This is a genomic window from Qipengyuania flava, assembly GCF_011762005.1.
GTDB lineage: Bacteria > Pseudomonadota > Alphaproteobacteria > Sphingomonadales > Sphingomonadaceae > Qipengyuania > Qipengyuania flava.
On the sequence record NZ_JAASQU010000002.1, the window covers coordinates 229,222 to 284,336 of the forward strand.

The window sequence follows — 55,115 nt, forward strand, 5'->3', positions numbered from 1 at the left end:
CGGTGCGCTCTTCCCTGTTGATGCCTGTCCTCTCCATGAGCGTCGGCTATTCCTCGCCTGATGAACCGGCGTTGACCGATGCGGGCGCAGCGCTGTTGGTGATCAGCGAAATACGGTTGAGCCCGGCGCGGTTGAGTTCGCCCATCACCGCCATCACACGGCCGTAATCGAGCGCACGGTCGGCGCGCAGCGTGATGTCCGGGCCTTCCCCGCTGCGCGGGATGCTCTCGAGCGCTTGGGGAAGCCCGCCCAGTTCGACCGCTGCATCGTCGATATAGACATAGCCTGCCTCGTCGATGCTGATGGTCACCTGCTGCTGGTCGCTGGGAAGCTGCGCCGCCCGGCTGTCGGGCAGGTCGATCGGCACGCCCGCCGTCAGCAGCGGTGCGGTCACCATGAAGATGATCAGCAGCACCAGCATCACATCGACGAAGGGCGTGACGTTGATCTCGCTCATCGGCCGGCGGCGAGAGCCGCGGCCGCGCCGCCCGCCGCCACGCGTGGATGCAAGACCCATCGCCATCAGCGCGTTTCCAGCTGCCGGCTGAAGGTGGCGTTCAGCTTGTCGGCGAAACGCTGCAAGCGCGCTTCGTAGCGATCGACCCGATGGCTGAAGCGGTTGTAGGCGATTACTGCGGGAATAGCCGCGAACAGACCGATCGCGGTGGCAAACAGCGCTTCGGAGATACCCGGCGCGACCACAGCGAGCGATGAGCTTTCCTGCGCCCCGATCTGGAAGAAACTGTTCATGATACCCCAGACGGTACCGAAAAGGCCGACGAAGGGCGCCACCGAACCGACAGTGGCAAGAAAATTGAGTCGTTCGGCGATATCGTCCGCCTCAAGCGCGATCTGGCTCTCCATCGCCGTCGCAATGCGGCCTCGCAATGCTTCGGGATCACGCACCGCGCCCTTGGTCGACCGGCGATATTCGCCGACGGCGGCCTGCGCCACGCGGGCAGCGGGAACGTCCTTGGCGCCGCGCTCGGAGGTGAAGCGATCAAAGCTGTCCGCTTGCCAGAACTCGTTTTCGTACTCGATGGTGCGGCTGCGCAGCTTGGCCATGCGCAAGCTGAAGCTGACGATGATCATCCACACCCAAACACTCGCCAGCAACAGGCCAGCCATGACCAGCTGCACGACGATGTCGGCATCGAGAAACAGACGGATCGGGTCGAGCCGGGTCGGTGCCGCGGCAGCCATCAGTGTAAGCGAGCTCATTGGTCCCCTTGCTCGGCAAAACGCGCGAACGCCGCGCGCCATTTCTCCGGCTGGCGCTTCGGCCGGCCTTCGGGTGAAACGAAGCCGACGCGGAAATGTGCCTCGGCCAGAAGTTCGCGCTTTTCACTCGTCAACCTGAACGCAAGCTGGTGCATGCGACAGGAGGCGGCTTTCAGTTCCGAACAGCGCGTTTCGATCAAGATATCGTCGTCCAGCTTGGCTGGCCGCAAGTATTTCAGATTCACCTCCGCCACCGCATAGGCACCGCCACCCTCCTCGATTGCGGCACGCTGGTCGATCTCGAGCTGGCGCAGCAGGTCGCTGCGCGCGCGCTCGAACCAGCGCAGGTAATTGGCGTGATAGGTGATGCCCGACAGATCGGTGTCTTCGTAATAGACGCGCAGCGCATAATAGTGCCGCCCGCGATCGAGCGTTCCATCGGGAAAGTTGGGCATAATCATGGACACGCGCCGCCTTTAGCCGAGGCACGAGTCGCACGGCAATGCTGAACGACGAAACGGGGCTGCGGAGCGACCGGCGGGCCTCGCCCTTATTCCTCGCGCAGTTCGGCCAGCTTGCGCTCCCATTGCAGCGCATGCGTGATGATCTGACCGAGATCGGCATATTGCGGTCGCCAAGGCAACGTCGCGCGGATACGCGCGGGATCAGACACCAACTCGGCGGGATCGCCTGCGCGGCGCGGCTCCATCTTGCGCGAGATGGTCTGGTTGGTGACGCGGTCGACTGCGTCGAGCACCTCGAGCACCGAGAACCCGCGGCCATAGCCGCAATTCATCGTCAGCGATCGCCCGGGCTGGTCGATCAGCGCCTCGAGCGCGAGCAAATGCGCATTCGCAAGATCGCTGACATGGATATAGTCTCGCACGCCGGTGCCATCGGGCGTGTCGTAATCGGCACCGAACACCGCCACGCCGTCGCGTTTGCCGGTCGCTGCCTCGCACGCGACCTTGATCAGATGCGTCGCCCCTGCCGTGGACTGGCCCGTACGCGCCTGCGGGTCGGCTCCCGCGACATTGAAATAGCGTAGCGCACAATAGTTGAACCCATGTGCAGCGCTGGCATCGGCCAGCATCTGCTCGGTCATCAATTTCGACCAGCCATAGGGATTGATCGGCTGCCGGGGACTGTCTTCGGAAACCGGTGAGGTTTCAGGGGTGCCGTAGGTCGCGGCAGTCGAGCTGAAGATGAAATGCTCCACACCGCCGTCGACCGCAGCCTCGATCAGCGCGCGGCTCTTGACAGTATTGTTGTCGTAATAGGCGAGCGGATTCTCGACCGAATCCGGAACGACGATCGAACCGGCAAAATGCATGATCGCGGCGATACCCTGCTCGGCGAAAATCTGTTCGAGCAGGATCGTGTCGGAAATATCGCCTTCATAGAGCGGCACATCCTCGGGCACGGCGAATGCGAAGCCGGTCGAGAAATTGTCGATCACCGCCACCGGCCAGCCTGCATCGCGCAGGGCGAGCACCGCATGGCTGCCGATATATCCCGCCCCGCCGGTCACCAGCACGGGCACCTTGTCGATCTCGCTCATGGCGCGCTGACTAGCACAGCATCTGTTAACGGCAACGCCCTAGGACGGGCACGAATTGGTTTCGGTACAGAATCGATGCGTCATGCGTTGCAGACAAAGACCATTCGGACGAACCGAGCAGAGAAGGATCGCGCATGAAGACCCCCCTCCCCATCGCCTTGGGCACGGCTGCGGCGCTGGCGCTTGCAGGCTGCACTACGCCTGTCGGCCCAGTCGAAGTTACCCGCTTCGTTGCCGCCGAGCGAACTGCCGAACTGGGCAAGGGCCCGATTTTCGTCGAGACTGCGCCCGGAGGCGACATCGACGGCCTCGCGCTCGCGCCATACAAGGCCGCGGTAGCCGATGAGCTTGGCCGACTCGGCTATCGCGAAGCCGATCGCAGCGAGGCCGGCCAGATCGCGCAGGTGACGCTCGTGCGCTACGCACTCGACAGCGCCGGGAAGCGGAGCCCGGTGAGCGTCGGCGTCGGCGGCTCGACCGGCAGCTACGGGTCGGGTGTCGGAGTAGGGATTGGCATCAATCTTGGCGGCGGCGCCAAGGACCGGTTGGGCACCGAACTTGCGGTCACGATCCGCGACAAGGCCAGCGGCGAAAGCCTGTGGGAAGGCCGCGCCGATTTCCGACCGCCCGAGGATTCACCCCTTGCACGCGGACAGGCGAACGCCCAGACGGTCGCCTCCGCGCTGTTCCGGGAATTTCCCGGCAACAATGGCGAAACGATAAAAGTAGAGGTTTCCGAGTGAGCGATATCCGGATCGACGCCGCCTTCGACAGCGGCAATATTGAAGTGCTGTCGGTGAGTGGCGCGACCGCCACGCTAGCGATCCTGAAGGACACGCACAGCGAATTCAAGCAATGGTTCCACTTCCGCGTCGCCGGCGCCGCTGGTCGCGAACTGGAGTTGCGCATTACCGGGCTCGAAGAAAGCGCCTATCCGGGTGGCTGGCCCGATTACGACGCCTGCGTCTCCGAAGACCGCGACTATTGGGGGCGTGCGCCGTCAAGCTACGACCGCGATATCGAGGGCGGCACGCTGACGATCCGCTATACGCCCGCCAGCGACATCGCCTGGTTCGCCTATTTCGCGCCCTATTCGATGGAACGCCATCACGACCTGATCGCCGAAGCTGCGGCCTCGGAAGGGGTCGATCACGTGCATCTGGGAACGACGCTCGACGGACAACCGCTCGACGCGCTCGAAATGGGCGATGGCGAATACAAGGTCTGGCTCTACGCACGCCAGCATCCCGGCGAAACGCAGGCCGAATGGTGGATGGAAGGTGCGCTAGAAGTGTTGACCGACCCGGCCGACAGCGTCGGACGCGAACTGCGAAAGCGCTGTCGCCTGCATCTGGTGCCTAACTGCAATCCCGACGGATCGAAGCGCGGCAACCTGCGCGTCAATGCCGCGGGCACCAACCTCAATCGCGAATGGGCCGATCCGACACCCGAGAAGTCGCCCGAGGTTCTTGCGATCCGCAACCGGATGGACGAAACCGGCGTCGATTTCGCCATGGACGTCCACGGCGACGAAGCGATCCCGGTCGCCTTCCTTGCCGGCTACGAGGGCATCCCTGCGTGGACCGACGCCCACGGTGAACGCTATTATCGCTACGAGGCGATACTCGATCGGCGCACGCCCGACTTCCAGACCGAATTCGGCTATACCAAGGCCGCACCGGGCAAGGCCAATCTGGCGATGAGCACCAACCAGGTCGCGGAGCGTTTCGGCGCGACCGCGATGACGCTGGAAATGCCCTACAAGGACAACAAGGCCAACCCCGAGCCCGAACAAGGCTGGAGCCCCGAGCGTTGCAAGATGCTGGCGCGCGACTGTCTCGCCGCGCTGCTCGAGTTCCTCGACACCGCCGAGGGCTGATCGGGCCGCGCCCCGATCGGGCGATTCAGGCGACTGCCGGTTCGAGCATGCGGAGCGTCCGCGCTTCCGCATCGAGCTCGACCGGCACGCCGATGGGCAATGCCAGTTGACTGCGGACGTGGCCGGTATTGAAGCCGGTCACGACAGGCACACGCAAGTCGCCAAGATGCTGGTTCAGCACGTCGTCGAGCGTAAAGCCGGCATAGTCGGGGTCGCGCAGGTCGCAACGGGTGCACTGGCCGAAGACCACGCCACTGACCCGGTCCATCACCCCCGCCAAGCCGAGTTGCTGCAGCATGCGATCGACCCGGTAGGGATCCTCGTTGATATCCTCGAGAAACAGGATCGCGCCGTCGAAGGACGGAAGCCAGCCCGTGCCCATCAATGTCGACAGGATGGTGAGATTGCCGCCAAGCAGGCGCCCCCGGGCGGTTCCCTCCACCAGGGTCCGCGCGGGACGTCCAACCGCTTGTTCGACCGCAGCACCGCCCAGCACCGGGACATCGGCAGCGAATGCGATCCGCCACAAGCTGTCCCAGCTCGTTTTCTCCCAGCTGCTTGCTGCATTCGGGGCATGGAGGGTGGGAAAACCGCAGCGCGCGGCGATCGCGCAATGCAATGCGGTGGTGTCGCTGTAACCGATCAGCAGCTTGGGATTGGCACGGATCGCCGGCCAGTCGAGCAGCGGCAAGATCCGCGCACCGCCCCAGCCTCCACGCACCGCGAAGATCGCGCGGATATCAGGGTCGGCGAACATGGCGTTGAGATCGGCTGCGCGGTCGGCATCGGTGCCAGCGAGATAGCCGTGCCGGTCTTCGGTGTGCGCACCCAGCCGTGGAACCAGCCCCATGCCCCGGATCCAGTGCAGCGCCCGGTCACGCTCTTCCGGCAACGTCACTGCACTGGCAGGTGCGACCAACCCGACCGTATCGCCGGGCCGCAGACGAGGCGGCCTGGCCGCAACCGGTGCACCCAGCGTGGCGGCAGGCAGCAGCGCTGAGCCCGCCAGCCCGCCCAGCAGGCCCAGCGCGCCACGTCGACCGGTCATGTCAGGCTCGCGGGCCCGAATGCGTGCGGCAGCAGTTCCGAAAGCCGCAAGCGGCGGACCTCATGCGGACCCACGCAAAGGATGTCGGGGTCGGTCCCGCCCAATTGCGCAAGCTCGTTGAGGACCTGTCGGCAGCGTCCGCAGGGCGAGATCGGCTCGTCCCCCGGTCCTGTCACGGCAACCGCGACGAGTCCGCCTCGCACTCCGTCGGCCATCGCCTTCGATACCGCCACGGTCTCGGCGCAGAGCGCAAGGCCATAGCTCGCATTCTCGATATTGGTGCCGGTTGCCACGCTGCCATCGGCAAACCGCAGTGCGGCGCCCACGGGAAAGCCGGAATAGGGGGAATAGGATTTTGCAGCAGCATCGCGCGCGGCGGCAATCAGATCGTCATCGGTCATCGCAAATCCTCAAGGGCGCACGACCACCCAGCGCAAGGGTTCGTGCGCGGCTTCGGTCTTGTACCATTTGTTGGCGGTCCACATCAGCCACGGCCGAATCGCGTAGTCGGGCTCGAACCAGCTGCGCGTCAGCCACAATTGGCGGTCGAACCGGCGCGAGGGTGCATAGGCATTTTCGAACGCCTCGACGGGCGCGAGGATTGCGGGCTTTCCGCTGTGCGCCTCGATCTGGTTGACCAGGGTTGTCAGCTCGCTCTGCACGGCCGCGTCGGAAACGCGCGACGGGCAATCGTCGGCAGTGCTTTCGAGCAGGATCGCGGGCGGCAGCAGGCTCTCGTCGCGCGGAACCATGGTGACGAAGTTGGCCGACTGCCCGTCTGCTACCGCGCAGGGATCGAACCGGTGCGCTGCGCCGACGGCAAGGCCGGATCGCCGCGCACGCGCGAAGTTCTGCGCAAAGCCGACATCCTTGCGCCCCGCGCCGTCGCTGGCTTCAAGATAGACGAATTGCGCTCCCAACCCGGCAAGAGTGCCGAAATCGATCGCCCCGTCAGCAGCGCCGATCAGCGCGCCCTGATCTGGCCACACCGCCTCGTCGGGCCGCCAGCTGCGCCCCTCGTGCCAGGCATAGCCCGCTGCAATCGCCACCACGATCAGCAGGAACAAGGCCGCCTTGGTCCCGGCCGAAAGCCGCCTTGGCGAACGGGGCTTTCGCCGTCGGCGCGGAGCTTTGGCCATGACGCTGCCTCAGCCCTTGATGTGCAGGACGCAAATGAGCGTGAACAACCGGCGTGCGGTGGCGAAATCGGTCTCGATCTTCCCCTCGAGCCGTTCGATCAACAATTCGGCAGCCTGGTTGTGCACTCCGCGCCGCGCCATGTCGATCGTCTCGATTTCGGCCGGGGTCGCCTTGCGGATCGCCTGATAGTAGCTGTCGCAAATGGCGAAATACTCGCGAATCGGGCGGCGGAAGCGCGCGAGCCCGAGCAGTAATTCTTCTAGCAGCCGCTCCTGCTGGTCGGCGATCTCCATCAGCAACCGGCCGTCGCGCACTGCCAGCTTCAGGCGGTAGGGACCCTTCGCGCCGCGCTCCACCGCGCGCAGCGGCTTGAAGCTGTTTTCTTCGATCAGATCGAATATCGCGATCCGCCGCTCCTGTTCGATATCGGCATTGCGCCAGATGATCGTCTCCTCGTCGAGCTCGATATGCGCGATGCGATGGTCGCCGGGGGAGGATGCGGATTCGGTCATGCGTTACAGGGTGCTTTCGCAGAGTTAGGCGGGTGGCGGCAAGGGGGTGAAACTGTGTCCCCACTATCCACAGGCCAAGCGTTGGCGATCGAAAAATTTCGCCGGGCGAATAGCTTCCACTGCGACCATGCAAAAGGCATTGATAGCGCATGGCCGACACCGATCTCCTTTTCCCCGCCGACGATTCGACTTCCGAGAAGCCCGCGAAGGGCCCGGTCCTGCCCGCAAACCTCGAAGCCGAGGCGGCCTTTCTCGGTGCCGTGCTGATCGACAACAAGGTCATCGAGGAACTGACCACTCCGCTGATGCCGGACCATTTCTTCGAGCCGGTGCACCAGCGCATCTATGAGCGCGTGCACAAATTGCTTGAACGCAATTCGGTTGCCACGCCGGTCACTCTCAAGCCCTATTTCGAAAGCGACGAAGCGCTCAAGCAATTGGGCGGGGTCACCTATCTCGCGCAACTCACCGCCGATGGCCAGGGCCTGCTGCATCCGCGCGAACTGGCCGAGCAGATCTACGACCTGGCGCTGCTGCGCGAACTCGTCAGCGTGGGCCGCAATCTCGTCGAAGGCGCGCTCGACACCTCGGACGAGGTCGAACCGCTGCGCAAGATCGAGCAGGCCGAAGCCGACCTCTATCGGGTGGCCGAAGGGGCCAGCACAGGCAATGAGGCGCAAAGCTTCCGCAAGGCTGCCTTCGGCGCGCTCGAAGTGGTACAGGCGGCGATGAACTCCGGCGGTCGCTTTTCGGGCAAGACCACCGGTCTCGACACGATCAACGACAAGACTTCGGGCCTGCACAATTCGGACCTCGTGATCCTCGCGGGGCGCCCGGCCATGGGCAAGACCTCGCTCGCCACCAACATCGCCTTCAATGCCGCGCGCCGGCTGATGGACGACCAGAAGGCCGGGATCGAGACCGAAAAGTCGCCCGGTGCGGGCGTCGCCTTCTTCAGCCTCGAAATGAGCGCCGACCAGTTGGCCACGCGTATTCTGGCCGAACAGGCGGAAATCTCGAGCGAGAAGCTACGTTCGGGCAAGCTCAGCCGCGATGAATTCCAGCGCCTGTCATTCGCCAGCCAGGAATTGACCGACCTGCCGCTCTATATCGACGACACCCCCGCGCTCACGATCGGCGCGCTGCGCACGCGTGCGCGGCGGCTCAAGCGGCGGCACGATATCGGGCTGGTGATCGTCGATTACCTGCAATTGCTGCAGGGCTCGGGCCGCGCGAGCGACAATCGCGTCAACGAAATTTCGGAAATCAGCCGCGGGCTCAAGACGCTGGCCAAGGAACTGCACGTTCCCGTGATTGCGTTGTCGCAGCTATCGCGACAGGTCGAGCAGCGCGACGACAAGCGCCCGCAGCTGGCCGACCTGCGCGAATCGGGATCGATCGAGCAGGACGCCGACATGGTGTGGTTCATTTTCCGCGCCGAATATTACCATAACGCGCTCAAGCCCGACACGCCGGACGAGACCAGTTCGGAAGAGGTGCGGATGAAATATGCCGAGTGGGAAGCACGTCATCTCGAACTGGTCAACAAGGCGACGCTGATCGTCGCCAAGCAGCGCCATGGCTCGACCGGCAATGTCCCGCTGCTGTTTCACAGCGAAATCACCAAATTCTCGAGCCCCGACGTGCGACATTACGAGGATTACGAGTGATCAGATCCCGAGATTGAGCCGTCTGGTGACGGTGTAGTCGACCACCGAGACCAGCAACCAGCTAAGGTTCCAGCGGATACGGTTGGCCAGCGTTGCTCGCCGCTGGTGCAACGCTGCGGTAATCGGCTGCGAGGCCCCGATCTGTTGCCCCACGAACTCGCGCATCCGATCGGCCAGGGCGGCGTCCTCGATCTTCAGCATCAACTCGAGATTTATGTAGAGGCTGCGCATGTCGAAATTGGCGCTGCCCAGGTACACCGTATCATCGAGCACGATCAGCTTGGTGTGCAGCTTGCACGGTGCGAATTCCCAGATTCGCGCGCGTTTCTTGAGGAGGTAACTGTACAGCGAGCGACTGGCACCTATGGTCGCGCCATTGTCGGACTTGCCCGCCATGACCAGCCGCGTGGCCCCCTTGGCGGCGATCGCGCCCATGCGACGGAGCAATCGCTTTGGCGGGCTGAAGTACGCCATGAACATGTCCAGCCGTTCGCCTTCGATCAAGTCATCGGAAACGCAGCGCGCCCAACTCGACAGCCCTCGCGTCGGGCCGCCGACCAGCCAGGTGACCCCGGGCCGGTCCCACTGCCAATCGCGCACCGTCCGCGCGATTTCGCGCGCATGCTGCTCCTCGCGCTCGGTCCATTGGCGCAGCCGCGCATACCAGTCGGTCAGCCCCGCAATCGCCGTTCCCTCGATCACGATGCCCAGATCGGCCCAGCCATTGCGTTCGGGCGGAGCGAAATAGTCATCGGCAATGTTGAAACCGCCGAACATGGCACGGGTGCCATCGGCGATGACCAGTTTCTGGTGGTTGCGGATGAGATAGCGTCGCGTCCACTTGGCCGAAAAGCGCAGGCAGATACCGCCCGCATCGGTCAGCGGGCTCAGGAACTGATCGCTTACGGCCGCGCCGAACTGGTCGATGATGAGCGTTACCCGTACCCCCCGTTTCGCCGCTGCGGCCAGCGCATCGCGAAACTCCGAGCCCACCGTATCCTCGGCGAAGATGTAGAAGCACACATCTAGCGTATCACGGGCATTCTCGACGAGTTCGAACAAGGCACGACGCCGGTCGGCGCCTGCCGGATAAAAGACGAGCCGCTGGCCCGCGGCCATGGCCTCGAACGGCGCCGGTTCGGCATAGTCCGCAACCGGGTCGGCAGCTTGCGCGTCTTCCATCGCCGGCGGGCTTAGCCGCTTGTCCGCACCGCGCAAATCCTTGACTATCACGGGGCTACCGCCTAAGTGCTGCGCTTTCCCGGAATCACTTGATTTGCATCGGAGTGCCCCATGGCGCGCGTTACTGTCGAAGACTGCGTAGACAAGGTCCCCAACCGTTTCGATCTCGTCCTGCTGGCTGCCCAGCGGGCGCGCGAGATTTCGGGCGGCGCGGAGCTGACCCTCGATCGCGATCGCGACAAGAACCCGGTCGTTGCCCTGCGCGAGATCGCCGAACAGACGATCAAGCCCAAGGAACTGCACGAAGCCGCGGTCACCAACCTGCAGAAAATCCTGCCGGACGACGACGACGAGATGGATGAAGTCGGCTCGCTCAGCCAGTCGGCCGAAGCGCTCCGGATCACCGCTTCGGCGCCGACGCGCTCGACCTCGATCGGGGCCGATTACGACGGCTGATCGGTCGATACCGACGATGGTTCTCTGAAAGGCCGCCTCCGGGCGGCCTTTTTGCATTGCAGCACAGGGGTCGAGCGCATTACCTTGTCCCGCGACAGGGAGGCAGCATGACCGATATCGCAGAAGGGGTCGGGACAGCCGTAGAAGGCGGGTTGTTCGCGCGCGCCGTGGCTGGCAAGTCGAACCAGGCGACGACGCTGAGCAAGGGCCATTTCGCCGAGGGTGCATGCCTCAACTGCGGCACCGAACTTATCGGGGACCATTGCCATTCCTGCGGGCAACAGGCGCATCTGCACCGCACACTCAGCGCTTTCATGCACGATCTGCTGCACGGCGCGCTGCATTTCGACGGCAAGACCTGGCGCACGCTACCACTGCTGATCGGCAAGCCTGGCGAACTGACCCGGCGTTACATCGATGGTCAGCGCAAGCGCTTCGTCAGCCCGATGGCACTGTTCCTGTTCTGCATCTTCCTGATGTTCGCCGTATTCCAGATCGCCGGGATCAGCGCACCCGTCGACATTCCCGGCGACACCGACGCGCAATTGCAGGAACTGACCGCCGAGCAGCAAAGTGAATTGCTCGAACGGCGCGACCTCTTCGCCTCACGCGTGGACGATCCGGAGATCAGCGAGACGCGCAGGGAACGCGCACAGGAATCGCTCGCCGATGTCGAACGCCAGCTCGATGCACTGGTAAAGGCGCGCAGCGAGCTGCCCTTTCTTGGCGATCCGAAAGTCGGCGCACGCCCCGCCGTTGCCGCTGAAGCGCCCAGGGAAGGCAACGACACTGAAATCGCACCGGCGGACGCGAACAGCGAACTGGCAACGGTCGAAGGTTGGGAGGGTGAGCTGGAAAGCGTTCCCTGGATCCAAACCGCGGTCAAGAAGTGGCGCATGAACCCGGGGCTCATGCTCTACAAACTGCAGACCAACTTCTACAAATTCAGCTGGCTCCTGATCCCGCTCTCGATACCCTTCGTATGGGTGTTGTTTGCCTGGAAGCGCGCATTCAGGGCATACGACCACGCAATCTTCGTCACCTACTCGCTGAGCTTCATGACGCTGTTCATCCTGGCGATTGTGCTGGCGGGTCTCGCCGGTGCGGGCGCCTCGACCATGACACTATTGTCGATCTTCATCCCGCCGGTCCACATCTACAAACATTTGCGTGGGACCTACCGGCTATCGCGCTTCTCGGCGCTATGGCGACTGACGGTGCTCAGCGTCGCGATCGTGTTCATCCTTCTGATGTTCACCGCCCTCCTGGCGCTGCTCGGGCTCTTCTAGCCGAGACGGGCGTCGCAACGAAAACGCCCTCCCGGTCGGAACCGGAAGGGCGTTTCGCGTCGCGAAGACGCTTTCTCTGAAGTCAAGGATCAGGCGCCTTGCGGTGCCGGCCCCCCGCCCAGCTTGCGTCCCGCCTTGGGTACGGCAACGCCCGAAACCGGCTTCACCGCGACCGGGCCCTTGGGCTCATCGGGCCGGTCGATCTTGCCGTCCTTCATCAGCTGGTCGATCTCGTCGCCGGTCAGGGTCTCGTATTCGAGCATGGCTTGCGCCAGCAGGTGCAGCTTGTCTTCCTGCGCGGTGAGAATCTCGGTAGCCCGCTTGAGGCCGCCTTCGACCAGCTCCTTGATCTCGGCGTCGATCAGCTTGTTGGTTTCGGCGCCGCCCATGGTGCGCGCGGTCTGGCCCATGCCGAGATAGCCTTCCTGGCTCTCTTCGTACTGAAGCGGCCCGAGCTTGTCGCTCATGCCCCATTTCGTGACCATGTTGCGGGCGAGGTCGGTGGCATACTGGATATCACCCGAGGCACCGCTCGATACCTTGTCGTGCCCGAAGATGATCTCTTCGGCTACGCGACCGCCCATCGCCACTGCGAGGTTCGCATGCATCTTGTCGCGGTGGTAGGAATAGCTGTCCCTTTCGGGCAGCCGCATCACCATGCCCAGCGCCCGGCCGCGCGGGATGATCGTCGCCTTGTGGATCGGGTCCGATGCCGGCTCATTGAGGCTCACGAGCGCGTGGCCGGCCTCGTGATAGGCGGTCATCTTCTTCTCGTCCTCGGTCATGACCATGCTGCGGCGCTCCGCGCCCATCATGACCTTGTCCTTGGCATCCTCGAATTCCTGCATCGCGACGAGCCGCTTGTTGCGACGCGCCGCGAGCAGTGCCGCCTCATTGACAAGATTGGCGAGGTCCGCACCCGAGAAACCGGGGGTGCCACGTGCGATCGTACGCGGGTTCACATCGGGCGCCAGCGGCACCTTCTTCATGTGGACCGCAAGAATTTTCTCGCGCCCGTCGATATCGGGCACCGGCACCACCACCTGCCGGTCGAACCGCCCCGGGCGCAGCAGCGCGGGGTCGAGCACATCGGGACGGTTGGTCGCCGCGATGATGATGATGCCTTCGTTCGCTTCGAAGCCATCCATCTCGACCAGCAGCTGGTTCAGCGTCTGTTCGCGCTCGTCGTTCGAATTGCCGAGGCCGTGACCACGGCTGCGGCCGACCGCATCGATCTCGTCGATGAACAGGATGCAGGGCGCGTTCTTCTTCGCCTGTTCGAACATGTCGCGCACGCGGCTGGCGCCAACGCCGACGAACATCTCGACGAAATCCGAACCCGAAATGGTGAAGAACGGCACGCCTGCCTCACCCGCGATGGCGCGGGCCAGCAACGTCTTGCCGGTGCCGGGCGAGCCGACCAGCAGCGCGCCTTTCGGAATCTGGCCCCCGAGCTTGGAGAAGCGTTGCGGGTCCTTGAGGAACTCGACGATTTCCTCAAGCTCTTCGCGTGCTTCGTCGATCCCCGCGACATCGTCGAAGGTGACCTTGCCCTGTCGTTCGGTGAGCAGCTTGGCCTTGGACTTGCCGAAGCCCATCGCGCCGCCCGCACCGCCGCCCTTCTGCACCTGTCGCAGCGCAAAGAAGGCTATGCCGAGGATCAGCACGAAGGGCAGTATCTGGATAAGCGCATAGAGCAGCAGATTGCCGCTTTCCGCCTCCGCACCCGAATAGCGGACACCATTGTCCTCGAGCAGTTGCGGCAGTGTGGTGTCATTGGTCACCGGTATGGTCGAGAACTGCTCGCCGTTCTTCATTTCGCCGACAATCGACGTTTCCGATATCTGCACACTGGCAACCGAACCTTCGGCAACCTTGTCTCGGAAATCGGAATAGAGGATCTGCGCGCCATTGCCGCTCGATCCGCCGCCGAACAGCGACACGACCATCAGCAGCGCAAGAAAGATGCCGCCCCAGATCATCAGGCTCTTGACCCAAGGATTGGGGCCGTTGCCTTCGGGTTCGGGCGGGGAGTTCTGGTCGCTCATGCGCGGATTCCTTTCATCGCCCGATTATGTAGGATGCCACGGGTGAATGGCAAGTTGACCCGGGCCGCGGAATTTCCGCTATCTGGCAATCAGCCGGTCGATCACAGGAACGGCAGCACGCCACTCTCGGCGCCCGAACCCGACGAATTCACGTACATCGCGATGCCGATGGAGGTGGCGATACCGGTAAACACCAGTGCTCCTAGCACCAAAGCGCCGTCGCGAACGGTCAGGGCGAGACCGAGAACGGCGATGGCGAGCATCGGGATGGAACTGGCGAAGGGAAAAAATTCGAGCGGTGGGACGGTGCAGCACAGCAGCAGTATGGCCCCTGCCACGAGCTTGATTGCCGTTCCTTGCGTGAGACCTTCCATCCGTCCCTTGCTGTGACGGTCAAGGAAACTCGCGACCCCCCGCAGCTTGCCCACCGCCTTGTGCAATTTCTTCGATCCCACCGCGCGCTGTTGGACGAAATGCGGCATCCACACGTGATCGCGCCCAAGCAGCAACTGGACGGCGATCAGCGAGATGAAAAGCGCAAGCGCGGTCGGCAGGCCGGGGATGCCACCCACCGGGGCCAGTTCGAGCAGCGCGGGGATCATGATGAAGGGACCGAAACTGCGCGCGCCAAAATCGTCCAGCACATCGCCCACGCAGACCTTTTCGTGGTTCGATGCGAGTTCGTCCAACTCGCCGATGACATCGCCCATGCTGGTGGGTTCTTGTGACACTCGCCGCACTCCCTTTCACGCCCAACGCTCGACACGAGCAAATGGGTGCAAGCGAGGACGCAGTGGCTCAGATCAGTTCGGCTTCTTCTGGAGCAGCGCCGACCGCTCGCAGCGACAAACGACCTCGCCGCGCTGATTGATCGCCTCATGGAGGAAGGTAACGATACCCGCATCGGGGCGCGACTTGCTTTCGCGCAGGCCGATGACCTCGCTCGTCGCATGCAGCGTATCGCCAATGAACACCGGCTTGGGCATCACCAGCTTGTCGTAACCCAGATTGGCCACAAGGGTACCGAGCGTGGTGTCACCGACGCTGAGGCCCACCATCAGCGAGAAGGTGAAGGTCCCGTTGACCAGGATCTGGCCGAACTCGCTGGCCTTGGCCGCTTCCGCATCGAGATGGAGCGGCTGCGGGTTGTGCGTCATGGTGGTGAACAGCAGATTATCCGTCTCGGTCACCGTCCGGCGGATGTCATGCGTCAGCGTATCGCCGACCTGCCATTCGTCGAAATACTTCCCTGCCATCAGCCGTGCCCCATCACGGCTTTGACCTCAAGGAAGTCGTGGAAGCCCCATTCGCCCCATTCGCGGCCATTGCCCGACTTCTTGTAGCCACCGAAGGCAGCGCCGAGATCGTAGCCGCCGTTGATCGCCACGCGGCCCGCGCGAATGCGCTTGGCAAGGCTGCGGGCCAGTTCGATGTCCTCGCCGGTGATCGCGCTCGCCAGCCCGTATTCGGTGTCGTTGGCGATGCGGATCGCGTCGTCGTAATCCTCGTAACCGAGGATGCAGAGCACCGGGCCGAAGATTTCCTCGCGCGCGATGGTCATGTCGTTGGTGACATCGGCGAAGACGGTCGGCTTGACGTAGTGACCGGTCTCGAGCCCCTCGGGCTTGCCGGGGCCGCCTGCGACCAATGTCGCACCTTCCTCGATACCTTTTTCGATCAGGCCCTGGATCTTGTCCCATTGCGCGCGGCTGACCACCGGGCCGATAGCGGCATTGCCCTTCGGATCGCCGGGGATGACGCCTTCGGCAGCCTCCTTGGCTGCCGCCTTGGCTTCCTCCATCCGCGCATGCGGGACCAGCATGCGGCTGGGCGCGGTGCAGGTCTGGCCCGAATTGCCCATCATCGCGACGGCGCCCTTGGCAACCGACTTGGTGAAAGCGGAATCGTCGAGCACGATATTGGGGCTCTTGCCGCCCAGTTCCTGCGCCACGCGCTTGACCGTATCGGCGGCATTCTTGGCGATCGCGATGCCCGCCCGGGTCGAACCGGTAAAGCTGACCATGTCGATATCGGGATGGCCGCTGATCGCCTCGCCGACGCCCGGCCCGTCGCCATTGATCAGGTTGAACACGCCTGCGGGAACACCCGCCGCATGCATGATCTCGGCGAAGATATAGGCGTTGAAGGGCGCGATCTCGCTGGGTTTGAGCACCATGGTGTTGCCCGTCGCCAGCGCGGGGAAGACCTTGCAGGCGATCTGGTTGAGCGGCCAGTTCCACGGGGTGATCATGCCGACCACGCCAACCGGCTCCCACACATGCAGCGTCGGCCCATCCTGCCGTTCGAAAGCGAAGCCTTCGAGGATCTCGATCGCCTTCTGGCAATGGCCGGCGAGCAGCCCGACATGCGGCCCGTTCGCGAGGCTGAGCGGCGCACCCATCTCGTCGCTGACCGCGGTCGCGAGCTCTTCCTTGCGGTTCTCGATCTCCGCCTGGATCGCGCGCAGCAGCGTCAGCCGCTCTTCCTTGCTGGTCTGGCTGAAGCTCTCGAAGGCACGCCGCGCGGCGGCGACGGCCTTGTCGACATCGGCCGCCGTGCCGAAGCTGATGTGACCGATCGTTTCTTCGGTGGCGGGGTTTTCGACCGCTACCGTGTTTTCGGTGACCGGGTCGACCCACTGGCCGTCGATGTAGAACTGGGTGCATTCGCGCATCGGAAACTCTCCTTTGCGCGCGCCTCTAGCCCTCCTGTCGCCAGCGCGCCACCACCTCTTCGCCATCCTGAGCGCTCTCGCGAACGGTATTGGGCGTGCGATCGAAGCGCGGCGCGGGCGCGGTGTGCCAGCGGCCATCCTGTTCGACATAGGCCCCGCGCGCTTTCATATGCGGATGATCCTTTGCCTCATCGAGCGGAATCACGGGCGCAAAACAGGCATCGGTTCCCTCGAGCAATTCGCACCATTCGGCCTGGGTCTTGGTTGCGAAAAGCTCCGCAAGATCGTCGGCGTAGCTGTCCCACTTGCCCGGGTCCATCTGTGCTTCGCGCAAGTGCTCGGGCGCATCGGCGCGCTGGAGCAATTCGGCGTAGAATTGCGGTTCGATCGCACCGACGCTGACTTCCTTGCCGTCCTTGCAGGTATAGCAGCGATAGAAATGCGCTGCACCGCCAAGCAGGCCCGCGCCACGTTCGACCGTGCGCAGCGCGCTATGCGGCTGGCCGTAGAAGAAGCTCATCAGGCTGGTCACGCCGTCGACGATCGCCGCGTCGACGACCTGGCCCTTGCCGCTCGACTGGCGTTCGAACAGCGCGGCGAGAATGCCCATCGCGCAATACATCGACCCGCCGCCGAAATCGCCGACAAGGTTTTGCGGCGGCACGGGCAGTTCGCCGCGCTTGCCGATCGCGTCGAGCGCGCCGGTGATCGCGATATAGTTGAGATCGTGTCCTGCGGCCTGGGCCAGCGGGCCTTCCTGCCCCCAGCCGGTCATCCGCGCGTAGACCAGCCGCGGATTGACCTTCAGAACCGCGTCGGGCCCCAGCCCCAAGCGCTCCATGACACCCGGGCGGAACCCCTCGATGAGCACATCGGCATGTGCGAGGGCCTGCTCGACGAAGGCCTTGCCCTCCGCGCTCTTTAGGTCGACTGCGGCGCGGTGACGCGCACGTTCGACCACCGGGTTCATCGGCTGGTGCCCCGCGCGTTCGATACGCACCACTTCGGCTCCCATGTCCGCCAGCATCATGGCAACATGCGGGCCGGGCCCGATGCCTTGGAATTCGACGACCTTAAGGCCGGTCAGCGGACCGTTGCTCGACATTTCTCTCTCCTCGGGAATAGCGTTTTTTAGAAGCTTTTGGGCAGGTCGAGCACATGCGTGGCGACATGGCTCAGGATCAGGTTCGTGCTGATCGGCGCGACCTGGTAGAGCCGCGTCTCGCGAAACTTGCGCTCGATGTCGTATTCCTCGGCAAAGCCGAACCCGCCATGCGTCTGGATGCACATGTCGGCGGCCGCCCAACTCGCTTCGCTGGCCAACATCTTGGCCATGTTCGCCTCGGTCCCGGCAGTCTCACCCGCATCGAACATGCGTGCCGCCTTGGTCACCATTTCGGCCGCGGCGGATAGCTGGACATAGGCGCGCGCGATGGGGAACTGGACGCCCTGGTTCTCGCCGATGGCACGTCCGAACACGCTGCGGTCCTTCGCATAGGCCGCCGCGCGGTCGATGAAAAAGCGCCCGTCGCCAATGCATTCGCTGGCGATCAGGATGCGTTCGGCATTCATGCCCGAAAGGATGTAGCGGAAGCCCTTGCCCTCCTCGCCGATCAGCGCGCTGGCGGGCACACGCAGATCGTCGAAGAACAGTTCGGTGGTGGCATGGTTGAGCATGGTCCGCACAGGGCGGATCGTCAGCCCGTTGCCCACTGCCTCGCGCATGTCGACCAGCAATACGCTCATCCCGTCGGAGGGCTTGGCGCATTCTTCACGCGGCGTGGTGCGGCACAGCAATACCATCAGGTCCGAATGCTCGGCACGGCTGATCCAGATTTTCTGTCCGTTGACCACGTAATCGTCGCCCTCGCGCCGCGCGAAGGTGGAGATACGGGTCGTATCGGTGCCCGCTCCCGGCTCGGTCACGCCGAAAGCCTGCAGCCGCAATTCGCCGCTGGCGATCTTCGGCAGGTAATGGCGCTTCTGTTCCTCTGAGCCATGCTTCAGCAGCGTGCCCATCGTATACATCTGCGCGTGGCAGGCGCCGCCATTCGAGCCCGAGCGGTGGATCTCCTCCAGAACGGCACAGGCGGCCTCCAGCCCCAGACCCGATCCGCCATATTCTTCCGGGATCAGCACCGAAAGAAAGCCCGCCTCGGTCAGCGCAGCCACGAATTCGCTCGGATAGGCGCGCTCGCGATCAAGCTTCCGCCAATATTCACCCGGGAAGCGCGCGCACAGCCGCCGCACCGCTTCGCGGATCTCCGGAAAGGTCTCGTTCAAAATTCCGTCTCCCATTGCAACCTGTTTGGCGCGCAGGGACCGCTTTGGCAACGGCAGATGATGGGCAGATTGGGGAGACCGGATTGCATTTCCCGATCTCGCGAACCCGCGATGCGATCTCTTCGCAGATACGAAAAATGCGAACGCAGAGACAAGTTCTCAGTGAATGTCCGGATCGGTGCGGAAGTTAATTTGGACGCCTTGCCAATATTATTGAGCGATCTGTGCCTACGTAACTTTCCGTAAAGCACGCCACCCTATGCCCGCAGCACCCAACACTCTGGGATAATAGGGAAATCTAACAAATGAGAGAATTCAGTGCGCTCTTGGCTTCGCTCGCCGCAATGGCAGCGACGCCTGCCATTGCACAGGACACCAGCGGCAATTTCGACGGCTTTCACGTTGAGGCCGTGGCCGGCTACGATATTGTCGAGATCTCTATCGACGAAGACGTTTTCGGCGAAACGCTGAGCGATGATCAGGGTGGCTTCGCCTATGGCGTCGCCGCGGGTTACGACGTGTCTATTGGGGGTACGCTTCTCGGCGTCGAAATCGAATATGCCGACTCGGGCGTTGGGATCGAAGATTCTTATGTCGGCGAGCTTCTCGGGAGTGAGGTAGACATCGCTGCCAGCCTCGATGCTGGCCGCGATCTTTACGCCGGCATCCGTTTGGGTGGCCAATTGAGTGACCGCTCGCTTGTTTACGTCAAGGCGGGCTACACAAATGCACGCGCCAAGTTTTCCATGACCGGAACCGTCGATGGCGAGACGTTCGCCGATAGCGCATCCGCGACCTTCGACGGCCTGCGTCTCGGTGTCGGCTCCGAATTCGCGTTCTCGAAAAATGCCTTCGCAAAAGTCGAGTATCGCCTCTCGATGTACGGGGATGGCGAAGCCGAGATGGATGGCGAAAACGCCGATATCGGCGAGATTTTCGAGTATGGCGATCTCAATCGCCATCAGATTGTTCTTGGCCTCGGCATGCGTTTTTGACCGGAGAGGGGGGGGGATTTGCCCCTCCCCTTAAACCGCATGGGATCCGTGCATTTCCACGATCCTAAACATTCGGCGCGCGAAGGTGCTTCGTACGGCACCAGCAATCGCGGGTGAAGGACTGAATGTGTGCCGCGTCGACCCCAATCGAGGCGCTAGCAAGTAAGCGCATCGAACTGGCAGCTATCGTCAGGCAACCCCGATCAATTGCATAGCGCGATAAAATCAATGGATGCCCCGTGAGGATTCGAACCTCAATTGACGGAGTCAGAGTCCGTAGTCTTACCATTAGACGACGGGGCATCAGGTTCCGGAAGGGCGAGAATCGCGGCTTGCTCCGGAAGAGGCCGCGCATCTAGTTTTGTGCAGCGCTCAGGTCAACCCCGCGTCTGCCCACGCCACTTGCCCCGCTTCGGCTTCGCGGCTAGCGTCGGCGACAAGTCCCCGTGCACAAGGGTTTGCACGGGAGGAAAAAGAAAGCTCCGAAGTATGGCGGACCATCCTCCGCCGGACACAAAAAGGGGGCATGGGACCAAACGGGGCGGCAAGTCCGGCAAGGTAGCCGATTTCCGCTACAAGCGCCCCTCCCGGCCCGACGGCAAACGTGGCGAGCGGCGCAATGCGTCGCGCCGCGATGGCAAACCCGTATCGCGGGGGCCGGTACCGGCCGTTACGCCCGGCCCGGGCACGCATCGCCAGGCCTATGCCGCGCTCGATCTTGGCACCAACAACTGCCGCCTGCTTATCGCGAGGCCTTCGGGCGAGAACTTCACGGTCATCGATGCGTTCAGCCGCGTCGTCAGGCTGGGCGAAGGGCTCGCCGCAAGCGGAAAGCTGTCCGACGAAGCGATGGAGCGCACCATGGCCGCGCTGCATGTCTGCGCCGAGAAGCTACGGCGCCGCAATGTCCGGCTGGCGCGTTCAGTCGCGACCGAGGCCTGTCGCCGTGCCTCGAACGGCCCCGCCTTCATCGAGCGCGTGCGCCGCGAAACGGGGATCATGCTCGATATCATCTCGGCGCAGGAAGAGGCGCGGCTGGCGGTGCTGGGCTGTCACATCCTGCTCGAGGAGGGCGAAGGTCCCGCGATCATCTTCGACATCGGCGGTGGCTCGACCGAGCTGGTGCTGGTCCAGCCGGGCGACAAGGTCCCCCGGATCGTCGACTGGCTGAGCGTACCCTGGGGCGTGGTGTCGCTGACGGACACGGTGCAGGGTTCGGATACAACCGAGGCCGAACGGCTCGATCGCTACACCGGGATGCGCACCACGGTGGGTCGCAGCTTCGCCGAATTCGCCGAGCGCATCCGCAGCCACATCAGCGGGCCGGCACCCATCCGGCTGCTGGGCACCAGCGGAACGGTGACGACGCTGGCCAGCCTGCATCTCGAATTGCCGCAATACGACCGGCGCGCAGTGGACGGGCTGATCGTCCCTTCGCAATCGATGCGCGACATTTCGACCCGCCTCTCGCGCATGTGCGCCGCCGACCGCAAGCAATTGCCCTGCATCGGCGACGATCGCGCGAATCTCGTCATCGCGGGCTGCGCGATCCTCGAATCGATTCTCGACATCTGGCCCGCCGCGCAACTGGGCGTCGCCGACCGCGGCATTCGCGAAGGCATCCTGCGCAGCCTGATCGCCGCCGATGCCGAAGGCGAGCGCAGCCGCGCCGCGCTGCAGCGCATGCGAGAACAGGATGTCTGATTGGGGTGCAGAGCGGCATGGCTCGGTCATGACAGGGCAGGGCCCTTTTCGCGGGTGCGAGAGATGCCCGTCCGGAACCGGCTGTCCCGTCAAGAAAGGTGATTCATAATGTCACGTTCGGGCAAGGATCGCGATACGCGGGTCCGCACGGCGAAGAAACGCACCGCCAGTTCGACCCGCTGGCTGCAGCGCCAGCTCAACGATCCCTATGTGAAGCAGGCCAAGGCCGAAGGCTATCGCAGCCGTGCCGCCTACAAGCTGATCGAGCTCGACGAGAAGTTCGGACTGCTCAAGGGCATCACGCGCGTGGTCGACCTCGGCATCGCGCCGGGCGGGTGGAGCCAGGTGGTGCGCAAGCTAAAGCCCAAGGCGCATGTCGTGGGGATCGACCTGCTCGAGGTCGAACCGATCGATGGCGTCACCATCTTCCAGATGGATTTCATGGACGACGATGCGCCGCGCGTGTTGGAAGAGGCGCTGGGTGGCAAGGCGGAGCTGGTCATGAGCGACATGGCCGCCAACACGGTCGGCCACAAGCAGACCGACCACCTGCGCACCATGGGATTGGTCGAGGCAGGCGCATGGTTCGCGATCGAGAACCTCGCGCCCGGCGGGACCTACCTCGCCAAGGTGCTGGCCGGTGGCACCGACACCGATTTGCTCAACCTGCTCAAGCAGCATTTCCGCACCGTCAAGCACGCCAAGCCCCCCGCCAGCCGGAAGGGGTCGAGCGAATGGTATGTGATCGCGCAGGGGTTCAAAGGCTGATCGGCGCGGGCTAGCGCCCAAAAGAAAAGGCCCCGCCGAAGCGGGGCCCGTTCGATCTTCCGCGATAACCGCTGATACTATTCGTCGACCTTGGTTGCCGCATCGGTGTTGGTCGCAGCATTGGCAGCCGGAACAGGCTGGTCGGCGCTCATGCCGGTCGCCGATTCCGCAGCGCCCGCTTCGGCACCTTCGACCGGACCCTGGCCTGCGCCGGGTGCGTCTTCACCGGCGTCTTCGGCTTCGGGCGCGGCGGGTTCAGGCTTGGCCGGGGCGCCGCCATAGCTGGCCATGAATTCCATGACATTGGCGCGATCTTCAGGCTTGCCGAGGCCGGCAAAGCTCATCTTCGTGCCATTGGCGAAGCCACGCGGGCTGGTCAGCCATTCGTTCATCGCTTCCCAGGTCCAGTTGCCGCCCTTGTCCTGCAGCGCGGAACTGTAGGCGAATCCTGCCGCGTGGCTGCCGATCGGCTTGCCCATCACGCCGTAGAGATTGGGGCCGATGCCGTTGGCACCACCCTGGTCGATTGTGTGACACGCGGTGCACTTGGCGAAAACCTTCTCGCCGGCAGCCGCATCCGCGCTCGCGAGGAGCGTACCGAGGTCCGGCCCCGAATCGGCGCCACCTTCTTCGGCCTCGCCTTCGATGAAATAGCCCGGTTCGACGCCTTCCGGCAGTTCGCCGGAATCGGCATGGAAAAACATGCCCGACGCGATGGAGGCGCCCAGCGCCACGATAGCAGCGCCAAGGACCCAGCCTGCAGCGGTGTTGAAACGATCGTCCATTACGTAAATTACCCGGCGAAATTCGGTTGGTCAGATGGTTGCGCGCCGCTCTAGTGCGCAGCGTCGCCTTTCGCAAGTGCGCAGGGTGCAATAGCGCTTGATGCGGCGCGAAGCCGCCCGTACCCCCCGCCATCATGCGTCAATTCGCCAAGCCCGCTCTCGCTCTCGTCGATTCCATGCGCGCCGCCGCCGCGGCCGATCCGCTGCGCGCGATCGCCTTTGGTGGGGCGCCGGGATCGAATTCGCACCAGGCCGCGATGCAGTTCGCGCCCGAGGCCTTGCCTCTGCCCTGCTTCAGCTTCGAAGATGCGCTCGAAGCGGTCGAAAGCGGCACCGCCGGCTGTGCGATGATTCCGATCGAGAACAGCCAGCACGGGCGGGTGGCCGACATCCACTTCCTGCTTCCGGAAAGCGGGCTGTGTATCGTCGCCGAACACTTCATGCGCATCACCCATTGCCTGATGGCGCTGGGCAGTGGGCCGTTCGAGGCCGCCTACAGCCATCCCCAGGCGCTGGGGCAATCGCACCGTTTCCTTGGCGAGCGCGGCATCGTCGGCCTCAGCCATGCCGATACCGCGGGCGCTGCGGCGTTCGTTGCGGAAAGCGGCAAGCCCGATGTCGCCGCGATCGCGCCCGCCCTGGCGGCCGATCTCTATGGACTCCAAATCGTCGAGCGCGAGGTCGAAGATGCGCCCGACAACACCACCCGCTTCGTCGTGCTGGCAAAGGATGCGCTGGATCCTGCGATGCTGGTCGGGGCCTCGGCGATGACCACCTTCATATTCGAGGTAAAGAACATCCCGGCGGCGCTCTACAAGGCCCTGGGGTGCTTCGCGACCAACGGCGTCAACATGACCAAGCTCGAAAGCTACCAGAAGGGTGCCAGCTTCGCCGCGACACAATTCTTCGCCGATATCGAAGGCGTTCCCGGCGACCCGCGCGTCGACACTGCGTTCGAAGAGCTCGCGTTCCAGACCAACGGCGTGCGGTTGCTGGGTAGCTACGCCCAGGCGCGCAAGCGCGGTTGAACGGTCTGGCGTGACCCGCTGCGGCGGGACTACTCGTCGGCGTAGATAGCGACTTCATTGACGCCGCCACTTGTTGCACGGCCGCGATACATCCCGCTGGTGTTCATACCGAAAACCGGGTCTTCCAGCGGTGTGACGACGATGACACCACCATCGCCGCCCAATTCCTCGACTTCGGCGAGCACGGCATCGGTGATCCGTTGCACATAATCCTGCCCGGCGAGCCATTCGGCATGCTGCGCACCACCGCTGGCGAATGCCGCCTGCTGCCTCACGAGGCGGATCCGCGTGCAGATTTCCTGCGCCACCCCGACCCGAATGAAGAATTCCCCCCAGCCGGTCGCCGATACCGCGCAGGCGCGATTGTCGGCATAGGTGCCCGCGCCGATCACCGGGGCATCGCCGACGCGCCCCCAGCGCTTGCCCGTCATCCCGCCGGTCGAGGTTCCCGCGGCCAAATTGCCCTTGCTGTCCCGCGCGACCGCACCCACGGTACCGAACTTGATATCGACATCGAGAGCGGAAAGCCGTTCCGCCTTCAGGCGCTCGAGCGCTTCCTTTCGTCGCTCGGTCTCGAACCACTCGCGCGGCATCCGCTCCAGGCCTCGCTCTTCAGCGAAGGTTTCCGCGCCCTTGCCCGCGAGCATGACATGCGGACTGTCGGTCATGACAAGCCGCGCAAGTTCGATCGGGTGCCGTATACCGGTGACCCCCGCCACCGCACCGGCATTGCGCGTGCGACCGTCCATGATCGAGGCATCTAGCTCGATGTCCCCGTCCCAGGTCAGCACCGCACCGCGCCCGGCGTTGAACAGCGCATCGTCCTCCATCGGTTCGATCGCTGCCTGGATCGCTTCCATTGCCGAGCCGCCATCGCGCAGTACCGCCGCGCCGGCGTCGAGCGCACGTTGGAGCGCCGCGCGATAGGCCGCATCCTGTTCCGGCGTCATGTTTTCGCGCGCAATCGTCCCGGCCCCGCCGTGGATCGCGAGCGACCAGCCGGCATCCTCGTCCTGCGCGACGAGCGGGGTTGAAACCATGGCGAAAAATGCGGCCAGCGCACCGCCGAACCGGGTCGGGATTACTCTCATGCGCCAAGCCTAGCATGACAGCTTTTCCACTGCACCCGCCAAACCGCTTTGTGGATTCGCGGCACGCATGTTAGCCCTGCCGTAACGGAACCTAATGGGGAGACGGTTTCATGATTTTCGACCGCTATCGTTTCAACGAACAGCTGGCGATGGAACTGGGGGAGAAAATCCTTCTGGCCCTCGTCGCGCTGCTGATCACCTGGCTCGTCGCGCGCGCAGCCAAATGGGCTTTTGCCAAACTCGTCGACACTGTCGATTTCTTCAAGCGCGGGACCGGCAGTGGTCAGTCGCTGGGTGAATCGCTGGGCAAGATCGTCAGCCTGCTGGTCTGGCTGTTCGGTCTGCTGATCGTGCTCAACATCCTCGAACTGGGCGGGGTCGCCGGACCGATCGACAGTCTGCTCGAGAATGTCGTCGCCTTCTTGCCCAACTTGCTGTGGGCGGGACTGATCTTCTTCATCGGCATCATGGTGGCGCGGATCGTCCGCGACCTCGTCGTCACGACGCTGCAGACGGTCGATTTCGACAAATGGGCAAATCGCGGCGGGGTCGACAATGTCACGGGCAATTCGGCCATCAGCAAGACCATCGGCACGATTGTCTATGTGCTGATCGCGATCCCGGTCGCCATTGCCGCGCTCGAACAGTTGGGAATCGATTCGATCAGCGCCCCCGCTTCGGAGATGCTGCGGATGATCTTCGCCGCAATTCCGAACATCATCGCTGCCGCGATCCTGCTGGGCATCGGTTATCTCATCAGCAAGTTCGTGGTCCAGATCGTCAAGGAAGTGCTGCCCGGCCTCGGGGTCGATCGTGCACTGGCCGAAAGCGGGCTGGTGAGCGAAGGAACCACGGCATCAGGCATCATCGCCCGCGTGGTCCAGGTCGCGATCGTGCTGTTCTTCGCGATTGCCGCCACACGGCTGCTCGGTTTCCCCGAGCTGACCGCGATCCTCGACCAGCTGCTCGAACTGGGTGGCCGGGTGATCTTCGGGGCAGTGGTCATCGCCTTCGGCTTCCTGATCGCCAATCTGCTGGCCCGACTTATTTCGGGTGATGCCGGCGGCACCACGGCCGCGACCATCGTGCGCTGGGCGACGATCATCCTGTTCGTCTTCATGGGGCTGCAGTTCACCGGCATCGGCGGAATGATCCCGGCCAATGCGCTGACCATCCTTATCGCGGGCATCGCCGTGGCCGGGGCGCTCGCCTTCGGCCTTGGCGGGCGCGACTGGGCGGCGCGCAAGCTCGAACAGATGGATAGCGATCTGGGTGGTGCCACGGCACCCGCAGCTAAGCCCAAGCGCAAGGCCAAGCCCGCCCCCGAAGCGAATGATCCGCTGCCGCCGGGCGCGTAACGCAAGACGACCCTTCGGTATCGCACAAGGGCGCGGGAAGTCATTCTCCCGCGCCTTTTTCGTGATAGGCGGCCGACACATCGACAGGAGCAAGAGATGAGCACATTCGGATTCGAAAGCACGGCGGACGAAGTCCTCGCTGGCAAGGACCTTCACGGTCGCACCGCGCTGGTAACCGGCGGCTATTCGGGACTGGGCCGGGAAACCGCCCGCGCCCTGGCTGCTCGCGGCGCGCACATCATCCTGGCAGGTCGCGACGCGACCAAGCTATCGGCCGCTTCGGACGAAATCGCCGACCAGACGGGTGCCACCATCGATACGTTGGTGTGCGACCTCGCATCGCTCGACAGCGTGCGCGCGGCGGCGAAGGAGGCCTTGCAACGCTTCGACAAGATCGACCTGCTGATCAATAATGCGGGGGTCATGGCTTGCCCGCTCCAGCGCACGGCGGACGGGTTCGAAATGCAGTTCGGCACCAACCATCTGGGCCATTTCCTGCTGACCAACCTGCTGCTCCCGCTGATCGAGAAAGGCGAGGAACCGCGCATCGTCAATCTGTCGAGCCGCGGGCATCACATCACCGGGGTGGACTTCGACGACCCCAATTTCGACAGCCGCACCTACGATCCGTGGCTGGCCTATGGCCAGTCCAAGACGGCGAATATCCTTTTTGCGGTCGGCATCGAGCGGCGGCTCGGCGATCGCGGCATCCATGCTTATTCGCTGCATCCGGGTGGCATCCACACCAATCTCGGCCGCCATATGAGCGAGGAGGAAACCGCCGCGCTGATCGAACGGATCCGCAAGGCCGCGGAAGAAAGCGGCGAGGAACCGCAACCGTTCAAGACCATCCCGCAAGGCGCGGCGACGACCTGCTGGGTCGCCACCAGCGACGAACTGGCCGGACGCGGCGGGCTCTATTGCGAAGACTGCCATGTCGCCGAACAGGACGACGAAGACGCGATGGGCGGTGTGCGCAGCTATGCGGTCGATTCCGCTAAGGCCGAGCAGCTCTGGGCCATGAGCGAAAGGATGGTCGGCGAAACTTTCGCTTATTGATCGACCCGCTCGACGAGACCGTCACCGATCCAGCGCGCCAGCATCGCGCCGGCTTCGGTGACGGCCCGTTCTTCGCCGAACTTCGCGGCAAGCGCGCCGCAAACCCGCCCGAATCCTGCACCCTCGCGGAAGGCTGCCAGCGCCTCACCTTCCCATGGCGGGCGCAGCACAAAGACGGGACGTTCGCTTTCACGCCAGACGATCACGCTATGCGGCTCGGTCAGACAGTCCGCTTCGCAGTCGCTCTCCCCATTGCCGAGCTTGTGCCACATCCGTGGCAGGTCGCGGCTGGTCCGCAGGAGATGCATCGATGCGACGAAGACGAGTTTCAGCCCGTCCCATCCTGCCTCGTCCCAGTGCGCGGTCGCTGCGGCGAAAGCGGGAGCATCGAGCGGCACAGCATCGCGTGCGACGAAAGCTTCCTGCATCGCCCATTCGAGCGCGGCGAGCTCGGCGACATCTGGATCGTCGCGAAACAGTTCGGCGCATGTGGCGGAAAAACCTGCACCGACCTGATCGAGCGTCCAGCTCGACGGGGGGTGCGTGATGCAATGGTGCGCGGCGGCGCGCGCAAAAGCCGCCTCGCCCGCCAGAACCTCGGTCCGCGGGTATGTATCGCGCAGCGTGTCGATCAGCCCGCCGCGGTAATTGTTGCGATAGATAGCCAGCCCGCGCGCATGCCGCACTTGCCAGCCGGCGGGCAGCGGGGCTTCCTCGTCGAGGAGAGCGGCAAGGAATTCCTGTTGGCGCCGCGCGAGACCGCTCACGCCGCATTCGCCTGCGAGAGGGAAGCTTGCCCCACTGAACGCGCGCGACCCAGTTCGCGCAGCAGTTCGGGCAACGCCGGGATATTGGCGTCGCGTTCGATCATCGTCGCTACCGGGCCCAGCTTGGCGATAACGGCGGCGTAAAGCGCCCACACGCCATCGGCTACGGCGCGGTCGTGCGTGTCTACGATAATCGTCCCCGGTTCGTGCCCCGCGAGATGGATTTGCCGCACGCTTTCGAGCGGCAGGCCGCCGATGTAGTCGCGCATTGAAAAATCGTGGTTGTGCGCGCTGACATAGATATTGTTGACGTCGAGCAGCAGGTAGCAGCCCGTACGGCGCACCATCTCGGACAGGAATTCCCATTCGCGCATCTCGTCTTCGGGAAAACTGAGGTAGCTCGACGGGTTCTCGAACAGCATGGGCCGCCCGAGCGCCTCCTGCGCCCGTTCGACATTCTCGCAAACGACATTCAGCGCCTCGGTCGTCAGCGGCAGAGGCAGGAGGTCATGGCTGTTGTGCGCACTGGTGCGGGTCCAGCAAAGATGGTCGGACACCCACAGCGGTTCGATCCGGTCGGCCAGTGCGCGCAGCCGCGCGAGATAAGCCTCGTCGACGCCATATGCCGAGCCGATCGACAGCGAAACGCCGTGCAGGACGACATCGTGCCGGCTGCGCACCTGCTCCAGCACGCGGAGCGGCTTGCCGCCGTCGACCATGAAATTCTCCGAGATCACTTCGACGAAATCGACCGGGACCGGGCCCTCGAGGAAATCGGCATAGTGATCCTTGCGCAGGCCGAGGCCAAAGCCGGAGTAAGTCTCTATATCGTTCATGTCGTCTGTTCCCGAAGAGGAACGACGACCCGGCGGCTGCAAGGGGCTGGGGGAGGCCGCCGGATCGCCGAAGGCGTGCGATCAGCCGAGGTCGCCGATCGTTCCGCCCTTGGCGAGGCAATCGCCGGCGGTCATCGCCTTGAAACCGTGGCCCTTGCAGGCATTCTGGCCCTTGCAGTCATGCTCGGCGGTGGCGCAGTCCGACTGACCCTTGCACGAATGCACATCGTAGCAATGCACCGTATCGTCTGCGGCGAGCGCGCGCCCGCTGCTGCCTGCGGGCGGTTCGGCGGCGAAAGCGGCCATCGAGGAGAGGGCGAATGCTGCGGCGGCAGCGGCGGCGGGTTTGCGAATGGTGGTCATGATGTGGATTCCCTCATCTCGAGATGCGCAGGAATTGCGCATGCCTTGGTCATTCGCTGCTCCCGCCCCGCCGGTTACAGCGCGAATTTTTGGTGATCGCCTGTAACGCGGCGGTGTGGAAGCACGAATGACCGCACAGTTTCGGCAATCAAGCCGGGACGCCCCCCGTCACTTTTCGAGAGAGGTATTGTCCCATGACCACCCAGCCCATCGCCCGCCTCACGGGAATTGCGCTGACCGCCAGCATCGCCGCAGGCCTCGCCGCCAGCCCCGCAGCCGCGCAGAAGAAACCCGCGCTGGAGAAGTGCTACGGCGTCGCCAAGGCAGGCAAGAACGATTGCGCAGCGGGCCCCGGCACCAGCTGCGCGGGTACCTCGACCCGCGATTACCAAGGCGATGCCTGGAAGCTCGTACCCAAGGGCAGCTGCGAGAAGATCGCCACTCCCAAGGGCAAGGGCTCGCTCAAGCCGATCAAGCGCTGATCTTTCGCGCACCGACCTGCTGAGGGGGCCCACTATGCAGACCTTGCTCGATCGCTATGACCGCCTGACCGCCTGGCTGGCCTCGCGCTTGCCCGAAGGACTCGCGCTGCTGCTCACCCGCGTGGCGCTGGCGGAGATTTTCTGGCGGTCGGGCCGCAGCAAGGTCGAGGAAGGCACGCTGCTGTCGATCGGCGAACAGGCCTATTTCCTGTTCGAGTACGAATACACCGGCCTCCCCATCCCCCCGGCCATCGCCACCCCGATGGCCACCTGGGCCGAGCACCTGCTTCCGATCCTTCTGGTGCTCGGCCTTTTTACCCGGCTTTCCGCGCTTGGCCTGCTGGCAATGACCCTGGTGATTCAGCTGTTCGTCTATCCCGATGCCTGGTGGCAGACACACGTGCTATGGAGTGCGATGGCGGCCGTGCTGATCGCACGCGGCGGCGGGATGTTTTCGCTCGACGCGCTGGTTGCGGGCCGCCGCGGCAATGGGGAAGGCGAACGCGGGAGGCAGCAGCTATGATAGCCGACGAAGCCAGCCTCGCGCATCTGATGGCCGCGGCGCAGAAAGGCGATGCGGCCTCCTATCGCGTGCTTCTGGCCGAAGTCCAGCTATGGCTCGAACGCTATTTCCGGCGCCGGGTGGCCCCCGCGCAGCTCGACGACCTGGTGCAGGAAGTCATGGTCGTGGTGCATGCCAAGCGGGCCACCTGGGACCCGACGCGCGCCTTCCTTCCCTGGCTGGCCGCGATCGCGCGCTATCGCTGGATCGACCACTTGCGAAAAGTCTATCGCAAGGCCGAGGACGAGCTTGGCGACCACGACTTTGCCGAGGACAGCGAGGAAGAAGCGGTGATGGCACGCATGAGCCTGGAACGGCTGTTCGTCCACCTGCCAGCAAAGCAGTGCGAGGTTATCGAACTGGTCAAGATCGACGGGCTGTCGATCGCCGAAGCCTCCGCCAGAACCGGCCAGAGCGAGAGCCTGGTCAAAGTGAATATCCACCGCGGGCTGAAGAAACTGTCCGCACTCGTAGAGAAGGCCGACTGACATGAACCGGCTTCCCAATGCCCTGATCGACGAACTCGTCGACGATCTCGAACCCGTCCGCCCGATGAAGCTGGCTCATGGGATCGGCCTGATCGCGCTTGCCGCGCTGGTCACGATCGGGCTGGTCGAACTGCTCGATGGCCTGTGGCGCGGCATTCTGGCGGGCGAAGCCTCCGCCTATTACTTCATTGCCAACGGCATGCTCGGCCTGCTGGGCGCGGCGGCCGCGCTGGCGGTGCTGCGGATGGCTTCGCCGCGGGTGGGCAATACGCAGGAGGGCGCGCGCTGGGCGCTGGCGATGTTCGCCCTGCTGCCCGCAGTGGCTGCGATCACGCTGGGGCTGCAGGGCCGGTTGCAGCAGATCGGCGCCGATCCCTATGGGCTGTCCTGCTTCCTTGCCGGATCGGTATTCTCGCTGCTGACCTTTGGCGCGCTGACCGCCTGGCTGCGCCGCGGTGCGCCGGTTTCGCCCTCACGTGCGGGGATCTACACCGGCATTGCGGCGGGGGCGATCGGCAGCTTTTCCTACGGGCTCGCCTGCCCGATCGACACGCTCGGCCATCTCGCAACCTGGCACACGCTGCCGGTGGTGCTGGGAGCCTTCGCGGGCCGCGCTGTGGTGCCGGGATTGGTGCGCTGGTGAAGCTGCGAGGGCGATTGGCGCGCGTCATTGCCCCTTAACATCGAGCGCTCTATATCGCCCGCATGTCTTCCATCCGTCCGTGGCGCATGATCGAGCGCCGTCCTTCCCGCCAGATCATGGTCGGCAGTGTGCCGGTCGGCGGCGATGCGCCGATAACCGTCCAGACGATGACCAATACGCCGACCGAGGATGTCGGTGCGACGATCGACCAGATCCGTCGCTGCGAGGATGCGGGCGCGGACATCGTTCGCGTGTCATGTCCGACGGCGGAATCGACCGAGCATTTCGACAGGATCACGTCGGCGGCCAACGTGCCGATCGTCGCCGACATCCATTTCCACTACAAACGCGCGCTCGAAGCGGCGGACAAGGGTGCCGCCTGCCTGCGCATCAACCCGGGCAATATCGGCAGCAGCCAGCGGGTTGCCGAAGTGGTGCGCGCGGCCAAGGCCAATGGCTGCGCCATCCGCATCGGGGTCAACGCAGGCAGCCTCGAGAAGGACCTGCTCGAGAAATACGGCGAGCCCTGCCCCGAGGCGCTGATCGAGAGCGCGCTCGATCACATCAAGCTGCTGCAGGACCACGATTTCCACGAATTCAAGGTGGCGGTGAAGGCAAGCGACGTGTTTCTTGCGGTGGCCGCCTATCACGGACTTGCCGAGGCGGTGGACTGCCCGCTTCATCTGGGCATTACCGAAGCCGGGGGTCTCGTCGGCGGCACGGTCAAGAGTTCGATCGGCATGGGCAGCTTGCTATGGGCAGGGATCGGCGACACGATCCGCGTGTCGCTTTCGGCCGAACCCGAACAGGAAGTGAAGGTCGGCTACGAAATGCTCAAGGCGCTGGGCCTGCGCACCCGCGGCGTGCGGGTGGTGTCGTGCCCGAGCTGCTCGCGGCAGGGCTTCGACGTGATCCGCACGGTCGAGACGCTCGAGAAACGGCTCGAGCACATCAAGACGCCGATGAGCCTTTCGGTGCTCGGCTGCGTGGTCAATGGCCCGGGCGAAGCGCGCGAGACCGACATCGGCATAACCGGCGGCGGCAATGGCAAGCACATGGTCTATCTCGCCGGGGTGACCGATCACCACGTCCAGAGCGACGATATGCTCGATCATATCGTCAGGCTGGTCGAACAGAAAGCGGCACAGATCGAGGCGGGCGAAGCGGTCGCATTCGACCCGCACACGGCGCCCGCCGAAGCCGCCGAGTAGCGCCCTTTACCCCGATTTAAGCCTGTCGCTGCTAAGCGGTCGGCATGCGCGAAGCCGTCTTCCTGACCCTTGCCGTGGCGGCTTTCGTCGGCTTCGTCTTCGCCCCCGACGGGGCGGATGAACCCGAAAATGCCGCAATTTCCCAAGCAGAAGCGGAACGCGTTCCGGGCGGCACGGGATCAGATCCGGCGCGCTATGCCGCCTGGGCGGCCGGGTCGATCGACCTAGCGCGTGCCGCTGACGGGCATTTCTATGCCGACACCACGGTCAATTCGGCACCGGTGCGGCTGCTGGTCGATACCGGCGCCAGCGTTGTGGCCCTGACCGCCACGGATGCGCGCGCGGCGGGCCTGACATGGTCCGCAGCGGAGATCGAGATAGTGGCGCAGGGAGCCTCGGGACCCGTCGCCGGCGTTCCCGTGACGCTCGACAGGGTCGTCCTGGGCGGCCACGAAGCGCGCGATGTCCGCGCGGTCATCGTGCCCGAGGGACTGGCGATTTCGCTGCTCGGCCAGAGCTTCCTCGCCACCATCGACCCGGTCCGGATCGAGCGCGACCGCATGGTGCTGGGCGGCTGAACACGCCGCCCCGTCGCAATGTTCATGGCGCGGCCACGCACGGGGTGCTAGCTTCACTTGCATGAACCGTCGTGACCTCATCAAGCGTTCGCTCACCGCCACCGCGGCGGTGGCGCTTCCCGGCCGCCTTTTCGCTCAAGCCAATCCGACCGCCGCGCGCGACGCCAGACTGATGGGCATCGCCCGCGACGAACTTGCCCGCGTCGGCGCGCAGATCTGGCGCCGGGATATCGTAGGCATTGCCGATTTCGGGCTGCATTCGGCGCACAAGCGCTTCCATTTCGTCGATCTCGAGAACGAGCGCGTAGTGAGCTATCATGTCAGCCACGGCACCGGTTCGGATGACGAACATGACGGGTGGCTCAAGCGCTATTCGAATATCGAGGGCAGCGAGGCTTCGAGCCGCGGCGCCTTCATGACGCGCAGTTGGTATGTCGGGCGCTACGGCACTTCGATCCGGCTCGACGGGCTCGACCCGACCAATTCCAACGCGCTGCCCCGCGCGATCGTCATGCATCAGGCGAATTACGCCACGCCCGAACATGTCGACCGCTGGGGGCGCCTCGGCCGCTCGAACGGCTGTTTCGCCATGGGGCCCGAGCAGTTCGATCGCGCGCTGATCGACCTCTCGGGTGGGCGCCTGCTGGTCTCGGGCAGCTATGGCATCGCCGAAGACGGCAGCACGGTGACGCCGCCGGTTGCGCAATACGATCTGCTCCGCCGCGAGGATGGGACAACCTTCAGTCGCACCAATCCCGGGGTTTTCTGACGCCTGTCAGGTGGTCTGGAGGTCGTCGACGATCTCCACCGCCTCCTCGCTCGTCTTGCGTGCGCGGTCACGCTGGCGCGGGGCGTCGAGCGCAGCAAGCACCGGCGCATCGCGACCATAGATGTCGTCGAACTTGCGCAGTTCGCCGTTCACGTCGAGCCCGTAGGTGAAATAGGTGATGTAGGCGGGCCACTGCTTTTCCATCGGATAGCGCGTGTATTTGCCCGAGGCGGTGATCTCGGAAACCTCCTGCTGGATCGCCGGCAGTTCCTCGCGGCTGTCGGCATTGCCGAGCATGGCCATGGTCATCGCCAGTTCGCGCGCACCCTGGACGCGGATGCAGCCATGGCTGAGCGCGCGGCTGTCACGCGCGAACAGCGCCTTGGCGGGCGTGTCGTGGAAGAAGATCGCGTGCGGATTGGGCATGTCGAGCTTCATCAGGCCGAGCGAATTGCCCGGCCCCGGCTGCTGGACGACGGTGACCCAGCCATTGGCTCCCTTGGTCGCCTTGTAGCCATTGGCCCGCGCCCAGCCGGGATTGTTGAGCACCTTGGCGCCTAGCCCTTCGCCCTTCACGATCGACTGCGGCACCGTCCAGGTCGGATTGAAAATCACCGCCTCGACCATTTCGGCGAGCTGCGGGGTCGCGGTGCGGCCCGGCTTGCCCACCACGACGCGGTAGTTCTTGATGATCCGGTCGTTGACCGTGAGACGCAGCTGGTATTCGGGCACATTGGTCAGCAGGTACTGCTTGCCCAGATCGCGTGCGAGCCAGCGCCAGCGGTCCATATTGGCGCGGATCAGCTTGCGCTTCGCCGGGTCGGTGGTGCGCGCCAGCTCTTCCTTGAGCCGCGCGTAATCGGGCGAGACCGGGTTGAGCCCAGCAAGCGTGCCCGCGATGTCGCCGCTTGCGACCGCCGTTTCGAGCAACACATGCGAGGGCAGCACGTCGGGATCGGGATCGACCACGAACCATTGGCGGCGCGCATCCATCGGCGTGCGACCGTCGCGCAGATCCTCGACCAGCCAGACGAATATTTCGCTGGCGGTCTCGTTCAGCGTGGTTCCCGGCCCCTGCGCGATCGCGGCGGAGAGCGCTTCGGCACGATAGTCCGACGGCACCAGCCCCTCGGCGGCAACGGTGGGGATGAAGGCGAGCAATTGCTTCGCCTGTGCCACGTTCCATTCGCGGACCAGCACCGGGAGTTGCTGAACCACTTCACCCGAAGACATGCGGATGTCGTCGAAACTGTCCTCCACGCTCGGCTGCGGTGCCGGGCGCGGGGCGTCCCTCGTATAGTCGGGCAGCGGCTCGGTCACCCGCGCGGGTTCGGGCGGCAACAGGTCTTCGGGCGCATTGTCCTGCGCGAGAATCGGGTTTGCACACAGCGCCGCACCGATTGCGGAACCGAGAATCAGACGATAGCGTGTCATAAGTCCTACCTGATGCGCGGCGCGCCACAGCGACGCGCGCGACGGGATAATAGCCCAATGATTTCAGCTAATCCAATATTCGGGCTTTCACGAGCCTGAATTGGTCGTGACCGCTTGATTGCTTGTCGATAGGGCGCAGGGATGACCCGCGACCAAGCCTTCCTGCCGATCCTGATGGCGGCTCTGGCAGTGGCGAGCCTGTCGCTGATGGACGCCTTCATGAAGAGCGCCGCGCTGGCGGTGGGCGCGCTGACCGCGGCATGGCTGCGGTCGCTGCTGGCAACGGGCATCGCGCTGCCGCTGTGGCTCGTGCGCGGGGGTCGCTGGCCGAGACGCGAAGTGCTGCTGCTCCATCTCCAGCGTTCGACCGTGGCGACCTTCATGGCGCTGACCTTCTTCTATGCGCTGACCAAGCTGCCGATCGCCGAGGCAATCGCGATCAGCTTCGTCGCCCCGCTGATCGCGCTCTACCTGGCGCGTATCATGCTGGGGGAGACCATCCGGCAGCAGGCAATCCTCGCCTCGATCCTCGGCTTTGCGGGGACGCTGGTGATCGTCGCGGGCAAGATCGGCCAAGCCGATTTCGACCGCGACACCGCGCTGGGACTGGTTGCGATCCTGAGTTCGGCGATGCTCTATGCCTACAGCTTCATTCTGATCCGCCGGCAATCGCAGGTCGCCGGACCGGCAGAAATCGCCACGTTCCACTCGGGGGTATCGGTGCTGATCCTGGGCCTCGCGATACCGTTCCTGTTCGATATGCCCGAAACCGCCGTCCTGCGCGATCTCGGTGCCGCAGCGGTGCTGACCGTGATCGGCGCGATGGGGCTGGCCTGGGCCTATGCCCGCGCCGAGGCGCAGGTGCTGGTGCCGCTCGAATATTCGGGTTTTCTATGGGCATCTTTGTTCGGCTGGCTGTTCTTCGCCGAAGAGCTGACGCTTCCTACCGCTGCGGGGACCGCAATCATCATCGCAGCATGCTGGCTGGCGACACGCGGGCGGCGCCCACCACCGCCGATCGAGCAGGTCTGACGCAATCGCCGCCCCGGACGCAGGACGCGAGTCCGTAGCGGCAAACCAGGGATGAAGCCCTGGCCAGCCCGTGTTGCGCCGCCGCACACTTGATTTTTTCGGGATTCCGGCGCAGGTGCGCGGCACATTCTGCCGCCCCGGCCATTCGACGGGTAACGGCTCTCAAACGAAAGGATCAACGCGCGCATGACCCAGGTCGGCAAGGACACGCTCGGAACCCGCTCAACCCTCACCGTAAACGGCAAGGACTACGCCTATTTTTCCTTCGCCAAGGCGGCGGAAAAGATCGGCGACGTGTCGAAGCTGCCCTTCAGCCTGAAGGTCCTGCTCGAGAACATGCTGCGCTTCGAAGACGGCGGCTTCACCGTCTCGACCGACGATGCACAGGCGATCGCCGACTGGCAGAAGAACCCCGCGACCGGCAAGGAAATCCAGTACCGGCCGGCGCGCGTGCTGCTGCAGGATTTCACCGGCGTGCCCTGCGTGGTCGATCTGGCCGCCATGCGCGATGCAATCAGCAAGCTCGGCGGCGACACCGCGAAAATCAACCCGCAGGTGCCCGTCAACCTCGTGATCGACCACTCGGTCATGGTCGACGAATTCGGCCACCCCAAGGCGTTCGAGAAGAACGTCGAACTCGAATACGCCCGCAATGCCGAGCGTTACGACTTCCTCAAATGGGGCTCGAAGAGCTTCGAGAATTTCTCCGCCGTGCCCCCGGGCACCGGCATCTGCCACCAGGTGAACCTCGAATATATCGGCAAGGGCGTGTGGTCGACCAACGACCCCGACGGTAACGCGGTCGCCTATCCCGACACCTGCGTCGGCACCGACAGCCACACCACCATGATCAACGGTCTCGGCGTGCTGGGCTGGGGCGTCGGCGGGATCGAGGCCGAAGCCGCGATGCTCGGCCAGCCGATCTCGATGCTGATCCCCGAAGTGGTCGGCTTCAAGCTGACCGGCGCGATGGCCGAAGGCGTGACCGCCACCGACCTCGTGCTGACTTGCGTGCAGATGCTGCGCGAAGTCGGCGTGGTCGGCCGGTTCGTCGAATTCTACGGCGAAGGCGTCGCCAATCTCAGCCTCGCCGATCGTGCGACGATCGCCAACATGGCACCCGAATACGGCGCCACCTGCGGCTTCTTCGGCATCGACGACAAGACGCTCGAATATATGCGCCTTACGGGCCGCGACGAGGAAACCATCGCGTTGGTCGAAGCCTATTCGAAAGAACAGGGAATGTGGTTCACGCCCGAGAACGAGCCGGTCTTCACCAAGACGCTCGAACTCGACGTGTCCAAGGTCGTCCCCAGCCTCGCCGGCCCCAAGCGTCCGCAGGACCGCGTCGCGCTTCCGGAGGTCGACGAGCTGTTCAACACCGACCTCGAAAAGATCTACAAGAAGAGCGCGCCGCAGCGCACCGGCGTCGAAGGCAAGGACCACGACATTGGCGATGGCGACGTCGTGATCGCGGCAATCACCAGCTGCACCAACACCTCGAACCCCGATGTGCTGATCGCGGCCGGCCTCGTGGCCAAGAAGGCGCATGAAAAGGGCCTCAAGCCCAAGCCGTGGGTCAAAACCAGCCTCGCACCCGGATCGCAGGTCGTCACCGACTACCTCGAAAAGAGCGGCCTGCAGGACGACCTCGACGCGCTGGGTTTCGACCTCGTCGGCTACGGCTGCACCACCTGTATCGGCAACTCGGGCCCGCTCGCGCCGCCGATTTCGAAGGCCATTAACGGCAACGACATCGTTGCTGCCTCGGTGCTGTCGGGCAACCGCAACTTCGAAGGCCGCGTCTCGCCCGACGTGCGCGCCAACTTCCTCGCCTCACCGCCGCTGGTGGTCGCCTATGCGCTCAAGGGCACGGTGACCGAGGACATCACCGCAACCCCGATCGGCCAGGATCAGGACGGCAAGGACGTGATGCTCGCCGACATCTGGCCGAGCAATGACGAGGTGCGCGAGCACCGCGCCAAGAACATCGACCGCGACATGTTCGTCAGCCGTTATGCCGACGTCTACAAGGGCGACGAGCACTGGCAGGCGATCAAGGTCGAGGCCAGCGACACCTATCGCTGGAACCCGACCAGCACCTATGTCGCCTCGCCGCCTTTCTTCGAGGGCATGGAAATGACCCCCGCGCCGGTGACCGACATCACCGATGCGAAGCCGCTGGCGATCCTCGGCGACTCGGTCACCACCGACCACATTTCGCCCGCCGGTTCGATAAAGGAAGACAGTCCCGCCGGCTCCTACCTCCAGAGCCACCAGGTCGCGAAGCAGGACTTCAACTCATACGGCTCGCGCCGCGGCAACCACGACGTGATGATGCGCGGCACCTTCGCCAACATCCGCATCAAGAACGAAATGGTCCCCGGGATCGAAGGTGGCGTCACCACCTACAATGGCGAGCAGATGCCGATCTACGACGCGGCGATGAAGCACAAGGAAGACGGCACACCGCTGGTGGTCGTCGCCGGTAAGGAATACGGCACGGGCTCGAGCCGCGACTGGGCAGCCAAGGGCACCATCCTGCTGGGCGTGAAGGCAGTCATCGTCGAAAGCTTCGAGCGCATCCACCGCTCGAACCTGATCGGCATGGGCGTGCTGCCGCTGCAGTTCAAGGACGGCGACACGCGCAACAGCCTGGGCCTGACTGGCAGCGACAGCTTCTCGATCAAGGGCCTCGCGGATCTCGATCCGAGCCAGGACGTCGAAGTCGAAGTGACCCGCGAAGACGGTTCGACCTTCAGCTTCACCGCGCTGTGCCGCATCGATACCGCCAACGAAATGGAATATTACCGCAACGGCGGCATCCTCCATTACGTGCTGCGCAAGCTCGCCGCAGCCTGATCGGACAAGGGTCCGGGGCGTCCCGCGCAGCATGTCGATACGGCAACGCCTGTCGCAGCTGTTCGGACGCCCCGCTCTCGATCCGCAAAACGACCCGGATACGCTTCGCGCTATCGGTGACACGGTGCGCGAACGGCTGCTCGCCGATCCGCGCGTTGAACCGCGCGGCGGCGGCAAGGCCGATCTCTTCCTGCTTCGCGGCCTGTTGACGAAGCAACAGTGTCGCAAGCTGATCCGCGTGATCGACAGCCGGATCCAGCCCTCTGTGCTGTTCAGCGACAAGGTATCGCCGAGCGGGCGGACCAGCTCGACCCATTTCTTCCAGGAAGAGGCACCCGAAACGCGCGCTCTGGCCCGCAGGATCGCGGCGGTTACGGGGATTGACCGCGTCCATGCAGAACCGCTGCAGGGACAGCGCTACCGCGAAGGCGAGGAATATCGCTATCACCGCGATCACCTGCGGCCCGATCGCGAACACTGGCAGACAGAGCGGCGCCGCGGCGGGCAACGCAGCTGGACTGCGATGGTCTATCTGAACGCACCCAAGGCTGGCGGCGCCACCGAATTTCCCGCGCTCGACCTGAAGATCACACCCGAACCGGGGATGCTGGTCCTGTGGGACAATATGGATCGCCGTGGCCGGCCCAACCCCGCCACACGGCATGCCGCGCTACCCGTGGAAGCGGGCACCAAATATGTCGTCACGCAATGGTACCGCCAGGGCGAGTGGAGCCGCCGACCGCGCGACTGAAGCGGCGCCGCTCGGCGACCCGTCGTTCGTCAGACCGAGCGCTTTAGACGAAACCGACGCCGCCCGAGGATCGCTGCAGCGGCGAAACCGAACAATGCCATCATTGGCGGCGCCGGCACTTCGGTGCCGCTGCTGGTTCCGCTACCCGAACTCGTCGAGGAGGACGTCGACGACGAAGTCGAGCTCGAAGTAGACGTGCTGCTCGAAGTCGATGTCGACGACGAGGTCGAGGTCGAGCTCGACGTACTGGTCGAGGAAGACGAGCTGGTGCTGGTGGTGATGTTGCCGCTGGTGGTGGTCACTTCGCCGGTAGAGGTCGAGACCGACCCCGTGGAAGTCGACACTTCACCCGTCGAGGTCGACACTTCGCCGGTAGAGGTCGACACCTCACCGGTGGAGGTCGAGACTTCGCCCGTCGACGTAGAGACGGCTCCCGTCGAGGTCGAAACCTCGCCCGTCGTCGTGGTGGAGGTCACCGCACCCGTGCTGGTGGACACACCGCCGGTCGTGCTCGAGGTCGAGGTCGAACTGCCACCGGTGGTGGTGCTGACTTCGCCGGTCGAGGTTGAGGTCGAGGAACCGCCCGAGGACGTGGAAGTGGAGCTGCCGCCGGTCGACGTGGTGGTCGACACGTCGACGATCACGTCGGGGGTTTCACCGCCGGTGGTGGTGGTCGAGTTGACGATCACGCTGCCGCCGCCGCTCGAACCCGAGAAGAAGCCGCCGAAAAAGCCCCCGCCGAAACCGCCGCCGAAACCACCGCCACCGGTGCTGCCGCCGGGAATCGAGCGCGAAGCGCCGCCGCCACCGACCGGCGCCGCTGCGGGCAGCGGGGGAACGGGAACCGGCGCCATCGCCTGGCGATAGACCGGCGGACAGATGTTGTTCGGGTTGTTGACCGCCTGCGGCGAATCGGCCGGGACGCATTCAACCTGGCGCGGAATTGTACGAGCGCGCGGCACGGTCGGGCGCGGCACAGCGCGCGGGGTCGCCTGTTTGACGTATTTGGCCTGCTTGACCGACTTCGACTTGTACTGCGGATTGTCGGTTACCGGCCGCTCGGCAACGTGCACCGCACCGCCAGCGAGCAGTGCGCCCCCTGCTGCGGTGGCCGATAGTTTGGCTAGAGCTGACTTGACCGACATTGCAAATAATTCCTGTTGCGACCGAAAAGGTTAGGAAAATCCGAACCTTAAACGATCCTGACGCTGTTGCGGCGGCCGCTTCTCAAGCGATTCGCCTGCGTTCGTTTGACCGTCACTAGACTCAGAATGTAAATTTTTCGCGGAAATGCGAGACTTGCACAACCCCCGTCCCGTTTCGGGACCGTCTTGCGAACCATTCTTTTCGCCACAGTCCCCTATTCGTCGAACATATCGCCCTGTGGGCGGCTGGGCGGGGCAAGGCCCAGATGCGTCCATCCGCCATCGTTGAGACAGCGCCCGCGCGCGGTCCGCGCGATCAGGCCGAGTTGGATGAGATAGGGCTCGATCACCTCTTCGACCGTATCGCGCGGTTCGGAAAGCCCTGCGGCGAGCGTTTCCACACCGACCGGGCCGCCCTTGTAGGTCGTGGCGATCATGGTGAGGTAACGCCGATCCATCGCATCGAGCCCGAGGCCGTCGACCTCAAGCCGGGTCAGTGCTTCGTCGGCCACGCGACTGGTCACCACCGGCTCCCCCAGCACGCTGGCGAAATCGCGCACGCGGCGCATCAGCCTGCCCGCCACACGCGGCGTTCCGCGACTGCGGCGGGCGATCTCGCGCGCACCGCCCTCGTCGATACGCATGCCGAGCAACCCGGCACCGCGCGTGACCACGCGGAGCAATTCATCCTCGGTGTAGAAGTTGAGCCGCACAGGGATGCCGAAACGGTCGCGTAACGGTGTGGTAAGCAGGCCCTGCCTCGTGGTTGCGCCGACCAGCGTGAAGGGCGGCAGGTCGATCCGCACGCTGCGCGCCGAAGGCCCCTCGCCGATGATGATGTCGAGCGCGCGGTCCTCCATCGCCGGATAGAGCACTTCCTCGACCACCGGATTGAGCCGGTGGATCTCGTCGATGAAGAGCACGTCGTTAGGCTCGAGATTGGTCAGCAGCGCGGCCAGGTCGCCCGCCTTGGCGATCACCGGCCCGCTGGTCGCGCGAAAGCCCACCCCGAGTTCCTTCGCTACGATCTGAGCGAGCGTAGTCTTGCCAAGGCCGGGCGGGCCGAAGAACAACACGTGGTCCATCGCCTCGCCGCGGCCCTTGGCGGCCTCGACGAACACGCGCAAATTCTCGCGCGCCGCCTTCTGCCCGACGAACTCGGCCAGCGATTTCGGCCGCAGCGCGGCGTCGGGGTCCTCGGGCTGCCGCTCGGGCGAATGGAGGGGGACGGGTTCGGTCATTACGGTGTGGCACCAGACTGAAAAATGGATCCCGAAGCCAGTTCAGGATGGCGGGGAGGGAGGACGTGTTCTCCGCTCAAAACGGGTTCACCGTATAGCCCGCCTGTTGCAATTGCGCATGTGCGGTCATGGCTGAGAGCGCGAGCTCGACGCCGGGGATCAGGTCCCCTTTGGCCACGCCATAGGCGGCCGCGCTCTGGCCGCAGACGATGAAGCGCACACCGTAATCGAGCAATTGCGTGACCATGTAGTGCGAGCCGTTGCCGGCCTCGTCATCGAGCAGGTCGTGCACCGCCTTGCCGTGGACCACCACCGCGATGCGGATGCGTTCGGGTTCGGCACCATAGGATGCGTGCATGTTGATGAATCGCGCCGCGCTTTCGAAGCCGCGGTTGCGCGTGCCCGGATCGCCGCGCTTGGCGACATCGAAGGCAATTGCGAATTCGGTATGGGGAACGAAGTTTTCGACGCCCTCGACCGGGGCGTGATCGCCGAATTCTTCGAAAATCGGGCCACTGCGGAAAGCGTCGAGATCGACCTCCTGCGCGACGGCCGTTCCTGGCAGCAACAATGATGCGAAAGCCAGTGTCAGCGCCATAGCGCCGCTCCCAAATTGCGTCTTTGTCATCCTGCCGCCCTCTTCAGTGCCACGCGGATGAGATCGCCCTCCCCCGCATTCTCGCCCAGTTCGCCTTGTGCTGCCGCCACCGCACGCGCCGCGACGGCAGGCTTGAACCCAAGATTCTCGAGCGCGCTGACCGCATCGGCGCTGGCGCCGCCCGCAGCGGCCACAGCCACCACGGCGCCCATGTCGCCGCCACCGGGCAGCGCGCCCGCCTTGTCTTTCAGCTCGTTCACGATCCTTCCAGCGAGCTTGGGTCCGACCCCGTTGGCGCGCGCGATCATCGCCGCATCGCCGTTGGCGCAGGCCGCCTGCACCTCGCCGATCGACAGCGCGGAAAGGATCGCCAGAGCGACCTTGGAGCCGACCCCCTGCACCTGCGTGAGCAGGCGGAACCAGTCGCGCTCCGCCGCTTCGGCAAAGCCCAGCAGGCGCATGTCGTTCTCGCTAACCTGCAGATCGGTATAAACGGTGCAGCCTTCCCCGACCCCGCCCAGCGCAGCGAGCGTCTTGGACGAACAATGGACGAGATAGCCCACCCCGCCAACATCGATCACCGCCCAGTCCGCGCCGGTTTCGTCGAGCAGGCCCTTCAGCTTCGCAATCATGGTTTGTTCTTGGGCCTCAAGAAGGTTTTGGTCCAGCGAGAATGGACAGGCGCCCACAGTTGCGGGCATGAGGCAGTGTATGAGCTGGAACACTTTCGGACGGATTTTTCGCTTCACTACCTGGGGCGAAAGCCACGGTCCCGCGATCGGCGCGGTGGTCGACGGGTGTCCGCCGGGGCTGACACTGGCCGAAGAGGACATCCAGCCCTTCCTCGACGCGCGCAAGCCGGGGCAGAACAAGTTCACCACACAGCGCAACGAACCCGATGCGGTCCGCATATTGTCGGGCGTGTTCGAGGGTCGGACCACGGGCACGTCGATCGGATTGCTGATCGAGAACACCGACCAGCGCTCGAAGGATTATTCCGAGATCGCCAAGAGCTACCGCCCGGGCCATGCCGATTATGCCTATGATGCGAAATACGGGTTGCGCGACTATCGCGGCGGCGGACGCAGCAGCGCGCGCGAGACCGCGATGCGCGTGGCGGCGGGCGCAGTGGCGCGACAGGTGATCCCCGAAGTGTCCATTCTCGCCTATGTCGCCGAGATCGGCGGCGATGCCATCGACCCGGGCAATTTCGATGCCGACGAGATTGCGCGCAATCCCTTCTGGTGTCCGGACGCGGCGGCGGCGAAACGCTGGGAGGCGCTGGTCGACGAAGCGCGTAAGGCCGGTTCGTCATTGGGCGCGGTGGTCGAATGCGTCGCCACCGGCGTACCCGCGGGGTGGGGCGCGCCGATCTACGCCAAGCTCGATGCCGACCTTGCGGCAGGCATGATGAGCATCAACGCCGTGAAGGGCGTCGAAATCGGCGACGGCTTCGGCGCCGCGCGGCTGACGGGCGAACAGAATGCCGACGCCATGTCGCCTGGAGAGGATGGCCCCGAATTCGCAGCCAACCATGCCGGCGGGATCGCGGGCGGGATCAGCACCGGCCAGCCGGTCACTTGCCGTGTGGCGTTCAAGCCGACCAGTTCGATCCTCACCCCGGTGGACAGCATCACGCGAGACGGCGAGGCGACGCAGGTGCGCACCAAGGGCCGGCACGACCCCTGCGTCGGCATTCGCGGCACACCCGTGGTCGAAGCGATGATGGCGCTCGTGTTGGCCGACCACAAGCTGCTCCACCGGGCGCAATGCGGGTAGGCCCAGCGCCCGATTGACGACCGCCTGTTGCATCAGGCGCAACACTGAGCGATCGTTGTTGCGCTTTCCGAAAGTTCCATCGATTTGATCGATTATTCCGATCCTCGCAATCGCAACATATCGCTTTTGTGCATCGCAACAGCGCCTATTTGAAGCCCACGAGTTTCAACCCGAACACGGAGACAAACCATGGGTATCATCGGAAGCCAGATCAAACCGTTCACCGCCACCGCCTTCCAAGCCGGCAAGGACTTCTTCGACGTCACCGACGAGGACGTGAAGGGCAAGTGGGCCGTGTTCTTCTTCTATCCGGCCGACTTCACCTTCGTCTGCCCGACCGAACTCGAAGACCTCGGCGAGCAGTATGCAATGCTCCAAAAGATGGACGTCGAAGTCTACGGCGTGTCGACCGACACCCACTTCAGCCACAAGGCATGGCACGACACTTCGGAGAAGATCGGCAAGCTGCAGTTCCCGTTCCTGGGTGACCAGAACCACGTCCTCGCACGCAACTTCGACGTGCTGCGCGAAGGTGTCGGTCTCGCCGACCGCGCGACCTTCGTGGTCGATCCCGATGGCGTGATCCAGATCATGGAACAGACCTGCGAAGGTGTCGGCCGCAACGCCAACGAACTCGCGCGCAAGATCAAGGCCGCACAGTACGTTCGCGCCAACCCCGGCCAAGTGTGCCCGGCGGCATGGGAAGAAGGCAGTGACACGCTGGCTCCCTCGCTCGACCTCGTCGGCAAGATCTAAGCGTTCATCCGCTGGAAAGTTCGGGCGCCGTAACGGCGCCCGTTCAAAAGCCCGAGCCCGACTCGGGTCGCTGGAAGACCCGGGGCACCTCCCCCTCCCCCCCGCCCCGGGTCTTTTCTCTCCCTGCGAAATTTTCGACCCACCGTTTCACCCGACGTCCGGAGTCCGTCCATGCTCGATGCAACCATGACCCAGCAATTGAAGACCTATCTCGCCAATTTGCGTGAACCGGTCGAACTGGTCGCCTCGCTCGGCGATGACGACAAGAGCGCACAGACGCGCGAACTGCTCGAAGAGATTGCCACGCTGCACGATCTCGTCAGCGCCAGCTTCGACGGCACCGACGCGCGCAAGCCCAGCTTCATCATCCGCCGCGGTAGCGATGCGGAAAAGTGGGTGCGTTTCGCGGGCCTTCCGATGGGTCACGAATTCACCTCGCTGGTGCTCGCTCTTTTGTGGGCCGGTGGACACCCGCCCAAGGTCGATGCGGACCTGCTCGAACAGGTTCGCGGGCTCGAAGGCGATTTCAACTTCGAGATGTATTTCTCGCTTTCGTGCCACAACTGTCCGGACGTGGTGCAGGCGTTGACGCTGCTGGCGCTTGAAAATTCGCGCGTCACGGCCACGCTGATCGAAGGCGGCACCTTCCAGGACGAAGTCGAAGCGCGCGAGGTGATGGCGGTCCCCGCGACCTTCCTCAACGGCGAGCCCTTCTACAACGGCAAGCTCGAACTAGCCGAAATCCTCGCCAAGATCGACACTGCCAGCGAAGCCAAGACAGCCGAGAAGCTGTCCGCCAAAGACCCGTTCGAAGTGCTGGTGATCGGCGGTGGTCCCGCCGGTGCGGCAACCGCGATCTACACCGCGCGAAAGGGCTTTCGCACCGGCGTGGCGGCAGAACGTTTCGGCGGCCAGTTGCACGACACGCTGGGCATCGAGAACCTCCCCGGCACGCCCTATACAGAAGGCCCAAAGCTGGCGAACGAACTGAAGCGCCACGTGGGCGAATACGACATCGACCTGATGGATCTCGCGAAGGCGGTGAAGCTGGTGCCCGCCAAGCAGGAAGGCGGCCTGCACACGGTCGAGCTTGGCAATGGCGCCAGCCTCAAAGCACGCAGCCTGATCCTGGCGACCGGTGCCCGCTGGCGCAATCTCGGCGTCCCCGGGGAAGCCGAATATCGCAACAAGGGCGTTGCCTATTGCCCGCACTGCGACGGCCCGCTGTTCAAGGGCAAGCGCATCGCAGTTATCGGCGGCGGCAATTCGGGTGTCGAAGCGGCTATCGACCTTGCTGGCGTCGTCGGCCACGTCACGCTGATCGAATTCGACAGCAAATTGCGGGCGGACGAAGTGCTGCAGGCCAAATTGCGCTCGATGGCCAATGTCGAAATCATTACCAATGGCCAGACCACCGAGATCCTCGGTGCCAAGGGCAAGGTCAACGGCCTGCGCCTGAAGGACCGCGAGAGCGGCGACGAGCGCACGATCGAACTCGAAGGCGTATTCGTCCAGATCGGCCTGGTGCCCAACACCGAATGGCTTAAGGAAAGCGGTCTCGAACTGACCAAGCACGGCGAAATCGCCACTGACGAGGAAGGCCGCACCAATCTTCCGGGCGTGTTCGGCGCAGGCGATGTTACCGACGTGCCCTACAAGCAGATCGTGGTGGCAATGGGCGAAGGGTCGAAGGCCGGGCTTTCTGCATTCGACTATCTCATCCGCACCGAACCTGCCGATGAGATCGCGCAAGCCGCCTGAGTTCGCGTCACATAGCAGACACGAAAGCGTCGCCATTTCAAGCGGATGGCGACGTTTTTCGTGTTGGGCGCCGAGCGCCTCGTTCCATCGGCAAAAGCAATCAATTCGACGCAATCAATCGATTGGACGGATCACCGGCGAAGGCGCATGCCGTGCATCCAGAAGATCTTATCGAGTCCTTTTAGAAGTGGAGAGACGGACAATGGATGCAAAAACCGGTGAAATGAGCGGCTGCCCCTTCCATGGTAACGGCGGCACGCGCGACCTGCTGGGGCGCACCAATCGCGACTGGTGGCCCGACCAGCTGCAGGTGGACATTCTCCAGACCGAAGGCCGCAATCCCGACCCGATGGGCGAGGACTTCGACTATTGCGAGGCATTCAACGCGCTCGACTACGCGGCGCTGAAGGAAGATCTCAAGGCGCTGATGACCGATAGCCAGGAATGGTGGCCGGCCGATTACGGGCATTATGGCCCGTTCTTTATCCGTATGGCCTGGCACGCTGCGGGCACCTATCGCACCGGCGACGGTCGCGGCGGCGCTTCGAGTGGACAGCAGCGCTTCGCACCGCTCAATTCCTGGCCCGACAATGGCAATCTCGACAAGGCGCGCCGCCTGCTGTGGCCGATCAAGCAGAAATACGGCAAGCATATCAGCTGGGCCGATCTTTTCGTGCTCACCGGCAATGTCGCGATCGAATCGATGGGCGGGCCGGTGTTCGGCTTCGGCGGCGGACGCAAGGACGTGTTCGAGCCGGAAATGGTCTATTGGGGTTCTGAAGAACAATGGGTCGATCAGGGCGTAGAGACGCGCATAATCCCCGATGAGGGCAAGGCGCTGGAAAACCCGCTGGCGGCAATCCAGATGGGTCTCATCTACGTCAACCCCGAAGGTCCGGGCGGCAATCCGCACGATCCCGAAGGCATGGCGCGCGACATGCGCGAGACCTTCGCCCGGATGGCGATGAACGACGAGGAAACCGTTGCGCTGACCGCTGGCGGCCACGCCTTCGGCAAGTGCCATGGTGCAGAACCGTCGGACACGTTCGGCAGCGGTCCCGAAGGCGAAGGTCTGCACCGCATGGGCTTCGGCTGGCTGACCGACCCCGAGGAAATCGGCAAGGGTCACATCACCACCAGCGGGATCGAAGGCGCATGGACACCCAACCCCACCGAATGGGGTAACGACTACTTCCGCTTGCTGTTCAAATATGAATACGAGCTCACCCAGAGCCCGGCGGGCGCGCACCAGTGGACCCCGGTGAATCCTGATCCGGAGGACATGGCACCCGATGCGCGGGACCCGAACACCAAGGTCCCGACGATCATGACCACCGCCGACATGGCCCTGAAGCGCGACCCCGAATACCGCAAGATCTCCGAGCGGTTCCTCAACGACCAGGCTGCGCTCGACGATGCGTTCGCTCGCGCCTGGTTCAAGCTGACGCACCGCGACATGGGTCCCAAGGTCCGTTATCTCGGTTCGGAGGTTCCGGCCGAAGAACTGATCTGGCAGGATCCGATCCCTGCCGGGACCACACCTTCGGATAGCGCGGTGGCCGATTTCAAGAAGGCAGTACTCGACAGCGGTCTGAGTGTCAGCGAGCTGGTCAAGGCGGCGTGGGCTTCGGCCTCGACCTATCGCAATTCGGACCATCGCGGCGGCGCCAATGGCGCACACATCCGTTTCGATGCCCTGCGCAACTGGGCGGTTAATGATCCGGAAGAACTGGGCAAGGTGCTGGCGAAGCTCGACGAGCTGCGCGGCGATATCTCGATGGCCGATGCCATCGTGCTCGGCGGTGCGGCAGCGGTCGAAAAGGCGGCCAAGGATGGCGGATTCGATATCAGCGTCGATGTGACTACCGGCCGCGGCGATGCCACCGAAGACCAGTTCGACGCCGAAAGCTGGGAGCCGCTCGAGCCTTTCGCCGACGGCTTCCGCAACTACCTCAAGACCAAGGCTTCGGTGAAGACCGAGGACATGCTGGTCGACAAGGCCCATCTGCTGGGCCTGTCGATGCCCGAGATGACCGTGCTGCTCGGCGGGATGCGCGCGCTGGGCGCGGTTTCTAAGCACACGCAGCATGGCAATTCGATCGGCGTACTGACCGATCGTCCGGGCGTGCTGTCGAACGACTTCTTCGTCAACCTGCTCGAAATGGGCACGGTGTGGGAGGTCGTCGACGAGAGCGGCGACGAGGAATTCGTCGGCAAGTGCCGCCTCAAGGGTGATGTGAAATGGCACGCGACGCGGACCGACCTCGTGTTCGGCTCGAACTCGCAGTTGCGCGCGGTCGCCGAAGTCTATGCCGAGAACGGCAACGAGCAGAAGTTTGCCGAGGACTTCGTGAAGGTCTGGACGAAGGTGATGGACGCCGACCGGTTCGACATCCGCTACGCCAAGTATCACGGCTGAAGACAGGCGGCCCCAACGGGCTGTCCACCGAAGGCCCCCGGCGCATGCGTCGGGGGCTTTTTCATGCGCTATCGCCCCCGGAGCAACCGGATCGATCAGCGTGAACGTGTTTTACGATTGCGGGTTAAGGAACCCCTCAGCGTACGCCGCCGTAGTCAGTGCATCACTCTTTACTGAAAGGCACGATCATGGGCGACAAGGTTCCCCCCACCACCACCGATGCCGGCATATCCGTCCAGAGCGACGAGCATTCGCTGACCATCGGCCCCGACGGCCCGATCGTGCTCAACGATCACTACCTCATCGAGCAGATGGCGAATTTCAATCGCGAGCGGATCCCCGAACGCCAGCCCCACGCCAAGGGTTCGGGTGCGTTCGGCTATTTCGAGACGACCGCGGACGTATCGCGATACACCAAGGCCGGGCTGTTCCAGCCGGGCGTGAAGACCGATGTGGCGATGCGCTTCTCGACCGTGGCGGGTGAGCGCGGCAGCCCCGATACGTGGCGCGATCCGCGCGGGTTCTCGGTCAAATTCTACACCGATGAGGGCAATTTCGACATGGTCGGCAACAACACGCCGATCTTCTTCATCCGCGATCCGCTCAAGTTCCAGCATTTCATCCGCAGCCAGAAACGGCGCGCCGACAACGCACTGCGGGACCACGACATGATGTGGGACTTCTGGACGCTGAGCCCTGAAAGCGCCCACCAGGTGACCTACCTGATGGGCGACCGCGGCGTGCCCAGAAGCTGGCGCGAGATGAACGGCTATTCGAGCCATACCTACATGCTTATCAACGAGGATGGCGAGAAGTTCTGGGTCAAGTTCCACTTCCACACCGATCTGGGTGATGGAAACGCACATCTCACGCAGGATGAGGCCGTCCAGAAGGCGGGCGAGGACAGCGACTACCACCGTCGCGACCTGTTCGATGCGATTCACAAGGGCGACTACCCTAGCTGGACGCTCAAATGGCAGATCATGCCCTATGAGGATGCCAAGACCTATCGCATCAACCCGTTCGACCTGACGAAGACCTGGCCGCATGCGGACTACCCGCTGATCGAGGTCGGCAAGCTGGTGCTGAACGAGAACCCGGTCGATTGGGACACACAGATCGAGCAGCTCGCTTTCGAACCCAACAACATGGTCCCCGGGATCGGCCTCAGCCCGGACAAGATGCTGCTCGCACGTGGGTTCTCTTATGCCGATGCGCATCGGGCACGCCTCGGGGTCAATTACAAGCAGATCCCGGTCAATTCGGCGAAGAATGCCGACGTCCATTCCTATTCACGTGCGGGCGACATGCGCGTGAAGAACGCGGTCGATCCGGTCTATGCGCCCAATTCCTACGGCGGCCCCGCTGCGCAGCCGCAGGTCGGTGGCGAAGCCACTTGGCATGCCGATGGCGACATGGTGCGACAGGCCTACACGCTGCGTGAAGACGATGACGACTGGAGCCAGGCGGGCGCGCTCGTTCGCAACGTCATGGACGATGCGCAACGCGACCGCTTCGTTTCGAATGTCGCGGGGCATTTGGCCGATGGCGTCAGTGAAAAGGTCCTCGTCCGCGCCTTCGAATATTGGAAGAACGTCGATCAGGCGATCGGCGAGCGGATCGAGGACGCGGTGCGCGAAAAGCTCGGCGGGAAATCGACCGCACCCGGCATGGCGAGTGCCAAATCGATTTCAGGCTAGGCAAACATGGCAATCGCGCCGGGTCTCACCATGTGGTGCCCGGCGCTGGTTTCCTAAGCGCCTCGCTTGAGCACGATGTAGAGTGCGCCGTCGCCGCCGTGCCGCTGGTGCGCGCGCCGAACGGCGGCGATTGCCGAATGGTGGCTCGATGCCGCCAGCCAGTCGAGCACCTTGGCGCGGATCGCACCGCGGCGGTTGCCCCGGTCGGCGGCTTCCACCGGGCGGGGCTTGCCGGTCACCAGCAGGATCGTCCGTGCGCCGATGGCGCGGGCCTGCGCCATGCCGCCCATCAGCCGGTCGTAGGCCGCATCGAGATTGTGCCCGTGCAGGTCGAGCGTGATCTCGGGCTGCAGTTGGCCCGACTTGAGACGCCGGTCCCAGTGCGAATCGAGGCCGCGATCCTGTACCGGCACGGGCCGTGACGGCGGCGGAGCAGGCGCGGGACGCGGCTTGCGCACGGCCGGCTTCGCGGTCATCGCCTTGGGCGGCGGTGGAGCCCGTTCTGGTGTCTCGGCCACCCGCGCAGGCTGCTTAAGCGGGTGCAAGGGGCGAACGGTCGCGGCGAGCTTCTCCCACGCCGCGGCTTCTTCGTCGGATAATCCGCGCGGAAAGCTCACCGGCGGGATTCGAGACGGTCGAGCGTGCCGCGCGGCAACAGCACCAGCGCTTGGCCACTGGCGCTCATGCTACCCGCGATCTCACGCGCATCGGCGCCGTTGCCCCAAAAGGTGTCGAAGCGGTTGGTACCCTTGATCGCACCGCCGGTGTCCTGCGCGATCCACAACCCGTCCGCCTCGTCGCGCTCAAGGTCGAGGAAGACCGGCGCGCCATAGGGTACGAAGTTGGGATCGACCGCGACCGAGGCTTCGCGCCGCACCGGCACGCCGAGCGAACCCAGCGGTCCGTCGGTGGCGAGCTCGCGGAAGAAGATCCAGCTCTTGTTGAGCCGCATGATGTCCTGTCCCTGCGCAGGGTGGTCGCGGATATACTCCATGATCCCCTGCATCGAGGTGGTATATTCGGTGCCTGCGCCGATAAGTCCGCGTTCGCGCATGACCCGACCAATGCCGACATATTCGCGTCCGTTCTGCCCGGCATAGCCGATGCGCATGAGCGAACCGTCTGGCAGGCGCAGAAGTCCCGACCCCTGGATCTGAAGGAAAAAGAATTCGACCGGATCGGCCGCCCAGGCGATTTCCAACCCGCGCCCCGCAAGTGCACCGAGTTCGATTTGGGTCCGATCGTAATAGGGGACGAACCGGCCCGTGCTGTCATAGCGGCCCAGGGGCGGGCGGCCGCTGCGCTCGCTCTCGGGCGTGTCATCGGGCCAAGCGCGGACCAACTCGGGCGGCGGGGCATATACGGGAACGTCGTAGCCCGGCGCGCGGGTACGGCTGCCGCGGATCTCGGGTTCGTAATAGCCGGTGGCGAACGCCGCACCGTCGCCCACACGCGCGGTCTCGAAAAAACTTGCGAAGAAACGCCGCGCGTCGGACACCGGCCAAGCCGATGCCGCCTCGCAGGCCGGGCGCCAGTCTTCCGGGAAGGTCAGCCCGCTCTGGTCGTCGCGTTTGAGGATCGCAGGGCAGGATTCGAGGAAGGAAACGAGCGCGGTTCCGGCATCGTCATCGCCCAGTCCGAGTTGATCGACATCGACCCCGCGCGTGACGGGCGCGAAAGCGGCGCTCGATACCGTGCCCGGTGGAAGCGCAGCGGGAGTTTCCGGGCGCATGTCGGGGACCATGCGGACACAGGCCGCCAACGCGAGCGTGGCAGCGATCACCAGCAGGTAGCGCATTGTTCCCCCTCGAATTGTGCCGGGCGTCAGCCCTCGTCGGTCTCGTCGAGCACCCAGTTCGGATCGGCTGCGCCAACATTGCGACGGAAGGTCCATACGTCGCGGCTCTCGATCGCATCGTCGAGCGAACCTGCAACGACAGTGCCGTCGGCATCGCGCGTGACCGCCGCGATATCGGCGACGAATAGCACGGCGATACGCGCAGTGCTTCCATCGAGTTCGGCCGAACGCACGGTCGCATCCTCAATGCGGATCAGGCGATTGTCGAGCGTTTCGCCGGCCTCTTCGCGCGCCTCGATGGCCTGCGCGAAGCTTTCGTAGACATCGTCGTCGGTCAGTTCGCGCAGCGTATCCTTGTCACCCTTCCAGAAGGCTTCGAGAATCATGCCGTAGGCGCCCTTCGCGCCTTCGAGAAAACCGAGCAGGTCGAAGCCGGGATCGGCCGCCGCGATCGCCCGGACACCCGCCTCGTTCGCGGGGGCACGATTGTCTCCGGCACGCAGCACCACCGGCTGGTGAACCGGCTTGGGCGCCTGCTGTTGCTGTGGCTGGCTGGCTGTATCGCCGCGGTCGAAGCGGTGCGGCACGACCTCCTCCTCATGCTCGGACCGGCGGCCGAGCACCGAATAGAGCCGCAGCCCCAGAAAGGCGGCGATCATGGCGAGGATGACGATCTCGGTGATCACGTAAGTTACCTGCTTCCCACTTCATTCGCGAAGGCGAGCGCCTCCGGCAGTCCAACGTCTGTCCTGCCCTAGATAGGGAGGAATTACAAACCGACAATGGGCCTGCGATGAACGGGACGGGTGCACGGGTCACGCGGTGGGGTTGGCGGATTGCTACGCGCGACGGACAGTGCTAGGCGCGCGCACCGACGGCCCGACGCGGTTTGCCACGGCGTGCGCGGCCAGCATCATCGGATAACTGGAAAGCGAATTCACATGGCCGACCAAGGCGACGTTCTCACCGACCTGAACGCGGATCCCGCAGCCGGCGCCAATGGCGCGGACAACCAGCCCAGCGCGGGCGTGATCTCGCAGTACATCAAGGACCTTTCGGTCGAGAACCCCAATGCGCCGCAGTGCTTCCAGTGGAACGAGCAGCCGCAGCTCGATGTGCAGGTCAACATCGCTGCCGACAAGGTTGCCGACGAAGTGCACGAGGTGACGCTGAAGATCACCTGCACGGCCAAGACCAGCCAGGGCAATCTTTACCTCATCGACCTCGACTATTGCGGTCTGATGGGCATGCGCAACCTGCCCGACGAACAGGCCCATGCCTTCCTGTTCGCCGAAGCACCGCGCATCCTGTTCCCCTTCGCGCGCCGCGTGGTCGCGGATGCCAGCCGCGATGCCGGCTTCCCGCCGCTAATGCTCGACCCGATGGATT

The 55,115-nt window shown here is 64.2% G+C and carries 56 protein-coding genes and 1 tRNA gene (2 of these 57 only partly in view); 28 read left to right on the top strand and 29 right to left on the bottom strand.

The window, feature by feature from the left end:
* From FHS69_RS07740 to galE, 5 genes are all read right to left on the bottom strand, one after another.
* Window positions 1-37, bottom strand: the beginning of a protein-coding gene (locus tag FHS69_RS07740; RefSeq protein WP_166777243.1) for an energy transducer TonB. The gene continues 815 nt to the left of window position 1, outside the view; only the first 37 of its 852 coding nucleotides appear in the window; its start codon is at window positions 35-37; its stop codon lies off the left edge, out of view.
* 9 nt (window positions 38-46) lie between these two features.
* Window positions 47-523: an ExbD/TolR family protein gene (locus tag FHS69_RS07745; RefSeq protein ID WP_166777244.1), complete on the bottom strand. Its 477-nt coding sequence runs from the start codon at window positions 521-523 to the stop codon at window positions 47-49.
* Window positions 523-1,221: a protein TolQ gene (gene tolQ / locus FHS69_RS07750; RefSeq protein WP_130585939.1), complete on the bottom strand. Its 699-nt coding sequence runs from the start codon at window positions 1,219-1,221 to the stop codon at window positions 523-525. The genes FHS69_RS07745 and tolQ overlap by 1 nt, the downstream gene beginning before the upstream one ends.
* On the bottom strand, window positions 1,218-1,682 hold the full coding sequence (locus FHS69_RS07755; protein ID WP_166777245.1) for a YbgC/FadM family acyl-CoA thioesterase: 465 nt from the start codon (window positions 1,680-1,682) through the stop codon (window positions 1,218-1,220). Before FHS69_RS07755 ends, tolQ begins: the two co-directional genes overlap by 4 nt.
* A gap of 89 nt (window positions 1,683-1,771) precedes the next feature.
* Window positions 1,772-2,782 (bottom strand): UDP-glucose 4-epimerase GalE, encoded by a 1,011-nt coding sequence (gene galE, locus FHS69_RS07760; RefSeq protein WP_166777246.1) that lies wholly within the window; start codon window positions 2,780-2,782, stop codon window positions 1,772-1,774.
* Window positions 2,783-2,916: 134 nt separating this feature from the next.
* Between galE and FHS69_RS07765 the strand changes: the two genes are divergently transcribed.
* Window positions 2,917-3,525 carry a DUF4136 domain-containing protein gene (locus FHS69_RS07765; protein ID WP_166777247.1) on the top strand — a complete coding sequence of 203 codons (609 nt, stop codon included), beginning with the start codon at window positions 2,917-2,919 and terminating at the stop codon, window positions 3,523-3,525.
* A complete protein-coding gene (locus FHS69_RS07770) occupies window positions 3,522-4,661 on the top strand; it encodes a M14-type cytosolic carboxypeptidase (protein ID WP_166777248.1) in 1,140 nt (379 codons plus the stop codon). Before FHS69_RS07765 ends, FHS69_RS07770 begins: the two co-directional genes overlap by 4 nt.
* 25 nt (window positions 4,662-4,686) lie before the next feature.
* Here FHS69_RS07770 and FHS69_RS07775 read toward each other — a convergent pair whose 3' ends face one another.
* Genes FHS69_RS07775 through FHS69_RS07790 form a run of 4 tightly spaced genes read right to left on the bottom strand, consistent with a single transcriptional unit; the run spans window position 4,687 to window position 7,361 of the window.
* A complete protein-coding gene (locus FHS69_RS07775) occupies window positions 4,687-5,709 on the bottom strand; it encodes a S66 peptidase family protein (RefSeq protein ID WP_166777249.1) in 1,023 nt (340 codons plus the stop codon).
* Window positions 5,706-6,110 carry a cytidine deaminase gene (locus FHS69_RS07780; protein ID WP_166777250.1) on the bottom strand — a complete coding sequence of 135 codons (405 nt, stop codon included), beginning with the start codon at window positions 6,108-6,110 and terminating at the stop codon, window positions 5,706-5,708. Before FHS69_RS07780 ends, FHS69_RS07775 begins: the two co-directional genes overlap by 4 nt.
* A gap of 9 nt (window positions 6,111-6,119) precedes the next feature.
* Window positions 6,120-6,848, bottom strand: coding sequence for a glycoside hydrolase family 25 protein (locus tag FHS69_RS07785; RefSeq protein WP_166777251.1), 729 nt, complete (start codon window positions 6,846-6,848; stop codon window positions 6,120-6,122).
* A gap of 9 nt (window positions 6,849-6,857) precedes the next feature.
* Window positions 6,858-7,361, bottom strand: coding sequence for a UPF0262 family protein (locus FHS69_RS07790; RefSeq protein WP_094063872.1), 504 nt, complete (start codon window positions 7,359-7,361; stop codon window positions 6,858-6,860).
* A gap of 149 nt (window positions 7,362-7,510) precedes the next feature.
* Between FHS69_RS07790 and FHS69_RS07795 the strand changes: the two genes are divergently transcribed.
* Entirely contained in the window at window positions 7,511-9,031 is a 1,521-nt protein-coding gene (locus tag FHS69_RS07795; protein ID WP_166777252.1) for a replicative DNA helicase, read from the top strand.
* On the opposite strand, the gene FHS69_RS07800 is transcribed toward FHS69_RS07795, so the two are convergent.
* The gene (locus FHS69_RS07800) at window positions 9,032-10,264 is read right to left on the bottom strand and encodes a phospholipase D-like domain-containing protein (RefSeq protein WP_166777253.1); all 1,233 of its coding nucleotides are present in this window, start codon (window positions 10,262-10,264) and stop codon (window positions 9,032-9,034) included.
* A 60-nt stretch (window positions 10,265-10,324) separates the two neighbouring features.
* Between FHS69_RS07800 and rpoZ the strand changes: the two genes are divergently transcribed.
* Window positions 10,325-10,669, top strand: a complete 345-nt coding sequence (gene rpoZ / locus FHS69_RS07805) for a DNA-directed RNA polymerase subunit omega (protein ID WP_067461960.1) — start codon at window positions 10,325-10,327, stop codon at window positions 10,667-10,669.
* Between the two features lie 107 nt (window positions 10,670-10,776).
* Window positions 10,777-11,958, top strand: coding sequence for a DUF3667 domain-containing protein (locus FHS69_RS07810; RefSeq protein WP_166777254.1), 1,182 nt, complete (start codon window positions 10,777-10,779; stop codon window positions 11,956-11,958).
* An 89-nt stretch (window positions 11,959-12,047) separates the two neighbouring features.
* Here the strand turns inward: FHS69_RS07810 and ftsH are convergent, their stop codons facing one another.
* From ftsH to FHS69_RS07840, 6 genes are all read right to left on the bottom strand, one after another.
* Window positions 12,048-14,006, bottom strand: a complete 1,959-nt coding sequence (ftsH, locus tag FHS69_RS07815) for an ATP-dependent zinc metalloprotease FtsH (RefSeq protein WP_166777255.1) — start codon at window positions 14,004-14,006, stop codon at window positions 12,048-12,050.
* 101 nt (window positions 14,007-14,107) lie between these two features.
* A complete protein-coding gene (locus FHS69_RS07820) occupies window positions 14,108-14,737 on the bottom strand; it encodes an exopolysaccharide biosynthesis protein (RefSeq protein ID WP_341801732.1) in 630 nt (209 codons plus the stop codon).
* Between the two features lie 72 nt (window positions 14,738-14,809).
* A complete protein-coding gene (locus FHS69_RS07825; protein WP_166777256.1) occupies window positions 14,810-15,262 on the bottom strand; it encodes a MaoC family dehydratase in 453 nt (150 codons plus the stop codon).
* Complete coding sequence (locus FHS69_RS07830) at window positions 15,262-16,680, bottom strand: aldehyde dehydrogenase family protein (RefSeq protein ID WP_166777257.1); 1,419 nt, start codon at window positions 16,678-16,680, stop codon at window positions 15,262-15,264. Before FHS69_RS07830 ends, FHS69_RS07825 begins: the two co-directional genes overlap by 1 nt.
* A gap of 25 nt (window positions 16,681-16,705) precedes the next feature.
* On the bottom strand, window positions 16,706-17,785 hold the full coding sequence (locus FHS69_RS07835; RefSeq protein ID WP_166777258.1) for a CaiB/BaiF CoA transferase family protein: 1,080 nt from the start codon (window positions 17,783-17,785) through the stop codon (window positions 16,706-16,708).
* Between the two features lie 26 nt (window positions 17,786-17,811).
* On the bottom strand, window positions 17,812-18,978 hold the full coding sequence (locus FHS69_RS07840) for an acyl-CoA dehydrogenase family protein (RefSeq protein WP_208380266.1): 1,167 nt from the start codon (window positions 18,976-18,978) through the stop codon (window positions 17,812-17,814).
* A 311-nt stretch (window positions 18,979-19,289) separates the two neighbouring features.
* On the opposite strand from FHS69_RS07840, the gene FHS69_RS07845 reads away from it, so the two are divergent.
* Window positions 19,290-19,958 carry an outer membrane protein gene (locus tag FHS69_RS07845; RefSeq protein ID WP_166777259.1) on the top strand — a complete coding sequence of 223 codons (669 nt, stop codon included), beginning with the start codon at window positions 19,290-19,292 and terminating at the stop codon, window positions 19,956-19,958.
* Between the two features lie 229 nt (window positions 19,959-20,187).
* On the opposite strand, the gene FHS69_RS07850 is transcribed toward FHS69_RS07845, so the two are convergent.
* Window positions 20,188-20,261 (bottom strand) — tRNA-Gln (locus FHS69_RS07850).
* A gap of 186 nt (window positions 20,262-20,447) precedes the next feature.
* Between FHS69_RS07850 and FHS69_RS07855 the strand changes: the two genes are divergently transcribed.
* Both FHS69_RS07855 and FHS69_RS07860 read left to right on the top strand, forming a co-directional pair.
* Window positions 20,448-21,662 carry a Ppx/GppA phosphatase family protein gene (locus FHS69_RS07855; protein ID WP_166777260.1) on the top strand — a complete coding sequence of 405 codons (1,215 nt, stop codon included), beginning with the start codon at window positions 20,448-20,450 and terminating at the stop codon, window positions 21,660-21,662.
* A gap of 108 nt (window positions 21,663-21,770) precedes the next feature.
* Window positions 21,771-22,430, top strand: coding sequence for an RlmE family RNA methyltransferase (locus FHS69_RS07860; RefSeq protein ID WP_067499224.1), 660 nt, complete (start codon window positions 21,771-21,773; stop codon window positions 22,428-22,430).
* A gap of 77 nt (window positions 22,431-22,507) precedes the next feature.
* Here FHS69_RS07860 and FHS69_RS07865 read toward each other — a convergent pair whose 3' ends face one another.
* A complete protein-coding gene (locus FHS69_RS07865) occupies window positions 22,508-23,215 on the bottom strand; it encodes a c-type cytochrome (RefSeq protein WP_166777261.1) in 708 nt (235 codons plus the stop codon).
* Window positions 23,216-23,349: 134 nt separating this feature from the next.
* On the opposite strand from FHS69_RS07865, the gene FHS69_RS07870 reads away from it, so the two are divergent.
* Window positions 23,350-24,243 carry a prephenate dehydratase gene (locus tag FHS69_RS07870; protein ID WP_166777262.1) on the top strand — a complete coding sequence of 298 codons (894 nt, stop codon included), beginning with the start codon at window positions 23,350-23,352 and terminating at the stop codon, window positions 24,241-24,243.
* 29 nt (window positions 24,244-24,272) lie between these two features.
* Here the strand turns inward: FHS69_RS07870 and FHS69_RS07875 are convergent, their stop codons facing one another.
* Window positions 24,273-25,334 (bottom strand): isoaspartyl peptidase/L-asparaginase family protein, encoded by a 1,062-nt coding sequence (locus tag FHS69_RS07875; RefSeq protein ID WP_208380267.1) that lies wholly within the window; start codon window positions 25,332-25,334, stop codon window positions 24,273-24,275.
* A gap of 110 nt (window positions 25,335-25,444) precedes the next feature.
* Here FHS69_RS07875 and FHS69_RS07880 point away from each other — a divergent pair, with 110 nt between their 5' ends.
* Window positions 25,445-26,692, top strand: a complete 1,248-nt coding sequence (locus tag FHS69_RS07880) for a mechanosensitive ion channel (RefSeq protein WP_067499217.1) — start codon at window positions 25,445-25,447, stop codon at window positions 26,690-26,692.
* A 96-nt stretch (window positions 26,693-26,788) separates the two neighbouring features.
* On the top strand, window positions 26,789-27,751 hold the full coding sequence (locus FHS69_RS07885; RefSeq protein ID WP_166777263.1) for an SDR family NAD(P)-dependent oxidoreductase: 963 nt from the start codon (window positions 26,789-26,791) through the stop codon (window positions 27,749-27,751).
* Here FHS69_RS07885 and FHS69_RS07890 read toward each other — a convergent pair.
* The 3 genes from FHS69_RS07890 to bufA2 all read right to left on the bottom strand — a co-directional run bounded on the left by FHS69_RS07890 (window position 27,745) and on the right by bufA2 (window position 29,717).
* On the bottom strand, window positions 27,745-28,518 hold the full coding sequence (locus FHS69_RS07890; RefSeq protein WP_166777264.1) for an HvfC/BufC family peptide modification chaperone: 774 nt from the start codon (window positions 28,516-28,518) through the stop codon (window positions 27,745-27,747). The genes FHS69_RS07885 and FHS69_RS07890 overlap by 7 nt on opposite strands.
* Entirely contained in the window at window positions 28,515-29,354 is an 840-nt protein-coding gene (bufB, locus tag FHS69_RS07895; protein ID WP_166777265.1) for an MNIO family bufferin maturase, read from the bottom strand. The genes FHS69_RS07890 and bufB overlap by 4 nt, the downstream gene beginning before the upstream one ends.
* A gap of 81 nt (window positions 29,355-29,435) precedes the next feature.
* Entirely contained in the window at window positions 29,436-29,717 is a 282-nt protein-coding gene (gene bufA2 / locus FHS69_RS07900; RefSeq protein WP_067673940.1) for a BufA2 family periplasmic bufferin-type metallophore, read from the bottom strand.
* 194 nt (window positions 29,718-29,911) lie between these two features.
* Here bufA2 and FHS69_RS07905 point away from each other — a divergent pair, with 194 nt between their 5' ends.
* The 7 genes from FHS69_RS07905 to FHS69_RS07935 all read left to right on the top strand — a co-directional run bounded on the left by FHS69_RS07905 (window position 29,912) and on the right by FHS69_RS07935 (window position 34,450).
* Entirely contained in the window at window positions 29,912-30,199 is a 288-nt protein-coding gene (locus FHS69_RS07905; RefSeq protein WP_166777266.1) for a BufA1 family periplasmic bufferin-type metallophore, read from the top strand.
* Window positions 30,200-30,233: 34 nt separating this feature from the next.
* Window positions 30,234-30,722, top strand: coding sequence for a DoxX family protein (locus FHS69_RS07910; protein WP_166777267.1), 489 nt, complete (start codon window positions 30,234-30,236; stop codon window positions 30,720-30,722).
* Entirely contained in the window at window positions 30,719-31,249 is a 531-nt protein-coding gene (locus FHS69_RS07915; RefSeq protein WP_166777268.1) for a sigma-70 family RNA polymerase sigma factor, read from the top strand. The genes FHS69_RS07910 and FHS69_RS07915 overlap by 4 nt, the downstream gene beginning before the upstream one ends.
* 1 nt (window position 31,250) lies before the next feature.
* Window positions 31,251-31,892: a DUF1109 domain-containing protein gene (locus tag FHS69_RS07920; RefSeq protein ID WP_166777269.1), complete on the top strand. Its 642-nt coding sequence runs from the start codon at window positions 31,251-31,253 to the stop codon at window positions 31,890-31,892.
* Window positions 31,893-31,954: 62 nt separating this feature from the next.
* Complete coding sequence (ispG, locus tag FHS69_RS07925; protein ID WP_166777270.1) at window positions 31,955-33,103, top strand: flavodoxin-dependent (E)-4-hydroxy-3-methylbut-2-enyl-diphosphate synthase; 1,149 nt, start codon at window positions 31,955-31,957, stop codon at window positions 33,101-33,103.
* A gap of 44 nt (window positions 33,104-33,147) precedes the next feature.
* Window positions 33,148-33,681, top strand: coding sequence for a retropepsin-like aspartic protease family protein (locus FHS69_RS07930; RefSeq protein ID WP_166777271.1), 534 nt, complete (start codon window positions 33,148-33,150; stop codon window positions 33,679-33,681).
* A 61-nt stretch (window positions 33,682-33,742) separates the two neighbouring features.
* Window positions 33,743-34,450: a murein L,D-transpeptidase catalytic domain-containing protein gene (locus FHS69_RS07935; RefSeq protein ID WP_166777272.1), complete on the top strand. Its 708-nt coding sequence runs from the start codon at window positions 33,743-33,745 to the stop codon at window positions 34,448-34,450.
* Between the two features lie 6 nt (window positions 34,451-34,456).
* Here the strand turns inward: FHS69_RS07935 and FHS69_RS07940 are convergent, their stop codons facing one another.
* Window positions 34,457-35,884, bottom strand: coding sequence for a L,D-transpeptidase family protein (locus tag FHS69_RS07940; RefSeq protein WP_166777273.1), 1,428 nt, complete (start codon window positions 35,882-35,884; stop codon window positions 34,457-34,459).
* Window positions 35,885-36,025: 141 nt separating this feature from the next.
* Here FHS69_RS07940 and FHS69_RS07945 point away from each other — a divergent pair, with 141 nt between their 5' ends.
* The 4 genes from FHS69_RS07945 (at window position 36,026) to FHS69_RS07960 (ending at window position 41,396) form a co-directional block, all read left to right on the top strand.
* Entirely contained in the window at window positions 36,026-36,916 is an 891-nt protein-coding gene (locus FHS69_RS07945; RefSeq protein ID WP_166777274.1) for a DMT family transporter, read from the top strand.
* Window positions 36,917-37,102: 186 nt separating this feature from the next.
* A complete protein-coding gene (acnA, locus tag FHS69_RS07950) occupies window positions 37,103-39,778 on the top strand; it encodes an aconitate hydratase AcnA (protein WP_166777275.1) in 2,676 nt (891 codons plus the stop codon).
* 31 nt (window positions 39,779-39,809) lie between these two features.
* Window positions 39,810-40,529 (top strand): prolyl hydroxylase family protein, encoded by a 720-nt coding sequence (locus FHS69_RS07955; protein ID WP_166777276.1) that lies wholly within the window; start codon window positions 39,810-39,812, stop codon window positions 40,527-40,529.
* Between the two features lie 123 nt (window positions 40,530-40,652).
* Window positions 40,653-41,396 (top strand): hypothetical protein, encoded by a 744-nt coding sequence (locus tag FHS69_RS07960; RefSeq protein WP_166777277.1) that lies wholly within the window; start codon window positions 40,653-40,655, stop codon window positions 41,394-41,396.
* A gap of 493 nt (window positions 41,397-41,889) precedes the next feature.
* Here FHS69_RS07960 and ruvB read toward each other — a convergent pair whose 3' ends face one another.
* The 3 genes from ruvB to ruvA all read right to left on the bottom strand — a co-directional run bounded on the left by ruvB (window position 41,890) and on the right by ruvA (window position 44,145).
* Entirely contained in the window at window positions 41,890-42,915 is a 1,026-nt protein-coding gene (gene ruvB, locus FHS69_RS07965; RefSeq protein ID WP_166777278.1) for a Holliday junction branch migration DNA helicase RuvB, read from the bottom strand.
* Between the two features lie 76 nt (window positions 42,916-42,991).
* The gene (locus FHS69_RS07970) at window positions 42,992-43,513 is read right to left on the bottom strand and encodes a DsrE family protein (protein ID WP_208380268.1); all 522 of its coding nucleotides are present in this window, start codon (window positions 43,511-43,513) and stop codon (window positions 42,992-42,994) included.
* Between the two features lie 26 nt (window positions 43,514-43,539).
* A complete protein-coding gene (gene ruvA / locus FHS69_RS07975) occupies window positions 43,540-44,145 on the bottom strand; it encodes a Holliday junction branch migration protein RuvA (protein ID WP_166777280.1) in 606 nt (201 codons plus the stop codon).
* Window positions 44,146-44,224: 79 nt separating this feature from the next.
* Here ruvA and aroC point away from each other — a divergent pair, with 79 nt between their 5' ends.
* The 5 genes from aroC (at window position 44,225) to FHS69_RS08000 (ending at window position 51,928) form a co-directional block, all read left to right on the top strand.
* Window positions 44,225-45,292 (top strand): chorismate synthase, encoded by a 1,068-nt coding sequence (aroC, locus tag FHS69_RS07980; RefSeq protein WP_166777281.1) that lies wholly within the window; start codon window positions 44,225-44,227, stop codon window positions 45,290-45,292.
* Window positions 45,293-45,481: 189 nt separating this feature from the next.
* Entirely contained in the window at window positions 45,482-46,048 is a 567-nt protein-coding gene (gene ahpC / locus FHS69_RS07985) for an alkyl hydroperoxide reductase subunit C (RefSeq protein ID WP_050599515.1), read from the top strand.
* 171 nt (window positions 46,049-46,219) lie between these two features.
* The gene (gene ahpF, locus FHS69_RS07990; protein WP_166777282.1) at window positions 46,220-47,809 is read left to right on the top strand and encodes an alkyl hydroperoxide reductase subunit F; all 1,590 of its coding nucleotides are present in this window, start codon (window positions 46,220-46,222) and stop codon (window positions 47,807-47,809) included.
* 202 nt (window positions 47,810-48,011) lie between these two features.
* Entirely contained in the window at window positions 48,012-50,228 is a 2,217-nt protein-coding gene (gene katG, locus FHS69_RS07995; protein ID WP_166777283.1) for a catalase/peroxidase HPI, read from the top strand.
* Between the two features lie 188 nt (window positions 50,229-50,416).
* Window positions 50,417-51,928 (top strand): catalase, encoded by a 1,512-nt coding sequence (locus tag FHS69_RS08000; protein ID WP_166777284.1) that lies wholly within the window; start codon window positions 50,417-50,419, stop codon window positions 51,926-51,928.
* 53 nt (window positions 51,929-51,981) lie between these two features.
* Here FHS69_RS08000 and FHS69_RS08005 read toward each other — a convergent pair whose 3' ends face one another.
* The 3 genes from FHS69_RS08005 to FHS69_RS08015 are packed head-to-tail and all read right to left on the bottom strand — an operon-like array spanning window position 51,982 to window position 54,412.
* Window positions 51,982-52,545 carry a Smr/MutS family protein gene (locus FHS69_RS08005; RefSeq protein WP_166777285.1) on the bottom strand — a complete coding sequence of 188 codons (564 nt, stop codon included), beginning with the start codon at window positions 52,543-52,545 and terminating at the stop codon, window positions 51,982-51,984.
* The gene (mltA, locus tag FHS69_RS08010; RefSeq protein WP_166777286.1) at window positions 52,542-53,726 is read right to left on the bottom strand and encodes a murein transglycosylase A; all 1,185 of its coding nucleotides are present in this window, start codon (window positions 53,724-53,726) and stop codon (window positions 52,542-52,544) included. Before mltA ends, FHS69_RS08005 begins: the two co-directional genes overlap by 4 nt.
* Window positions 53,727-53,752: 26 nt before the next feature.
* Window positions 53,753-54,412, bottom strand: a complete 660-nt coding sequence (locus tag FHS69_RS08015) for a Tim44/TimA family putative adaptor protein (protein WP_166777287.1) — start codon at window positions 54,410-54,412, stop codon at window positions 53,753-53,755.
* Between the two features lie 255 nt (window positions 54,413-54,667).
* Here FHS69_RS08015 and secB point away from each other — a divergent pair, with 255 nt between their 5' ends.
* Window positions 54,668-55,115, top strand: partial view of a protein-export chaperone SecB gene (gene secB, locus FHS69_RS08020; RefSeq protein WP_067502776.1) — the 5' portion only. Its footprint extends 83 nt past the window's final position; 448 of the gene's 531 nt are visible here — the first part of the coding sequence; its start codon is at window positions 54,668-54,670; the stop codon falls past the right edge of the window.

What these genes read in the sequence shown, in the direction of transcription:
- FHS69_RS07745 (WP_166777244.1), bottom strand. Translation starts at nt 523, where the DNA reads ATGGCGATGGGTCTTGCATCCACGCGTGGCGGCGGGCGGCGCGGCCGC.
- tolQ (WP_130585939.1), bottom strand. Translation starts at nt 1,221, where the DNA reads ATGAGCTCGCTTACACTGATGGCTGCCGCGGCACCGACCCGGCTCGAC.
- FHS69_RS07755 (WP_166777245.1), bottom strand. Translation starts at nt 1,682, where the DNA reads ATGATTATGCCCAACTTTCCCGATGGAACGCTCGATCGCGGGCGGCAC.
- galE (WP_166777246.1), bottom strand. Translation starts at nt 2,782, where the DNA reads ATGAGCGAGATCGACAAGGTGCCCGTGCTGGTGACCGGCGGGGCGGGA.
- FHS69_RS07765 (WP_166777247.1), top strand. Translation starts at nt 2,917, where the DNA reads ATGAAGACCCCCCTCCCCATCGCCTTGGGCACGGCTGCGGCGCTGGCG.
- FHS69_RS07775 (WP_166777249.1), bottom strand. Translation starts at nt 5,709, where the DNA reads ATGACCGGTCGACGTGGCGCGCTGGGCCTGCTGGGCGGGCTGGCGGGC.
- FHS69_RS07780 (WP_166777250.1), bottom strand. Translation starts at nt 6,110, where the DNA reads ATGACCGATGACGATCTGATTGCCGCCGCGCGCGATGCTGCTGCAAAA.
- FHS69_RS07785 (WP_166777251.1), bottom strand. Translation starts at nt 6,848, where the DNA reads ATGGCCAAAGCTCCGCGCCGACGGCGAAAGCCCCGTTCGCCAAGGCGG.
- FHS69_RS07790 (WP_094063872.1), bottom strand. Translation starts at nt 7,361, where the DNA reads ATGACCGAATCCGCATCCTCCCCCGGCGACCATCGCATCGCGCATATC.
- FHS69_RS07795 (WP_166777252.1), top strand. Translation starts at nt 7,511, where the DNA reads ATGGCCGACACCGATCTCCTTTTCCCCGCCGACGATTCGACTTCCGAG.
- rpoZ (WP_067461960.1), top strand. Translation starts at nt 10,325, where the DNA reads ATGGCGCGCGTTACTGTCGAAGACTGCGTAGACAAGGTCCCCAACCGT.
- FHS69_RS07810 (WP_166777254.1), top strand. Translation starts at nt 10,777, where the DNA reads ATGACCGATATCGCAGAAGGGGTCGGGACAGCCGTAGAAGGCGGGTTG.
- ftsH (WP_166777255.1), bottom strand. Translation starts at nt 14,006, where the DNA reads ATGAGCGACCAGAACTCCCCGCCCGAACCCGAAGGCAACGGCCCCAAT.
- FHS69_RS07825 (WP_166777256.1), bottom strand. Translation starts at nt 15,262, where the DNA reads ATGGCAGGGAAGTATTTCGACGAATGGCAGGTCGGCGATACGCTGACG.
- FHS69_RS07830 (WP_166777257.1), bottom strand. Translation starts at nt 16,680, where the DNA reads ATGCGCGAATGCACCCAGTTCTACATCGACGGCCAGTGGGTCGACCCG.
- FHS69_RS07835 (WP_166777258.1), bottom strand. Translation starts at nt 17,785, where the DNA reads ATGTCGAGCAACGGTCCGCTGACCGGCCTTAAGGTCGTCGAATTCCAA.
- FHS69_RS07840 (WP_208380266.1), bottom strand. Translation starts at nt 18,978, where the DNA reads ATGGGAGACGGAATTTTGAACGAGACCTTTCCGGAGATCCGCGAAGCG.
- FHS69_RS07855 (WP_166777260.1), top strand. Translation starts at nt 20,448, where the DNA reads ATGGCGGACCATCCTCCGCCGGACACAAAAAGGGGGCATGGGACCAAA.
- FHS69_RS07860 (WP_067499224.1), top strand. Translation starts at nt 21,771, where the DNA reads ATGTCACGTTCGGGCAAGGATCGCGATACGCGGGTCCGCACGGCGAAG.
- FHS69_RS07865 (WP_166777261.1), bottom strand. Translation starts at nt 23,215, where the DNA reads ATGGACGATCGTTTCAACACCGCTGCAGGCTGGGTCCTTGGCGCTGCT.
- FHS69_RS07870 (WP_166777262.1), top strand. Translation starts at nt 23,350, where the DNA reads ATGCGTCAATTCGCCAAGCCCGCTCTCGCTCTCGTCGATTCCATGCGC.
- FHS69_RS07875 (WP_208380267.1), bottom strand. Translation starts at nt 25,334, where the DNA reads ATGAGAGTAATCCCGACCCGGTTCGGCGGTGCGCTGGCCGCATTTTTC.
- FHS69_RS07880 (WP_067499217.1), top strand. Translation starts at nt 25,445, where the DNA reads ATGATTTTCGACCGCTATCGTTTCAACGAACAGCTGGCGATGGAACTG.
- FHS69_RS07885 (WP_166777263.1), top strand. Translation starts at nt 26,789, where the DNA reads ATGAGCACATTCGGATTCGAAAGCACGGCGGACGAAGTCCTCGCTGGC.
- bufB (WP_166777265.1), bottom strand. Translation starts at nt 29,354, where the DNA reads ATGAACGATATAGAGACTTACTCCGGCTTTGGCCTCGGCCTGCGCAAG.
- bufA2 (WP_067673940.1), bottom strand. Translation starts at nt 29,717, where the DNA reads ATGACCACCATTCGCAAACCCGCCGCCGCTGCCGCCGCAGCATTCGCC.
- FHS69_RS07905 (WP_166777266.1), top strand. Translation starts at nt 29,912, where the DNA reads ATGACCACCCAGCCCATCGCCCGCCTCACGGGAATTGCGCTGACCGCC.
- FHS69_RS07910 (WP_166777267.1), top strand. Translation starts at nt 30,234, where the DNA reads ATGCAGACCTTGCTCGATCGCTATGACCGCCTGACCGCCTGGCTGGCC.
- FHS69_RS07915 (WP_166777268.1), top strand. Translation starts at nt 30,719, where the DNA reads ATGATAGCCGACGAAGCCAGCCTCGCGCATCTGATGGCCGCGGCGCAG.
- FHS69_RS07920 (WP_166777269.1), top strand. Translation starts at nt 31,251, where the DNA reads ATGAACCGGCTTCCCAATGCCCTGATCGACGAACTCGTCGACGATCTC.
- ispG (WP_166777270.1), top strand. Translation starts at nt 31,955, where the DNA reads ATGTCTTCCATCCGTCCGTGGCGCATGATCGAGCGCCGTCCTTCCCGC.
- FHS69_RS07930 (WP_166777271.1), top strand. Translation starts at nt 33,148, where the DNA reads ATGCGCGAAGCCGTCTTCCTGACCCTTGCCGTGGCGGCTTTCGTCGGC.
- FHS69_RS07935 (WP_166777272.1), top strand. Translation starts at nt 33,743, where the DNA reads ATGAACCGTCGTGACCTCATCAAGCGTTCGCTCACCGCCACCGCGGCG.
- FHS69_RS07940 (WP_166777273.1), bottom strand. Translation starts at nt 35,884, where the DNA reads ATGACACGCTATCGTCTGATTCTCGGTTCCGCAATCGGTGCGGCGCTG.
- FHS69_RS07945 (WP_166777274.1), top strand. Translation starts at nt 36,026, where the DNA reads ATGACCCGCGACCAAGCCTTCCTGCCGATCCTGATGGCGGCTCTGGCA.
- acnA (WP_166777275.1), top strand. Translation starts at nt 37,103, where the DNA reads ATGACCCAGGTCGGCAAGGACACGCTCGGAACCCGCTCAACCCTCACC.
- FHS69_RS07955 (WP_166777276.1), top strand. Translation starts at nt 39,810, where the DNA reads ATGTCGATACGGCAACGCCTGTCGCAGCTGTTCGGACGCCCCGCTCTC.
- ruvB (WP_166777278.1), bottom strand. Translation starts at nt 42,915, where the DNA reads ATGACCGAACCCGTCCCCCTCCATTCGCCCGAGCGGCAGCCCGAGGAC.
- FHS69_RS07970 (WP_208380268.1), bottom strand. Translation starts at nt 43,513, where the DNA reads ATGGCGCTGACACTGGCTTTCGCATCATTGTTGCTGCCAGGAACGGCC.
- ruvA (WP_166777280.1), bottom strand. Translation starts at nt 44,145, where the DNA reads ATGATTGCGAAGCTGAAGGGCCTGCTCGACGAAACCGGCGCGGACTGG.
- aroC (WP_166777281.1), top strand. Translation starts at nt 44,225, where the DNA reads ATGAGCTGGAACACTTTCGGACGGATTTTTCGCTTCACTACCTGGGGC.
- ahpC (WP_050599515.1), top strand. Translation starts at nt 45,482, where the DNA reads ATGGGTATCATCGGAAGCCAGATCAAACCGTTCACCGCCACCGCCTTC.
- ahpF (WP_166777282.1), top strand. Translation starts at nt 46,220, where the DNA reads ATGCTCGATGCAACCATGACCCAGCAATTGAAGACCTATCTCGCCAAT.
- katG (WP_166777283.1), top strand. Translation starts at nt 48,012, where the DNA reads ATGGATGCAAAAACCGGTGAAATGAGCGGCTGCCCCTTCCATGGTAAC.
- FHS69_RS08000 (WP_166777284.1), top strand. Translation starts at nt 50,417, where the DNA reads ATGGGCGACAAGGTTCCCCCCACCACCACCGATGCCGGCATATCCGTC.
- mltA (WP_166777286.1), bottom strand. Translation starts at nt 53,726, where the DNA reads ATGCGCTACCTGCTGGTGATCGCTGCCACGCTCGCGTTGGCGGCCTGT.